The sequence below is a fragment of the Paraburkholderia heleia NBRC 101817 genome (assembly GCF_000739775.1).
In the GTDB taxonomy this organism is placed as follows: domain Bacteria; phylum Pseudomonadota; class Gammaproteobacteria; order Burkholderiales; family Burkholderiaceae; genus Paraburkholderia; species Paraburkholderia heleia.
Genome location: NZ_BBJH01000038.1, coordinates 1 through 55738 on the forward strand (window position 1 = coordinate 1; position 55738 = coordinate 55738).

The 55738-nt window shown below is 66.7% G+C and carries 52 protein-coding genes and 1 pseudogene; 21 read left to right on the forward strand and 32 right to left on the reverse strand.

The window, feature by feature from the left end; translation table 11 throughout:
* Window positions 1-70 precede the first annotated feature (70 nt).
* On the reverse strand, window positions 71-1861 hold the full coding sequence (locus BHE01S_RS27340) for an acyl-CoA dehydrogenase (protein ID WP_042269411.1): 1791 nt from the start codon (window positions 1859-1861) through the stop codon (window positions 71-73).
* A 216-nt stretch (window positions 1862-2077) separates the two neighbouring features.
* A complete protein-coding gene (locus tag BHE01S_RS27345) occupies window positions 2078-3082 on the reverse strand; it encodes an AraC family transcriptional regulator (protein WP_042269413.1) in 1005 nt (334 codons plus the stop codon).
* A gap of 874 nt (window positions 3083-3956) precedes the next feature.
* Here BHE01S_RS27345 and arcD point away from each other — a divergent pair.
* The 4 genes from arcD to arcC all read left to right on the forward strand — a co-directional run bounded on the left by arcD (window position 3957) and on the right by arcC (window position 8693).
* A complete protein-coding gene (arcD, locus tag BHE01S_RS27350) occupies window positions 3957-5324 on the forward strand; it encodes an arginine-ornithine antiporter (protein WP_245639885.1) in 1368 nt (455 codons plus the stop codon).
* Between the two features lie 13 nt (window positions 5325-5337).
* Entirely contained in the window at window positions 5338-6597 is a 1260-nt protein-coding gene (arcA, locus tag BHE01S_RS27355; protein WP_407669559.1) for an arginine deiminase, read from the forward strand.
* A 49-nt stretch (window positions 6598-6646) separates the two neighbouring features.
* Complete coding sequence (locus tag BHE01S_RS27360) at window positions 6647-7657, forward strand: ornithine carbamoyltransferase (RefSeq protein ID WP_042269417.1); 1011 nt, start codon at window positions 6647-6649, stop codon at window positions 7655-7657.
* A 106-nt stretch (window positions 7658-7763) separates the two neighbouring features.
* Window positions 7764-8693, forward strand: coding sequence for a carbamate kinase (gene arcC / locus BHE01S_RS27365; protein WP_042269418.1), 930 nt, complete (start codon window positions 7764-7766; stop codon window positions 8691-8693).
* Between the two features lie 111 nt (window positions 8694-8804).
* On the opposite strand, the gene BHE01S_RS27370 is transcribed toward arcC, so the two are convergent.
* From BHE01S_RS27370 to BHE01S_RS27390, 5 genes are all read right to left on the reverse strand, one after another.
* The gene (locus BHE01S_RS27370; protein WP_042269420.1) at window positions 8805-9059 is read right to left on the reverse strand and encodes a hypothetical protein; all 255 of its coding nucleotides are present in this window, start codon (window positions 9057-9059) and stop codon (window positions 8805-8807) included.
* An 89-nt stretch (window positions 9060-9148) separates the two neighbouring features.
* Entirely contained in the window at window positions 9149-9970 is an 822-nt protein-coding gene (ppk2, locus tag BHE01S_RS27375) for a polyphosphate kinase 2 (RefSeq protein WP_042269422.1), read from the reverse strand.
* Between the two features lie 151 nt (window positions 9971-10121).
* Complete coding sequence (locus BHE01S_RS27380) at window positions 10122-10577, reverse strand: PRC-barrel domain-containing protein (RefSeq protein WP_084069301.1); 456 nt, start codon at window positions 10575-10577, stop codon at window positions 10122-10124.
* 64 nt (window positions 10578-10641) lie between these two features.
* Complete coding sequence (locus BHE01S_RS27385; RefSeq protein WP_245639879.1) at window positions 10642-11214, reverse strand: cupin; 573 nt, start codon at window positions 11212-11214, stop codon at window positions 10642-10644.
* 4 nt (window positions 11215-11218) lie between these two features.
* Window positions 11219-11575, reverse strand: a complete 357-nt coding sequence (locus BHE01S_RS27390; RefSeq protein ID WP_042269424.1) for a hypothetical protein — start codon at window positions 11573-11575, stop codon at window positions 11219-11221.
* A 459-nt stretch (window positions 11576-12034) separates the two neighbouring features.
* On the opposite strand from BHE01S_RS27390, the pseudogene BHE01S_RS39280 reads away from it, so the two are divergent.
* Window positions 12035-12169, forward strand: a pseudogene (locus BHE01S_RS39280) (thioesterase); the annotation flags it as partial.
* A gap of 32 nt (window positions 12170-12201) precedes the next feature.
* Here the strand turns inward: BHE01S_RS39280 and BHE01S_RS27395 are convergent.
* The 3 genes from BHE01S_RS27395 to BHE01S_RS27405 all read right to left on the reverse strand — a co-directional run bounded on the left by BHE01S_RS27395 (window position 12202) and on the right by BHE01S_RS27405 (window position 14637).
* On the reverse strand, window positions 12202-12519 hold the full coding sequence (locus BHE01S_RS27395) for a YnfA family protein (RefSeq protein WP_042269426.1): 318 nt from the start codon (window positions 12517-12519) through the stop codon (window positions 12202-12204).
* Window positions 12520-12617: 98 nt separating this feature from the next.
* Complete coding sequence (gene phnX, locus BHE01S_RS27400) at window positions 12618-13421, reverse strand: phosphonoacetaldehyde hydrolase (RefSeq protein WP_042269575.1); 804 nt, start codon at window positions 13419-13421, stop codon at window positions 12618-12620.
* 55 nt (window positions 13422-13476) lie between these two features.
* Entirely contained in the window at window positions 13477-14637 is a 1161-nt protein-coding gene (locus tag BHE01S_RS27405; RefSeq protein WP_042269428.1) for a 2-aminoethylphosphonate--pyruvate transaminase, read from the reverse strand.
* 124 nt (window positions 14638-14761) lie between these two features.
* On the opposite strand from BHE01S_RS27405, the gene BHE01S_RS27410 reads away from it, so the two are divergent.
* The gene (locus BHE01S_RS27410; protein WP_042269430.1) at window positions 14762-15619 is read left to right on the forward strand and encodes a LysR substrate-binding domain-containing protein; all 858 of its coding nucleotides are present in this window, start codon (window positions 14762-14764) and stop codon (window positions 15617-15619) included.
* Between the two features lie 15 nt (window positions 15620-15634).
* Here the strand turns inward: BHE01S_RS27410 and BHE01S_RS27415 are convergent, their stop codons facing one another.
* On the reverse strand, window positions 15635-15856 hold the full coding sequence (locus BHE01S_RS27415) for a hypothetical protein (protein WP_042269432.1): 222 nt from the start codon (window positions 15854-15856) through the stop codon (window positions 15635-15637).
* A gap of 258 nt (window positions 15857-16114) precedes the next feature.
* On the opposite strand from BHE01S_RS27415, the gene BHE01S_RS27420 reads away from it, so the two are divergent.
* Window positions 16115-16777: a phosphoribosyltransferase gene (locus BHE01S_RS27420; protein ID WP_042269576.1), complete on the forward strand. Its 663-nt coding sequence runs from the start codon at window positions 16115-16117 to the stop codon at window positions 16775-16777.
* A gap of 42 nt (window positions 16778-16819) precedes the next feature.
* Here the strand turns inward: BHE01S_RS27420 and BHE01S_RS27425 are convergent, their stop codons facing one another.
* A complete protein-coding gene (locus BHE01S_RS27425) occupies window positions 16820-17116 on the reverse strand; it encodes a YciI-like protein (RefSeq protein WP_042269434.1) in 297 nt (98 codons plus the stop codon).
* Between the two features lie 205 nt (window positions 17117-17321).
* Between BHE01S_RS27425 and BHE01S_RS27430 the strand changes: the two genes are divergently transcribed.
* From BHE01S_RS27430 to BHE01S_RS27440, 3 genes are all read left to right on the forward strand, one after another.
* Window positions 17322-17642 (forward strand): PsiF family protein, encoded by a 321-nt coding sequence (locus BHE01S_RS27430; protein WP_042269438.1) that lies wholly within the window; start codon window positions 17322-17324, stop codon window positions 17640-17642.
* A 332-nt stretch (window positions 17643-17974) separates the two neighbouring features.
* A complete protein-coding gene (locus BHE01S_RS27435) occupies window positions 17975-18418 on the forward strand; it encodes a hypothetical protein (protein WP_042269440.1) in 444 nt (147 codons plus the stop codon).
* Window positions 18419-18546: 128 nt separating this feature from the next.
* A complete protein-coding gene (locus BHE01S_RS27440; protein WP_042269443.1) occupies window positions 18547-19134 on the forward strand; it encodes a BPSL1445 family SYLF domain-containing lipoprotein in 588 nt (195 codons plus the stop codon).
* 23 nt (window positions 19135-19157) lie between these two features.
* Here BHE01S_RS27440 and BHE01S_RS27445 read toward each other — a convergent pair whose 3' ends face one another.
* The 10 genes from BHE01S_RS27445 to mltG all read right to left on the reverse strand — a co-directional run bounded on the left by BHE01S_RS27445 (window position 19158) and on the right by mltG (window position 29436).
* Window positions 19158-20225: a glycosyltransferase family 4 protein gene (locus BHE01S_RS27445; RefSeq protein ID WP_042269445.1), complete on the reverse strand. Its 1068-nt coding sequence runs from the start codon at window positions 20223-20225 to the stop codon at window positions 19158-19160.
* 190 nt (window positions 20226-20415) lie between these two features.
* Window positions 20416-21582: an AAA family ATPase gene (locus BHE01S_RS27450; RefSeq protein WP_042269447.1), complete on the reverse strand. Its 1167-nt coding sequence runs from the start codon at window positions 21580-21582 to the stop codon at window positions 20416-20418.
* Between the two features lie 104 nt (window positions 21583-21686).
* On the reverse strand, window positions 21687-23093 hold the full coding sequence (otsA, locus tag BHE01S_RS27455) for an alpha,alpha-trehalose-phosphate synthase (UDP-forming) (protein WP_042269449.1): 1407 nt from the start codon (window positions 23091-23093) through the stop codon (window positions 21687-21689).
* Between the two features lie 42 nt (window positions 23094-23135).
* A complete protein-coding gene (locus BHE01S_RS27460; protein ID WP_042269578.1) occupies window positions 23136-24392 on the reverse strand; it encodes a mechanosensitive ion channel family protein in 1257 nt (418 codons plus the stop codon).
* Between the two features lie 205 nt (window positions 24393-24597).
* The gene (locus tag BHE01S_RS27465) at window positions 24598-24960 is read right to left on the reverse strand and encodes a Rap1a/Tai family immunity protein (RefSeq protein ID WP_042269450.1); all 363 of its coding nucleotides are present in this window, start codon (window positions 24958-24960) and stop codon (window positions 24598-24600) included.
* Between the two features lie 94 nt (window positions 24961-25054).
* The gene (locus tag BHE01S_RS27470) at window positions 25055-25780 is read right to left on the reverse strand and encodes an ankyrin repeat domain-containing protein (protein WP_245639880.1); all 726 of its coding nucleotides are present in this window, start codon (window positions 25778-25780) and stop codon (window positions 25055-25057) included.
* 66 nt (window positions 25781-25846) lie between these two features.
* Entirely contained in the window at window positions 25847-26632 is a 786-nt protein-coding gene (locus BHE01S_RS27475) for a TatD family hydrolase (RefSeq protein ID WP_042269454.1), read from the reverse strand.
* 41 nt (window positions 26633-26673) lie between these two features.
* Window positions 26674-27717: a DNA polymerase III subunit delta' gene (locus tag BHE01S_RS27480; protein WP_042269457.1), complete on the reverse strand. Its 1044-nt coding sequence runs from the start codon at window positions 27715-27717 to the stop codon at window positions 26674-26676.
* An 87-nt stretch (window positions 27718-27804) separates the two neighbouring features.
* On the reverse strand, window positions 27805-28425 hold the full coding sequence (gene tmk, locus BHE01S_RS27485; RefSeq protein WP_042269459.1) for a dTMP kinase: 621 nt from the start codon (window positions 28423-28425) through the stop codon (window positions 27805-27807).
* Window positions 28426-29436: an endolytic transglycosylase MltG gene (gene mltG / locus BHE01S_RS27490; RefSeq protein WP_042269462.1), complete on the reverse strand. Its 1011-nt coding sequence runs from the start codon at window positions 29434-29436 to the stop codon at window positions 28426-28428.
* A gap of 77 nt (window positions 29437-29513) precedes the next feature.
* On the opposite strand from mltG, the gene ygfZ reads away from it, so the two are divergent.
* Window positions 29514-30533 (forward strand): CAF17-like 4Fe-4S cluster assembly/insertion protein YgfZ, encoded by a 1020-nt coding sequence (gene ygfZ / locus BHE01S_RS27495; protein ID WP_042269464.1) that lies wholly within the window; start codon window positions 29514-29516, stop codon window positions 30531-30533.
* 91 nt (window positions 30534-30624) lie between these two features.
* Window positions 30625-31479, forward strand: coding sequence for an NRDE family protein (locus tag BHE01S_RS27500; RefSeq protein ID WP_042269466.1), 855 nt, complete (start codon window positions 30625-30627; stop codon window positions 31477-31479).
* A 70-nt stretch (window positions 31480-31549) separates the two neighbouring features.
* Here BHE01S_RS27500 and BHE01S_RS27505 read toward each other — a convergent pair whose 3' ends face one another.
* The 8 genes from BHE01S_RS27505 to BHE01S_RS27540 form a co-directional block, all read right to left on the reverse strand.
* The gene (locus BHE01S_RS27505) at window positions 31550-32431 is read right to left on the reverse strand and encodes an SDR family oxidoreductase (protein WP_042269468.1); all 882 of its coding nucleotides are present in this window, start codon (window positions 32429-32431) and stop codon (window positions 31550-31552) included.
* A gap of 90 nt (window positions 32432-32521) precedes the next feature.
* Window positions 32522-33520, reverse strand: a complete 999-nt coding sequence (locus BHE01S_RS27510) for an NADP-dependent oxidoreductase (protein ID WP_042269470.1) — start codon at window positions 33518-33520, stop codon at window positions 32522-32524.
* Window positions 33521-33630: 110 nt separating this feature from the next.
* On the reverse strand, window positions 33631-34158 hold the full coding sequence (locus BHE01S_RS27515) for a PaaI family thioesterase (protein ID WP_084069303.1): 528 nt from the start codon (window positions 34156-34158) through the stop codon (window positions 33631-33633).
* Between the two features lie 8 nt (window positions 34159-34166).
* Entirely contained in the window at window positions 34167-34469 is a 303-nt protein-coding gene (locus tag BHE01S_RS27520; protein WP_042269581.1) for a Dabb family protein, read from the reverse strand.
* A 194-nt stretch (window positions 34470-34663) separates the two neighbouring features.
* A complete protein-coding gene (locus tag BHE01S_RS27525; protein ID WP_042269472.1) occupies window positions 34664-35842 on the reverse strand; it encodes an acetyl-CoA C-acyltransferase in 1179 nt (392 codons plus the stop codon).
* A 53-nt stretch (window positions 35843-35895) separates the two neighbouring features.
* A complete protein-coding gene (gene pncA, locus BHE01S_RS27530; protein WP_042269474.1) occupies window positions 35896-36531 on the reverse strand; it encodes a bifunctional nicotinamidase/pyrazinamidase in 636 nt (211 codons plus the stop codon).
* 46 nt (window positions 36532-36577) lie between these two features.
* Entirely contained in the window at window positions 36578-38659 is a 2082-nt protein-coding gene (locus BHE01S_RS27535) for a 3-hydroxyacyl-CoA dehydrogenase NAD-binding domain-containing protein (RefSeq protein ID WP_042269582.1), read from the reverse strand.
* Between the two features lie 243 nt (window positions 38660-38902).
* Window positions 38903-40591: a 3-(methylthio)propionyl-CoA ligase gene (locus tag BHE01S_RS27540; protein WP_042269476.1), complete on the reverse strand. Its 1689-nt coding sequence runs from the start codon at window positions 40589-40591 to the stop codon at window positions 38903-38905.
* A 166-nt stretch (window positions 40592-40757) separates the two neighbouring features.
* On the opposite strand from BHE01S_RS27540, the gene BHE01S_RS27545 reads away from it, so the two are divergent.
* From BHE01S_RS27545 to BHE01S_RS27565, 5 genes are all read left to right on the forward strand, one after another.
* Window positions 40758-42356 (forward strand): protein adenylyltransferase SelO, encoded by a 1599-nt coding sequence (locus BHE01S_RS27545; RefSeq protein WP_042269478.1) that lies wholly within the window; start codon window positions 40758-40760, stop codon window positions 42354-42356.
* A 50-nt stretch (window positions 42357-42406) separates the two neighbouring features.
* Window positions 42407-42826 (forward strand): peptide-methionine (R)-S-oxide reductase MsrB, encoded by a 420-nt coding sequence (msrB, locus tag BHE01S_RS27550; RefSeq protein ID WP_042269481.1) that lies wholly within the window; start codon window positions 42407-42409, stop codon window positions 42824-42826.
* 112 nt (window positions 42827-42938) lie between these two features.
* Entirely contained in the window at window positions 42939-43472 is a 534-nt protein-coding gene (locus BHE01S_RS27555; RefSeq protein WP_042269484.1) for a septation protein A, read from the forward strand.
* Entirely contained in the window at window positions 43469-43777 is a 309-nt protein-coding gene (locus tag BHE01S_RS27560) for a BolA family protein (protein WP_042269485.1), read from the forward strand. Before BHE01S_RS27555 ends, BHE01S_RS27560 begins: the two co-directional genes overlap by 4 nt.
* 62 nt (window positions 43778-43839) lie before the next feature.
* The gene (locus tag BHE01S_RS27565; RefSeq protein WP_042269489.1) at window positions 43840-44619 is read left to right on the forward strand and encodes a peptidylprolyl isomerase; all 780 of its coding nucleotides are present in this window, start codon (window positions 43840-43842) and stop codon (window positions 44617-44619) included.
* Window positions 44620-44731: 112 nt separating this feature from the next.
* On the opposite strand, the gene purL is transcribed toward BHE01S_RS27565, so the two are convergent.
* On the reverse strand, window positions 44732-48826 hold the full coding sequence (purL, locus tag BHE01S_RS27570) for a phosphoribosylformylglycinamidine synthase (protein WP_042269492.1): 4095 nt from the start codon (window positions 48824-48826) through the stop codon (window positions 44732-44734).
* 341 nt (window positions 48827-49167) lie between these two features.
* On the opposite strand from purL, the gene BHE01S_RS27575 reads away from it, so the two are divergent.
* From BHE01S_RS27575 to pgi, 3 genes are all read left to right on the forward strand, one after another.
* Window positions 49168-50463, forward strand: coding sequence for an FAD-dependent oxidoreductase (locus BHE01S_RS27575; protein WP_042269494.1), 1296 nt, complete (start codon window positions 49168-49170; stop codon window positions 50461-50463).
* A gap of 120 nt (window positions 50464-50583) precedes the next feature.
* On the forward strand, window positions 50584-52176 hold the full coding sequence (locus BHE01S_RS27580) for an NAD(P)H-hydrate dehydratase (RefSeq protein WP_042269584.1): 1593 nt from the start codon (window positions 50584-50586) through the stop codon (window positions 52174-52176).
* A gap of 255 nt (window positions 52177-52431) precedes the next feature.
* A complete protein-coding gene (gene pgi / locus BHE01S_RS27585) occupies window positions 52432-54051 on the forward strand; it encodes a glucose-6-phosphate isomerase (protein ID WP_042269495.1) in 1620 nt (539 codons plus the stop codon).
* 54 nt (window positions 54052-54105) lie between these two features.
* Here the strand turns inward: pgi and BHE01S_RS27590 are convergent, their stop codons facing one another.
* Complete coding sequence (locus BHE01S_RS27590; protein WP_042269497.1) at window positions 54106-54846, reverse strand: ABC transporter ATP-binding protein; 741 nt, start codon at window positions 54844-54846, stop codon at window positions 54106-54108.
* A gap of 108 nt (window positions 54847-54954) precedes the next feature.
* Here BHE01S_RS27590 and BHE01S_RS27595 point away from each other — a divergent pair, with 108 nt between their 5' ends.
* The gene (locus tag BHE01S_RS27595; protein WP_245639881.1) at window positions 54955-55626 is read left to right on the forward strand and encodes an arylesterase; all 672 of its coding nucleotides are present in this window, start codon (window positions 54955-54957) and stop codon (window positions 55624-55626) included.
* The last annotated feature ends 112 nt before the right edge of the window (window positions 55627-55738 follow it).

A 55738-nucleotide genomic window follows, 5' to 3' on the forward strand; every position in this document is an offset into this window, starting at 1 on the left:
CTGGGCAATCAGATCACTCGACGACATATCTTCTTCCTTGCTTGCTAGCTGAGCGCTTCGAGTCGCCCGATCAAAACTGCGCTTCGCTCAGCGCGAGCACGCCCGCGTCGCCCTTTGCGGCCAGAATCGACGTCTCGAGGCCGCCTGCCTGCGCGAGAATATGCTCGGCGTAGAACTGCGCGATCGCAATTTTCGCGCCGTAAAATTCCGGGTCGTTCGCGAGTTCGCGTTGCGAGACGAGCAGCGCGCGCGCCATTTGCCACCCGCACAGCACGATGCCCGCGAGCCTGAGATACGGCACGCTGCCCGCGAACACCGCGTTCGGGTCGCGCTTGACGTTCTCAATCACGTAGTCGATGACGTTCGCGAGTGCGCGTGCCCCCTTCTCCAGTTGCTCGCGCATCGATGCTGCCGCCGGGCCGCCGGTCTGGCCCAGTTCTTCAGCAGTCCCGGCGATCTCGCCCAGCAGCGCCTTCGCAACCGCGCCGCCGTCGCGCACCGTCTTGCGGCCCACCAGGTCGTTTGCCTGGATCGCCGTGGTGCCTTCGTAGATGGCGAGAATGCGCGCGTCGCGGTAGTACTGGGCCGCCCCCGTTTCCTCGATGAAGCCCATGCCGCCATGCACCTGGACGCCAAGGCTCGTCACTTCGTTGACCATTTCCGTGCTCCAGCCCTTCACGATCGGCACGAGGAATTCGTAGATCGCGAGATTGCGCGCGCGCACTTCAGGGTCGGCATGGTAGTGAGCGTGGTCGCTATAGGCAGCGGCGACATACGCGAGCGAGCGAGCGCCCTCGGTCATCGCGCGCATCGAGGCGAGCATGCGGCGCACGTCAGGATGATGGATGATGGTCGCCGACTGCTTGAGCGAGCCGTCCACCGGGCGGCTCTGCACACGCTCCTTCGCGTACGCCACCGCCTTCTGGTACGCGCTGTCCGCCACGCCCACGCCCTGCATGCCCACGCCAAAGCGCGCCGCGTTCATCATGATGAACATGTATTCGAGGCCGCGGTTCTCCTCGCCCACCAGATAGCCGATCGCGCCGCCGTGGTCGCCGTACTGGAGCACGGCCGTCGGGCTCGCCTTGATGCCGAGCTTGTGTTCGATCGAAACGCAATGCACGTCGTTGCGCGCGCCGAGCGAACCGTCTTCGTTGACGAGGAACTTCGGCACGACGAACAGCGAAATGCCTTTCACGCCTTCGGGCGCGCCCGGCGTGCGCGCCAGCACGAGGTGAACGATGTTCTCCGCCATGTCGTGCTCGCCCCAGGTGATGAAGATCTTCGTGCCGAAGACCTTGTACGTACCGTCGCCTTGCGGTTCGGCGCGCGAGCGCACCAGCGCCAGGTCGGAGCCGGCCTGCGGCTCGGTAAGGTTCATCGTGCCGGTCCAGTCACCGGAGATGAGCTTCGGCACGTAGCGCGCCTTCAGTTCGTCGCTGCCTGCGGTAAGCAGCGCCTCGATGGCGCCGTCGGTAAGCAGCGGGCACAGCGCGAACGAGAGGTTCGCCGCGTTGAGCATTTCGATGCAAGGCGTAGCGATCAGCTTGGGCAGCGCCTGGCCGCCGAATTCGGACGGATGCTGCAGACCCTGCCAGCCGCCCTCGACATACTGGCGGAACGCCCCTGCAAAGCCAGGCGTCGCCGTGACCTCGCCGTCGCGCCAGCTGCTGGGCGCGCGGTCGCCTTCCACGTTCAGCGGCGCGATGACTTCGCCCGAGAGCTTCGCGCACTCGTCGAGCACGGCCTGCGCAGTGTCGATACCGGCATCTTCGAAACCCGGCAGGGTCGCGACGGCGTCGATGCCGGCCAGCTCTTTCAGCACGAACAGCATGTCCTTGACGGGGGCGTTGTAGCTCATGATCGGTCCTTCCAGTCACTCAGGGTCAAATTGGATGCGCCGCCGGGCCAGGCTTGCCTGGGTGGCCACCTTGCGGCAGTACAGGAGGGATCGTAGCGCCAATGGGCCGCGAAACCACTGTCCAAACCGGACCACATGGTGACAATTCTAGCCACGCTGTCGGCTGCCGCGCCCACCCTTCATGGGTGGGCGTCGTCACTTTGTGCCCGCCGACGCTCAGCCGCGCCGGCGGTAAGTGCCAGGCGTGCTGCCCGTCCAGTGGCGAAAGGCGCGGTGAAAGGCGCTGGGGTCATCGAAACCCAGATCGCCGCCAATGGCCGCGATCGTGTCCTGGGTGTCGGTGAGGCGCTGGATCGCCACGTCGCGGCGCAGTTCGTCCTTGAGCGCCTGGAACGTGGTCTCCTCCGCGGCGAGGCGCCGGCAGAGCGTGCGCACCGAACAGTGCAGGCTGTCGGCCGCCGCTTCGATGGTCGGCAGATCGGGCAGTTGCGCAGCCAGGTACTGGCGCACGTTGTGGCTCACGAGCTGCTCACTGAAGGTCTCGAAGATCCAGTCGCCGGGCGAGCGCGCGAGAAACGCGCGCAGGTTGCGCTTGCTCTGCCGGATCGGCATGTCGAAATAGGCAGCGCTAAAGCGCATCAGCGTGGCTTCGCAGCCGAAACGCACAGGACCTGAGAAGAAATAGCGGTGATCGAGCGCGTGCGGAGGCTGCGCGCAGGCGAAATCGACTTGCAGGAGCGGAATGCGCTGGCCGATCAGCCAGGACGACACGCCATGCGCGAGCTTGAGCATCAGCTCCTGGCCGAGCGGCCCGATCGCTCCGTATGCCGGGTTGGCGCGTAATGCCACCTGGGCTACGAGCCCCTGGCGGCGCGATTCGAGCCGGAAATCGTCGAGCACGATGTGGAAGAACTGGTCGAAGCGGTGCAGCGCCGTTTCGAGGTTGCGCGCATCGAGCAGGCTCAGGCAGAGAAACTTGAGCGTGCCGCTGCGCAGCGGCCGGCTGAAGATGCCGGGCATCTCGTCGTCGAGTTCGATGGCGAGCGTCTGGTAGAGCGTGGAGAACTGCTCTTCCGTGACGCGGCCGCCAGGCCTCGCGAGCAGTTCCAGCGCGATGCCCGCCTCGTTGAGATAGCGGCGGATCACGGCAGGCTCGGCGCCCGCGCCGGCGAGAAAGCCGTTGACGAGCGAGATGGGAACGGTAGCGCTAGGCGATGGCATGCGTTGACGATGGGAGGCCGCGAAAACGGACGGACATAGGTGTGCGCCCGCGCGCCATTCTAAATCGGCACGGCCGAAATCACCTGGCCGCCGCCCCTCGTGCCCGCAAACGCTGCAAACCACGCGAGACTTTCCGGATGGGCCATGGCGTGCGGACCGGCCGCCTTCCCGCGCGTTGCCCAGCCACTTCATGAACCGGGTAATGCGCGCGGATTCGACTCGCCGCGGCGCCGGAATCCGGGAAGGTGTCCAATCGCATTTGCAGGCGACGATGTCCGTTAACATCGCGCGCAATGAGACCTTGTGATTATTGTCAATGTTTCGAACGAAACATGTAATTGAACACTTACGCGCGATCGATATTTTCGCCTCCCGGTTTAATTTGAGATAAATCAGGATTCACATGCCGGTTGTCCTGCAAAATAGATCGAACCGCTTATTTACCTTGCGCCGCGCAATGTCTGGTTTGCCGGGAAAGTCCGGCGCATGGCCTGTTCCATACGCAACTGGCATAACGATCGTCATAAAACTGCAATCCATTGACGCCTTTAATTTGACTAATTCCCGTCGATTCACCGCCCTCTATCGGACCAAAGTCTTATTGCCAGATTGTGCGCCCCATATCAGATTGAGCGCGTAGCGGCACGGGTTCCGCTCTCGCGGCATGTGATCCGCGCTGCAGATTCAGGCACAAGCAAATTGACGGCTTGGCGCGCAGCGCGAGATCTGCGACCCAACCGGCTCGTACAGGAGACCGCGCATGTCCGAATCGACGTCCACGCCTCAGCCCGCTGCCAAGCCCGATAGCGCCGCCACGCCAGCCGCCGCCAACAGGCTTCGCCTCGGCGCCCTCACTGCCCTCGTCGTGGGCTCGATGGTGGGCGGCGGTATCTTCTCGCTGCCGCAAAACATGGCTGCCAGCGCCGACGCCGGCGCGGTGCTGATCGGCTGGGCGATCACCGCGGTCGGCATGCTCATGCTCGCCTTCGTGTTCCAGTCGCTGGCCATACGCAAGCCCGAACTCGACGGCGGCGTCTACGCTTTCGCGAAAGCCGGCTTCGGCGACTACATGGGCTTCGGCTCGGCATGGGGCTACTGGATTAGCGCGTGGCTCGGCAACGTCGGCTACTTCGTTCTCCTGTTCAGCACGCTCGGCTACTTCTTCCCGGTGTTCGGCGAGGGCAACACGCCGCTCTCCATCATCTGCGCCTCGGTACTGCTCTGGGCGCTGCATTTTCTCGTGCTGCGGGGCATCAAGGAGGCCGCGATCGTCAACCAGATCACCACGGTCGCGAAGCTGGTGCCGCTGTGCCTCTTCATCATCATCTGCGCGTTTGCATTCCGCTCCAGCACCTTCACGGCCGACGTCTGGGGACAAATGAATCCCAAGCTCGGCAGCGTGACGAACCAGGTCCGCGGCATGATGCTCGTGACCGTGTGGGTGTTCATCGGCATTGAAGGCGCGAGCATCTTCTCCGCACGCGCGGAAAAGCGCAGCGATGTCGGCAAGGCCACGGTCATCGGTTTTGTCGGCGTGCTGCTCCTGCTCGTGCTCGTGAACGTGCTGTCGCTCGGCGTGCTCACGCAGCCGAAGCTGGCGGCCCTGCAGAACCCATCGATGGCGGGCGTGCTCGAAAACGTGGTCGGCCACTGGGGTGCGATTCTCATCAGCGTGGGGCTCGTCGTGTCGCTCGCGGGTGCCCTGCTCTCGTGGGTGCTGCTGTGCGCCGAAATCATCTTTTCGGCTGCGCGGGACCACACGATGCCAAACTTCCTGCGCAAGGAAAACGCCAGGCACGTGCCGGCCAACGCGCTGTGGCTCACGAACGGCATGGTGCAGATATTCCTCGTCATCACGCTGTTCTCGAAGGGCACGTATCTCTCGCTCATCTATCTCGCGACTTCGATGATCCTGCTGCCCTACTTCTGGTCGGCAGCCTACGCCTTTCTGCTCGCGCTGCGCGGCGAAACGTATGAGATCGACAGCGGCGAGCGCAACAAGGACCTCGTCATCGCGGGCATCGCCGTGATCTACGCGATCTGGCTGATTTATGCCGGCGGCCTCAAATATGTGCTGCTCTCCGCGTTGCTCTACGCGCCAGGCGTCGTGCTGTTCGCGCGCGCAAAACGCGAGGTCGGCCAGCCCGTGTTCACCAACATCGAGAAGTTCATTTTCGCCGCTGTGCTGATTGGCGCATTGCTGGCGGCTTTCGGCCTGTACAAGGGCTTTCTCACCCTCTGATTCGAGGAGTCTCATGATGAGTACGGACACTGTCGCCTTCGGCGTCAATTCCGAGGCAGGCAAGCTGCGCAAGGTCATGGTATGCGCGCCGGGCCTCGCGCATCAACGCCTCACCCCCAGCAACTGCGACGAGCTGCTTTACGACGACGTGATCTGGGTCAGCCAGGCGAAGCGCGACCACTTCGACTTCGTGACCAAGATGCGCGAGCGCGGCGTGGACGTCCTCGAGATGCACAATCTGCTCACGGAAACGGTGCAACACCCCGAAGCGCTCAAGTACATTCTCGATCGCAAGGTTCGCCCCGAGACCGTGGGCGTGTCGCTCGCCGGCGAGGTGCGCAGCTGGCTCGAAGGGCTCGAGCCGCGCAAGACCGCGGAATTCCTCATTGGCGGCGTGGTTGCCGAAGATATTCCGGATACCGAACAAAGCAAGATCCTCAAGGAATTTCGCCGTTATCTGGGCTATTCGAGCTTCGTGCTCGCGCCGCTGCCCAACAGCACCTTTACGCGCGACACGACCTGCTGGATCTATGGCGGTGTAACGCTCAACCCGATGTACTGGCCGGCGCGCCGCCAGGAAACGCTGCTCACCACGGCCATCTACCGGTATCACCCCGATTTCGCGGGCAAGGACTTCCAGGTGTGGTACGGCGACCCCGACGAGGACCATGGCGCGGCCACGCTCGAAGGCGGCGACGTGATGCCGATCGGCAACGGCGTCGTGCTGATCGGCATGGGCGAGCGCACGAGCCGCCAGGCGATCGGCCGCCTCGCGCAGAACATCTTCGCCAAGGGCGGCGCCGAGCGCATCGTCGTGGCGGGCCTGCCCAAGTCGCGCGCGGCCATGCACCTCGACACGGTGTTCAGCTTCTGCGACCGCGACCTCGTGACGATCTTCCCCGAAGTGGTCGACGAGATCGTGCCGTTCTCGATTCGCCCCGACGACAAGAGCCCTTCGAAGCTCGACCTGCGCCGCGAGGAAAAGCCCTTCGTGGACGTCGTGGCCGAGGCGCTGGGTTTGAAGAGCCTGCGCATCGTCGAGACCGGCGGCAACGCGTTCGCGGCAGAGCGCGAGCAATGGGACGACGGCAACAACGTGGTGTGCGTCGAGCCCGGCGTCGTGATTGGCTATGACCGCAACACCTATACGAATACGTTGCTGCGCAAGGCCGGCGTGGAGGTCATCACGATCACGGCGAGCGAACTGGGCCGCGGGCGCGGCGGCGGCCACTGCATGACCTGCCCGATCATCCGCGACGCCGTCGATCTCTGAGCGTCGCCACTTATGCGCATTCCCACTGCATTCGCAACGGAGAAACGACATGGCTTTTAACCTGCGCAACCGCAGCCTGCTTAGTCTGATCCATCACAGCAACCGCGAGTTGCGTTATCTGCTCGACCTCTCGCGCGACCTCAAGCGTGCCAAGTACACGGGCACCGAGCAGCAGCACCTCAAGGGCGTCAACATTGCGCTGATCTTCGAAAAGACCTCCACGCGCACGCGCTGCGCATTCGAGGTCGCGGCCTACGATCAAGGCGCGAACGTCACCTATATCGATCCGACCTCTTCGCAGATCGGCCACAAGGAGAGCATGAAGGACACGGCGCGCGTGCTGGGCCGCATGTACGACGCGATCGAGTACCGCGGCTTCAAGCAGGAGATCGTCGAGGAACTGGCGAAGTTCGCCGGCGTGCCGGTGTTCAACGGACTGACGGACGAGTACCACCCCACGCAAATGCTCGCCGACGTGCTCACCATGCGCGAGCATTCGGACAAGCCGCTCACGCAGATCAGCTACGCGTATCTCGGCGACGCGCGCAACAACATGGGCAACTCGCTCCTGCTCGTCGGCGCGAAGCTCGGCATGGACGTGCGCATCGCGGCGCCGAAGTCGCTCTGGCCGCATGACGATCTCGTCGCCGACTGCAAGAAGTTCGCCGAGGAAAGCGGCGCGCGCATTCTGCTGACCGAGGACCCCAAGGCCGCCGTCAAGGACGTGGATTTCGTGCACACCGACGTATGGGTCTCGATGGGCGAGCCGATGGAGGCGTGGGGCGAACGCATCAAGGCGCTGCTGCCCTATCAGGTGAACATGGCGCTCATGAAGGCGAGCGGCACGCCGCATACGCGCTTCATGCACTGCCTGCCCGCCTTCCACAACAGCGAGACGGTGATCGGCAAGCAGATCGCCGACAAGTATCCGGAGCTCAAGGGCGGTGTCGAGGTCACGGAGGAAGTGTTCGAGTCGCCGCTGAATCTGGCCTTCGAACAGGCGGAAAACCGCATGCACACGATCAAGGCAATTCTCGTTTCGACGCTCGCCGACATTTGAGCGCCACCGCTTGACGGCGCGCGTGCGCCGCGCAGCCGGGTTGCAAACCTGGCAACGCGGCGCATGCGCTCCGCTTCACCGACACGCATTACCGTGGGAGTCAGACATGCGAATCGTGATTGCGCTTGGCGGCAACGCGCTGCTGCGGCGCGGCGAGCCGATGACGGCGGAGAACCAGCGCGAGAACGTGCGCCTCGCGGCCACCCAGATCGCGCAGATCGCGCAGGGCAACGAACTGGTGATCGCCCACGGCAACGGGCCGCAGGTCGGCCTGCTCGCGCTGCAGGGCGAGGCCTACAAGGACGTGCCGGGCTACCCGCTCGACGTGCTCGGCGCGCAGACCGAGGGCATGATCGGCTACATGATCGAGCAGGAACTCGGCAATCTCCTGCCGTACGAGGTGCCCTTCGCGACGATCCTCACCCAGGTCGAAGTGGATGCGAACGATCCGGCGTTCCAGCATCCGAGCAAGCCGATCGGCCCGGTCTACACGAAGGAGCAGGCGGATAAACTCGCCGCCGAGCGCGGCTGGGCCATCGCCCCGGACGGCGACAAGTTCCGCCGTGTCGTGGCGAGCCCGCGGCCGAAGCACATCTTCGAGATCCGCCCCGTGAAATGGCTGCTGGAGCGCGGCACGATCGTGATTTGCGCGGGCGGCGGCGGCATTCCCACGCTCTACGGCGAAGGCCACAAGCTGGGCGGCGTGGAGGCCGTGATCGACAAGGATCTGTGCTCCGCCCTGCTCGCGCAGGAGCTGGAGGCCGACATGCTCATCATCGCCACCGACGTGAACGCCGCGTACATCGACTGGAGCAAGCCGTCGCAAAAGGCGATTGCGAGCGCGCATCCCGACGAACTCGAGAAGCTGGGTTTCGCGGCCGGGTCGATGGGGCCGAAGGTCATGGCGGCCGCGGAGTTCGCACGCAACACCGGCAAGGATGCGGTGATCGGCGCGCTCGCCGATATCGTGGCGATTACCCAGGGCAAGGCGGGCACACGCGTGAGCACGCAGAGGCCAGGCTTGATCCTCTATTGAGGCCGGCCTGTTCGGCCTCGGAGCGGGCGCCTCGAAACGGTGCCTGAAAATGCAGGGCGCGCACCGCGGGCGAAGCCGCGGTGCGCGCCCTGTTGTGTGTCTGCGTGCCGCCTATTCTTCGCGTGCCGGCGGCATGACCTGGGCGCTGATGGTGTGATCGCGCCAGAACAGGTTGTTGATGCGGCCCTGCAAGCGGCGCAAGCCCTCTTCGCTCGCCGTGTGGAAGGTGAGCAGCGCGCCGGGACGGCCCGCCCCCTCGATGCGCTGAATCGCATCGTACGGCGGAAAACCGTAGCGCTCCAGAAACTCGTTGATTTCGGCGTCCGTGACGTGTTCGTCGATATTACCCAACAGCAGATCGGCCATGGTCTACCCCTCGTGTGCGTTCAATCGTGATGATAGTGTGCCTTGATCCGGCGCGACGACAAGCAACGCCGGACCGAACGCAATGCTGCTCAGTAATTCTCCTGCACGTAGCGATAAGGATAGTCTGGGTCGCGGTAACCCTGCGGCTTCTGGCGGTCCGGCAAAGCGACTTTCTCGCGCGGCAGCGCCTTGTACGGAATGGTGTTCAGAATATGGCTGATGACGTTCAGACGCGCACGTTTCTTGTCATCGGATCGGACAACGAACCATGGAGATTCGGGCGTATCCGTCATGTCGAACATCTCGTCGCGCGCGCGTGAATAGTCGTACCAGCGGCTATACGACAGGAGGTCCATGGGCGAAAGCTTCCAGACCTTGCGCGGATCGTTGATGCGGCCTTCGAGGCGCCGGGTCTGCTCCTTCTGGCTCACTTCGAGCCAGAACTTGATGAGGATCGTGCCCGAGTCGATGATGGCGCGCTCGATGAGCGGCACGCCGCGCAGGAAATTCGTCGCCTGTTCCTCCGTGCAAAAGCCCATCACGCGCTCGACGCCCGCGCGGTTGTACCAGCTGCGGTCGAACACCACGATCTCGCCCGCGGCGGGCAGCAGCGGCAGGTAGCGCTGGAAATACATTTGCGACTTTTCGCGCTCCGTCGGCGCGGGCAGCGCGAATACGCGAAACACGCGCGGGCTGACCCGTTCGGTGAGCGCCCTGATGGTGCCGCCTTTGCCTGCGCCATCGCGGCCTTCGAACAGGATGCAGACCCTGAGGCGCTTCTGGACCACCCACTCCTGCAAGCGAACGAGTTCGCCATGCAGGCGTTCGAGTTCCTTTTGATAGGCCTTTTCGCTGAGTTTTTCCGCCGGTTCGGCTGCGCTCGCGGCCTTGACTTCCTCTTTCTTCGCCATTGAATCGCTCCCCGCTTCGGACGCCTCACACGAGGCAAGATCCACTATGGTGTGTGGACGAGGGGCGCGCAATAGGACTTTGGACTCAGGGACTTTGGACTCAGGTCCTGGCGGTCTTGACCTCCGGTCATCACGCTCGCGTACGGGCGCATCATTCGTGCGCGTAGTTGAACTCGGGCATGGCCTTCAACTGGGCCTTGTCGGCCTGCAGCACGATCTGTTTGCTGTCGATGCGCAGGTCGTTGAACGGCACGGCCACGAGATGCTGGCCCAGGCCGAGAAAACCGCCCACGGAGAGAATCGCGAACGCGCCTTCATTAGGCGACTCGAGCACGATGTCGTCGATCGCGCCGACTTTGCTGCCGCTAGTGTCGTAGACGTCGGCGCCCACGAGCTTCGAGGCGCGAAAGCCGGTGCCCGACTGCACCGTCGCCATGCGCTGCACGGCGATCGATTGCGCGGCGCCCTGCGCGAGCGCGGCAGACGGCATGCCCAGCGTGCAGCCGAGCACGCACCCGAACGCGACGGCGAGCGCGAAGCTGCGGCGGCAAGGCGGCGCCCGCAAATCTGGCGGCGAGTTCAACGCGCAATTCGATTGCGTCGTCATGGTATCCCCCTTGTGCGAATGCACGGTGAATACCGCCTCAATGCAAGCGCTGTGCCCGGCGCGCTCATGCCTGCGCGAGCCAATGCTCGATCAGCGGCCCACGTTGCCCATAGAGGGGATCGCTCGCGGGATAGGCAAGCGCCTGCATGGCGCGCCACTCCGCCGCCGTCAACGCGTCGCGGCGGATGTCCCATTGCTGCCCGCGCGGATAGCCACCCGCCACGCGGAAACCGCCCGCGAGCGATAGCAGGCAATGGCCGGTGCCGGCCGGCAGCAGCAGCGCGTCGCCGGCACGCACGCGCAGCACGCGCCCGCCCGGGCCGCCAAGAATCAGTTCGGCCGTGCCGGCGAACACGCCCAGCACTTCGTGCGCCGTGGAATGGAAATGGTGATAGTCGAACACGCCGTCGAGCCATTGCACCGGCCAGCCGTTCGCCTCGAAACGGTCGTTGAACGCCCGTGCCGGGTCATGGGTGCCCGGCGCCAGCGCGCGCCGATAGACGATGACGGGAAGCCGCGCGTTGTTCGGCACCCATCCGTGCCTGGCCAGGAGAAAAGTCTCGACGTCGCTTTGGCGTTGGGCCGGACGGCTTTCGCGCAGATTGCGCGGAAAATGAAAGACGCGATTTTCGTCCATCGTCTTACTCCCGCGCATCGCTGCCGCCCGCCGCAGCCGATGCGTTCGCCGCGCCGGTTGCCGTTTCTTTGGCTGCGCCCTTGACCGGCTGTTTCGCGCGATGCGGTTTGTGCTTCGAGGAATGCGTCGTTCGCGTGGGCTGCGCGCCTTTGCTGGCGGGCACGCCTTGCTCGACACCCTCGGTCGGCGCCGGGTACACGCCGTTGGCCTTCGCCCCGCTCGACTGCGTGGCGGGCGCCGTGGTCGGCCGATCCGCACCGGTATTGTCCTGCGCGAGCGCCGCGCCCGCCGCGGCCCCCTCCTGGACGAGTGCCAGCGCGAGCGCGCCGGCCATGCAAACCTTCGTCGAGAGCAAAGTCATCGGTCCTCCTTCAGTGCGATGCGAGTCCGGGTGCGAGGACCCCGCAACGTCGCAGCGAGCGCAAAGTCCCCTCGCAAGGCACAGCAACCCGCGTACCGGCCAGGCCCCAGGCGCGTCGCGTGGCACGGCGTTTGCGGCCAGCCGGGCAACTGGATTCGCGCGAAGACAGGGCCGGGGTGTCGCGTTGCCCCATCAGGCGCACGCTTCGCGCATCCCGGAGAGGTCTATGCCTGCGAATTTTCTGCCCGCCGCCCGTGTTCGACGCGCTCCCGAGGCTCATCTGCCGACCGAGGAGCCCGACGATCCGCATCGCCCGCCGCCCCCGCCAGTGCCGGACTCCGAGCCGCCGCCCGTGCCCGAAGGCGATCCGCCGCCTGAAGCGCCACCCGAGCGCCTGTACTGGCGCTCCCGCGTCAGGCGTCGAGGCTCGCGAACCCAGACACCACCCTCACCTTCTGCGACATCATCTTGCGCATCGCGCGGTGCGCCGATGGCGCGCTCGTCGCCATGGCGAAATCGGGCTTCGTGTTCTTCGACTACGAAGCGAAAGCGCCCGTGCCGATGCCGCAGGCCTTCCGCGACAAGTTTCCGCAGGGGTCGATACGCTCGGCTGAGTCCGGGGCCGCTCAGCGCGGCTGGAACATGATGAGCGCCATGCCGGCGAGCGCGAAGCCGATGCCGGCCCAATCCCACGGGCTCGGCCGGATCGCCTCGACGGCCCAGAGCCAGAGAATCGCCACGCAGACATAGACGCCGCCGTAGGCCGCATAGGTGCGGCCGGCGGCCGTGGGATGGAGCGTGAGCAGCCACGCGAAGAGCGCGAGCGAGGCCGCGGCCGGTACGAGGAGCCACGCGCTCGCGCCTTCGCGCAGCCAGCGGTAAGGCAGATAGCAGCCGATGATCTCGGCGAGCGCGGTCACGACGAAAAGCACAAACGTCTTCATGGGCGGCGGCTAATGGCTGGGGCGCCCATGGTAACGCAAGCGGCGAGCCTCCCTGCGCGATCATCGCCACGTACCGCCCAGCCCCCCTTCGGGCGGCTTCAGGGCCGCTCTCCGCGGGCCAGCCGCGTTTCGATCTCGTTCACCACGGGCAGCAGATCGGCGACGCTGTCGATCACATAGTGCGCGCCCGCCGCGCGCAGGCGTTCCGCCGCCGCGGCGCGGCGGCGCGCGAATTCTTCGGGCGCGAGCGCGCGGACTTCGTCCTGCGTCATGCCGAACGCGTTGCCGCTCACCGCGACACCCACCGCCCACGTTCCGCCGTTGACACCCTCCTCGATGCCGACTTCGGTGTCGTCCACCTTGATCGCATTTCGCGCGAGCCACACGCCGAGTAGCGGCAGCGCGCGGTAGATCATGTACGGCGAAGGCCGGCCCTCGGGCGTGTCGCCCGTGCACACGATGCTGTCCGGATCGAAACCTTGCGCCTTCGCGCCCGGCACGATCTGGTCGATGATCTCGCGCGTGTAGCCCGTGGTCGAGCCGATGCGCAGACCGTCGGCGCGCAGTGCGGCGATCACGGCCGCCACGCCCGGAATCACGTCGCTGTACTGTGCGGCCACGGCGATGTTTTTCGGCACGAAGACGTCGTACACGGCGTCGATATCGGCTTCGCCCGGCGCGTGGCCGTAGCGGGCTTCCCATGCCGCCGCGACGCGCGGCAGCGCCATCAGCGCCGCGATGTGCGGACGCTTGGCCATGCCCATCGGAGCGCGCGCCTCCTCGATCGTGACCGGCACGCCGAATTGCTCGAAGGTCTCGACGAAGGCGCCCATTGGCGCGCGCGATCCGTAGTCGACCACGGTGCCGGCCCAGTCGAAGATCACTGCCTTGACATGTTTCATGACATGCATCCTGCTAAAAAAATCGAGGGTATGGAGTCTTGACAATCGGCGCGCGTCAAGCAAAGAGCGCCTCGCGTGCGCCGAGGTCGACCGGCGCGGGCGCAGCGCTTGCCACGCCGAGCGTGCGCAACGCTGCGCCGCACGCGGCCACGACGCGGCGCATGACGGTTTCGTCCAGCGCGCCGATGCAGCCGACGCGAAAGCTCTCCACGCTCGTCAGCTTGCCCGGATAGATGATGAAACCCTGCGTCTTCATCAGATCGTAGAAGCGCGCGAAGTCGAATGCCGGATCGGCCGGCGAAAAGAACGTGACGATGATCGGCGAGCGCCAGGCTGCGCTCAGCAGCGGCTCGAAACCGAGCCCTCGCATGCCCTCGACGAGCACGTCGCGATTGCGCGCATAGCGCGCGAGGCGCCCCGGCTGGCCGCCTTGGAGCGCGTGCAGTCGCAGCGCCTCGATGAATGCGGCCACCGCGTGCGTGGGCGGCGTGAAGCGCCACTGGCCGGTGCGGCTCATGACATCCCACTGGTCGTGGATGTCGAGCGCGAGCGAGTGGCTCACGCCCTTTGCGTTGTTCAGGACTTCTTTTTTCGCGATCACGAAGCCGAAGCCCGGCACGCCCTCGATGCACTTGTTAGCCGAGGAGACGAATGCGTCGCAAGGCAGTGTGCGCACGTCGAGCGGCACGGCGCCGAATGCGCTCATCGAGTCGATCAGAAGCCGCCGGCCGTGGCGGGCCGTCACGGCCGCGATCTCCTCGATCGGGTTCAGAATGCCGGAGCTGGTCTCGCAATGGACGGCGACGACATGCGTGATGCCGGGGTTCGCGACCAGCAGCTGTGCGACGTCTTCGGCGCGCGGCGGCAGGTAGTCGCCGGTGTCGTGCACGGTGTGCTGGCGGCCGAGGTAGCGCAGCGTCGTGGCGATGCGCTTGCCATACGCGCCGTTGGCGAGCACGAGCGCGTGGCCGTCGCGCGGCACGAAGCTGCCGAGCATCGCCTCGACGCAATAGCTGCCGCTGCCCTGCAGCGGCACGCAGTCGTACTCCCCCTGTTCGTCGCCCGCGATCTGAAGCAGCGCGGCGCGCAATTGCGCAGTCATAGTACGGAAGTCGGCGTCCCACGAACCCCAGTCGCGCTGCATCGCGGCCTTGGTCGAGGCCGCGGTGGTAAGCGGTCCGGGGGTCAGCAGATAGGGCTCGGCGGGGGTGGTCATGCGGGCTCCGGTAGGCGTCGGGACAGTCGAGCCCGATACGTTAGCGCGACGCGCGCCATCGGTAAAATCGATATAATCGATGTCGATATAAGCTTGGCTTATCCCCTGTTACCGGGACGCTTCGATGCAATACGCACAGTTGCGGGCTTTTCACGCGGTCGCCGAACACGGCGGTTTCTCGCGCGCCGCGCAGGCGCTTTCACTCACGCAGCCGGCCGTGTCCGATCATGTGCGGCGGCTCGAACAGGATTTCGGGGTCAAGCTTTTCGAGCGCGGGCCTCGCGGTGTGGAACTCACGGAACTTGGGCGACGGCTATTCGCAGTGACGCGTCAGATGGTGGGGTGCGAACGCGACGCGCGTCGGCTGCTCGAAGCGGCAGGAGCGCTCGAATCGGGCGAACTCGCCCTCGCCGCCGATGCGCCCGACCTTGCCATCAAGCTGATCGGCGCGTTCAGGCGGCGCTATCCGGGGGTGGTGATCAAGCTCTCGATCGCGAACGCGACCGAATGCATGCGCCGCGTCCTCGCGAGCGAAGCCGACGCCGCGATCACGGCCGCACGCCAGGTCCACAGCCGGCTGCAGGCCCGCGTGCTGCGCGAGGAACCGCTGGTCGCGGTCGTGCCCGCCGGGAGTCCCGCTGCGAAAAAGCGCCGCATGACTTACGAGGAACTCGTGCGCGAGCCGATGGTGTTTCGCGAAACGCATTCGGTCACGCAGCAATTGCTCGAAGCCGAACTTGTGCGTAAAGGACTCCAGGTCCAGCCCGTGCTCTACGTGGATGGCCGCGAAGCGTTGCAGACGGCCATCGCGCAGGGCGTGGGCTTGGGCGTGATCGCGCACGCGGAATTCGGCGAGTCGCGGCGCATTCGCATGCTGCCGCTCGTGGACTGCCAGGTGCGCATGGTCGAATCGCTCACGCGCCTCGTCGACACGTCCTCGTCGAATCTGCTCGACGCGCTCTTCGCCACCCCGCTCGATTGAGCGGCGGGAGGGCCGTCAGGACACCACGATAGCGCTGCCAACGGCATGGAGCAGATCGCGCAGCGTTTCGGCCTGCTCCATGCGCGCGCCGTGGCGCAGGTGAATGCGCAGCGCCTGGCCCGCGATGCCGTCGACCGGGCGCGCGAGCCACAGCTCGACGGCGAGCCCGAGGCCGTCGGGCGCATCGGGCTCGACAGGTTCGACGACGCGCGGCTTGAAGGAGGCGGATTCGGACATGGCGAGACCTTGTCGGTGGCGGCATCGACTTCATCGTAGCGAGGCGGCGCGCCCGCGCCAAACGAGAAATCCGCGTATGCAAATGAGCGCGGCCCCGCATTGGATCGCGCGGGCAGCCGCACGCATGCCGCGCTCGCGCCGCGCGCCGCGTCGTGGGACCTGCGGGTGTGGCTCTTTTACCAGCAGCGTGCGGTCGCGAGTGGCAAACTGAACGCATCGTTGCGCGGCCGTCCTGCAACGAGATGGGAGGACCTCTTCATGGAACGCCCCTTTACCGATCGCCGCGAAGCGGGCCGTTTACTCGCCGGCCCGCTCTCGGCCTACGCGGGCAGACGCGACGTCATCGTGCTCGCGCTCCCGCGCGGCGGCGTGCCGATCGGCTATGAAGTCGCCAGGGCGCTGCGGGCGCCGCTCGATGTCCTGCCCGTGTGCAAGCTCGGCCTGCCCTGGCAGCCGGAACTCGCCATGGGTGCACTGTCCTCGAACGGCGCGCAGTACGTGGACAGCGCGCTCGTGCGCAGCGCCGGCGTGAGCGAAGCCCAGTTGCAGAGCGCCATGGCGCTCGCGCGCATCGAGCTTGGCCGGCGCGAGGCGCGCTATCGCGGCGAGCGTGCCCCGCTTGCGGTGGCGGGCCGCGTGGCGGTCGTCGTCGACGACGGCATGGCTACGGGCGCGTCGCTCAAGGCGGCAGCGCTCGCGCTCGCCACGCTCGGCCCCGCGCGCATCGTCGCAGCGCTGCCGGTCGCGCCCGCGGGCTCGCAGGACCGGCTCGGCAGGACCGTAGACGAATTCGTCTGTGCGCGCACGCCCGCCGCGTTCTACAGCGTCGGCCAGTTCTATCTCGACTTCGATCAGGTCAGCGACAACACCGTACGCGAACTGTTGGCTCAAGCGGCGGCGAACGGCGCGGCGCAGATCTAGACTGCGCCGCGCTGCCGCCGTCAAGGCCGCCGCCCTCGCGCCTTATCGCACCGGATTCGACGCCGCTTCGCCCACCACCGTTTGCCAGGGCCGCACGCGCCAATGCTTCACGAGCCCCGAGAGCACATACGGGTCGGCGCGCGCGAACGCTTCGGCCGCGGCGGGGCTGTCGCCCTGGAAAAGCAGCAGCGCGTGATCGACGGGATCGGCGATCGCACCTGCCAGCAGCAACTCGCCGCGCTCGACGGCGGCCCACGCAAGCTTCAGATGCGCGCTGCGATGTTCGGGGCGGCGTTCGAGGTAGTCGTCTGCGAGTTCGTACATCAGGAGGTAATGCATGCCTGTGCTCCGTGTTGTTGCGGCCGCGTCGGGCGGGGCCAGCGGCCGATAGCGAACATTGTGCCGTAGCGCGCGCGTCAACCGAACACATTGCTGCGTCGTTTTAATGGCGGCTTTGCCATAATGACGGCGCGCGCAAGGCGCATCGGCCATTCACGGCTGGCCGCACGTCAACTGAGAACGTCCAAAGTCAAGGGAGTGAACGATGAAGATGCAATCCGTCATGGCTGCAATCGTGTTGAGTGGCGTGCTGGCCGCGCCGGCCTTCGCACAGACCGCGGCGCCTGCTTCCGCACCGGCGGCGAACAGCCAGCAGAACAAGATGAAGGCATGCAACGCCCAGGCCGGCGACAAGAAAGGCGACGACCGCAAGGCATTCATGAAGCAGTGCCTTTCGGCTGCCGGCGCCCCCGCTCCGGCAATGACCCAGCAGGAGCGCATGAAGGCGTGCAACGCCCAGGCCGGCGACAAGAAGGGCGACGACCGCAAGGCATTCATGAAGACCTGCCTCTCGACGAAGAGCTGAGCGAAGCGGGTGCGGGCATCCTCCCGCACCCTATGTGCCGCCTTCTGCAGCCGCAGGATCCGCGCGCCGAAGCGTTTTGCTGCGGCGCGTTTTTTTATGTGCCGGTTTTGTGCGTTGCAGCGATTCCTCGGTCTCCGCGCGCCTGTGTCTTCGGTTGTGCGAATCATCGTCGACGTAGGCGAAATCGTGGGGTTTTGCGTCATTCCCTGCCTTCGGACGCGCCGTTTTTCTCCTATGATGGCTGCAGCGGCGGCCCCTCTCCGCGACATCACACATTAGCCATCGGGCTGCCGCGTTGACGTTGATGCCAATGGCATCGAACGGAGGCGCAGATGGCATGGAGACACAAGAACCGCTGGTTTCGCCGCTGGCTCATGGTGATCACCTTCTGGCTCGTGCCGGTGATGATCGTCGTGGTGCGCGAGGTTCAGGACGAGATGGCGTATAACCGCGCGGATTTGCGGCGCGCGCTGACCACCTGGACCTTCACCGACGCCGAGCGCGACGCCGGCGCCCCGCTGCGCTGCCACGGCACGCCCGCAACCGCGCGTGCAGCCGGCTGCCCCGCCACGGTGCTCGCGGCGAACGCGCAGCGCCAGCAGGAAGCGCGCGACGAATACGCCGTTCGGCGCACGACACTGGCGGGCTACCTGTGGCACGCGTTCGTCGGTTACTGGGTCGTGCCCGCTGCGGTGCTGCTCGCGATCGGCGTGCTGATCGGAGGTGTGAAGCGCGCTCTGCGGCGGCCCGCGGTCAAGCCCGTGCCGGAGCGCTAGCGCGTTTCACGCATGCCTCGCCGCGCAGCATGTGTGCTGCGCAGCCTCAAAGTGTGGGTCGGCACGTTCGGGTATAACGACTGGACGCCGTGACATCGCGGCGCCCGGAAACCAGAACGGAGAACAAGATGACCGCATCTCGCATGCTTTTGAAGGCTTCTGCCGCAATCGCCGTCGGCGTCGCGGCGCTCTCGGGCTGCACGACCACCGGCAGCGAGGCACCCAACGCCGCGACCAACGCGTCGCGCGCCCAGTCGATCAACGCCGACGTCGACGCCACCCTGTCGCGCCTCTATCAAACCGTGCCGGGCTCGCGCGAGCTGGTCGGCAAGGCCCGCGGCATTCTCGTGTTTCCGCGCGTGATCCAGGCGGGCATCGGCGTCGGCGGCGAACACGGCGACGGCGCGCTGCGCGTGGGCGGCAGCACGGTTGGCTTCTACAGTACGTCGTCGGCTTCAGTCGGCGCAACCTTGGGCGTGCAGTCGAAGGCCGTTATTTATCTCTTCATGACCGAAGACGCGCTTGCGAAATTCCGCAATTCGAGCGGCTGGTCGGCAGGCGGCGACGCATCGGTCGCGCTCGTCAAGGTCGGCGCGAACGGCTCGATCGACACCACCACGGCCACCAAGCCCGTGCAGGTCTTCGTGCTCACCAACAGCGGGCTGATCGGCGACCTCTCGCTCGGCGGCACGAAGATCACGAAACTCGACTTCTAGGCGCACCGCGAACGTCCGCGTGCTCAACTCGCGGACGTATCGATCACCTTGAAGCGCGAGCGCTTGTTCGCGCGAATCACTGCCTCATACGCCTGCACGTACTCCTGCGCCATGCGGTGCGAGGTGAACCGCTCTTCGAAGCGGCGCCGCACGCCGGCGCGCGGCACGCGCGCGACACGGTTCACCGCTGCCACGGCGCCGATCTCGTCCTCGACGATAAAGCCCGTCACGCCCTCTTCCACCACTTCCGGCACCGCGCCGCGATTGAACGCGACCACGGGTGTGCCGCACGCCATCGCCTCGATCATCACGAGGCCGAACGGCTCGGGCCAGTCGATCGGGAACAGCAGCGCATGCGCGCCGGAGAGGAATTCGGCCTTCTGGCTGTCGTTGATCTCGCCCACATACTCGACGTGCGGCAGCGCGAGCAACGGCTTGATATCGCGCTCGAAATACTCGCGGTCGGCTTCGTCGACCTTCGCGGCGATACGGATCGGCAGCCCGCAGCGCCCGGCAATGCGTATCGCCGTATCGACGCGCTTTTCAGGCGAAATACGGCCGAGAAACGCAAGATAGCGCTGCTCCACGGGCTGCGGCATGTAAAGCGTCTCGGGCAGGCCGTGGTAGACCGTGCGCAGCCAGCGCGCCTGCGGCATCGGCTGGCGCTGTGCGTTCGAGATCGAGATGACGGGCGCGGTGTTGAACGTATCGAATACCGGCTGCTGCTCCGGCAGGTCGAGACGGCCGTGCAGCGTCGTCACGAACGGCGTTTCCTGGCGCTTGAACACCGAAAACGAGTAGTAGTCCATATGGAAATGCAGCACGTCGAACTGGTCGGCCTGGCGGCGCACCATTTCCATGAGGAGCATGTGCGGTGCGATGCGGTCGCGGATGCCCGGGTCGAGCCGCAGCGCGCGTGGCCACACGGGCTCGAGCTTCGCGCTCGTGAGCGAATCGCCGCTCGCGAACAGCGTGACGTCGTGCCCGAGTTCGACCAGCGCTTCGGTGATATACGACACCGCGCGCTCGGTGCCGCCATAGAGCTTCGGAGGGACCGATTCGGTCAGCGGGGCGATCTGCGCAATTCTCATCGAGTGTCTCCATGAAAACGGGGCCGCGTTGCCCGTTCTTGCGGTGCCGGTGATTCCAAGCCAGGACCGGTCGCTTATCGGCGACGCAGCAAATATCCCATTATTCGGCAAGTCGGGCGCGCGCGCCGCCGGTCTTTCAATTTCTATACGGTGTTACATGCCGAAACAACCCTGCGTTTGCCCTGACGGCCTACCTGGCGGGCCATTTCCAGGCCGGCGCGTCGAGCGCGTCCGGATCGGCGAACCCGGTTGCGCCGAGGCGCCGTTCGAGCACGACCGACTGGCTGCCGGCCTCGCGCTCCAGCGCCGCCACGAGCCGCGCCGCATGCGAGACGACGATGACCTGCGAGTGCCGCGACGCCCGCGCAATGAGCCGCGCGAGCGACGGCAGCAGGTCCGGATGCAGGCTCGTCTCGGGCTCGTCGAGCACCAGCAGGCCCGGCGGCCGCGGGCTCAGCAGCGCCGCCGCGAGCAACAGGTAGCGCAAGGTTCCATCCGACAATTCCGCGCCGCGCAGCGGTCGCAATAGCCCCTCCTGGCGCAGCGCCACCTCGAAGCGTCCTTCGTGATTCACGATTTCGACTCGCGCGCCAGCGAAGGCGTCGCCGATGGCGGTATCGAGCGCCTCGCCGTCGCCGATCTCGCGGATCGTCTGCAGGGCGGCGGCAAGGTTGGCGCCGTCGTCGGCGAGCACCGGCGAATGGGTACCGATCTGCACCTGGCGCGCGCTCGCGTGCTCGTCGGTGCGGAAGTGGTCGTAGAAGCGCCACGAGCGAATCTGCTCGCGCACGGCGATCATTTCGGGTGCGCCGCGCGGGTCGGCGTACTCGGTCATCATGCTGTCGAAGCTCGCCACAGGCTGCGCGAGCGTTGTCCACTCGCCCGAGGCGTCGCGGATGCGGATCGTCGGCCCCTGGCGGTCCACGAGCAACGCCGAGGGCCGCAGGATCGGTCCGCTCCAGATGCATTCGCGTTTGATCACCGGGTCGAGCGAAAACTGCGAAGTGGACGAAGGCAGCGGCAATCCCAGGTCGATCGCGTAGCCGAAGGCGTCGCCCGCGAAGCCCAGTCGCAGGCTCACCGCATCCTTGCGCACCGTGCCCTGCACCGCGTATTCCCCTGCGGCGACCGCGCGCGAGAAGCGCTCGGGGCCCGCCCACAACGTGGATTGCAGGCCGCCCTCGCGCGCCAGCGACGGAATCACGCCGCCGCGCGCCGTGAGCGCGAGCAGGCGCAGCGCGCGATAGAGATTCGACTTGCCGCTGCCGTTCGGGCCGGTCACGACGTTGAGCGCACCGAGCGGCACGATGAGTTCGCGCAGCGAGCGGTAGTTGGCAATGGCGAGCGTGGTCAGCATGGAGGTGAGCGGGGGTTGCGTCCCAGTTGCGTGGCGGGTGTCTCGATCAGCCACGCATCATACGCAATCGTGCCGGCGCGCGAACCGCCTGTGCGCCGTATCCATCAGCCCGGCTGGGGCACCGCCGCGAGATCGCGCAGGAAGCTGTCTCGCCACACGCCGAGATCGTTGCGCCTGAGTGCCTCCATGTTGGTCCGGTAGCGCGCCTGACGCTCTTCGAGCGGCATCGACAGCGCGCGCTCCAGCGCCTCCGACATGCCGGTCGCATCGTGAGGATTCACGAGCAATGCGCCCGTGAGCTCGGCCGCCGCGCCCGCGAAAATCGACAGCACGAGCACGCCCGGATCGTCGGGATTCTGCGCGGCCACGTATTCCTTGGCAACGAGGTTCATGCCGTCGTGCAGCGGCGTCACATAGCCTATCTGCGATTCGCGAAAGAGCGACATCAGTTTCCAGCGGTCGTACTGCTGGCTCAGATAGCGGATCGGCGTGTAATCGAGGCCCGAGTAGCGGCCGTTGATGCGCCCGGCCTCCCGCTCCAGCTCCTCGCGTATCACCTTGTAGCTCGCGACATCCGAGCGGGTCGGCGGCGCGATCTGCACGAGCGTGACCTTGCCGCGCCATTCGGGCGACGTTTCCAGCAACTGCTCGAACGCATGGAAACGCTCGACGAGACCCTTCGAGTAATCGAGCCGGTCCACGCTCATGATGAGCTTGCGCCCTTCCAGACTCTGCTTGAGGTCGAGCACGTGCTGGCGGCTTTCGTAACGCGCGGCCTGCTCGGCAATCTCGTCCGGAAACACGCCGATGCGGTAGACCCCCGTGCGCAGCTTGCGGCCATACGCCTCGACCTCGCCGTGCTCGGGATTGTCGGCGCGCTCGCGGACCTTGCCGCGCGCCTCGCGCGCGATGTAGTCGTGGAACGCCTGCTGGTCGTTCTGCGTCTGGAAGCCTAGAAGGTCGTAACAGCACAGCGATCTGACGAGTTCGTCGTGCGGCGGAATGGTCTGCAGCACCTGCGGCGAAGGAAAAGGAATATGCAGGAAGAAGCCGATCCGGTTGCGCACGCCTTCCGAGCGCAGCGCTTCGGCGAACGGAATCAGGTGATAGTCGTGAACCCAGATGTTGTCGTCCGGGTGAATCAGCTTCATGAGCTTGTGCGCGAGCCACGCGTTCACGCGGCGATAGCCCGCGTATTCGTCGCGCTCGTAGCGCGCGAGGTCGTTGCGGTAATGGAAGACCGGCCAGAGCGTGGCGTTCGAGAATCCGCGGTAGTACTGATCGTAGTCCTTGCGCGTGAGGCCGACGGTCGCAAAGGTGACGTGGCCTTCTTCGACGAGCGTCGGCCCCGCGTTCGCCACCGTCTCGCTCACCACGTCGCCGCTCCAGCCGAACCACACGCCGCCCGCGTCCTTCAGCGCGCCGAATACGCCGACCGCGAGCCCGCCTGCCGAGCCCTTCGTCTCCGTCGGCGTCGCCACGCGGTTCGAGACGACTATCAGTCTGCCCATCTTGCTGTTCCTCCTCCTTTCCTTCTCGACCGCTATCGGCGGTTATCCACCATTATCGCGGCGGCTTTCCGTTGCGGGCTCGCGCGCCGGACCGTGCGTCTCCAGCTCCTCGCCGTCCCCCGGCACGCGCGTGCCCGTCACGGGATCCGCCTCAGTATGTGCCGCCGTGCTCGCCGCCGCCTGCGGCGCCGGGCGACGCACGAAGGACGGCAATTCCCCGGTGCTGCTTTCGAGCTCCGCCGACACCTCGGCGCGCGCGCGGGGCAGGAACTGCGCATAGTGCTCGTTGACGAAGTCGAGCAGCCCTTCGCGCACGCGGCAGCGCAAATCGAAATTCAGGCCGGAGTCGCGCGAACTCACCAGCACGCGCACCTGCATGGCGCGCTCGTTGGCGTCGGTGACCTGTAAAACCTGCACACGGCGGTCCCATTCGGGCGCACCGTCGACGATACGCGCGAGCGCCTCGCGCAGCGGCGCGAGCGGCATGCGGTAGTCGAGCCACAGAAACACCGTGCCGATGATCTGCGAGCTGCTGCGCGTCCAGTTCGCGAACGGATTCTCGATGAACCATTGCAGCGGCACGATGAGCCGCCGCTGGTCCCAGATCCGCACCGAAACATAGGTGCCGGTAATTTCCTCGATGCGCCCCCACTCGCCCTCGATCACGACCACATCGTCGAGCCGGATCGGCTGCGAGAGCGCGATCTGCAAGCCGGCGATCAGATTCGCTAGCACGGGGCGTGCCGCGATACCGGCAACGAGACCGGCAACACCGGCCGAAGCGAGCAGACTCGCGCCGATCTGCCTCACGTTCGGGAAGGTCATGAGCGCGGCGCCCACGCCCACGATGATGATGAGGACCATCACCGTGCGCGCCAGCACGCGGGCCTGGGTGTGGATGCGGCGGGCCTGGAGGTTGTCGGCGATATCGAGCGGATGGGCGGCGATGATGGCCTCGCCGATCGCCGCCGCACAGCGCACCGAAAGCCAGGTGATCGCGGCGATCAGCGCGAACGCGCACAACTCGCGCAGGCCGCCGATGTGCCGGAGCGTGTCGGGCGCCTGCCACCAGACGAATTCGAGCGCGAGGATCGCGAGCACGGCGAGCGCCGGCTTGCGGATATGGCGCAAGAACACGCTGACCCGCGGGTACGGGCGTGCGATGCGCAGCAGGATGCGGCCGCCGGCCCAGTGCAGGCCGACGGCGAAAACGAGCGCGAGCGCGCTCACGAGCAACGTGCCGAGCCAGTCCTGCAGCGGCGCGTCGGTGAAACGGGAGAGGTCGTCGAGTGTCGGCATCTGCGGCCAGTTCCTCCTGAGCATCCCGAGCACCAGGGCGACTCCTGGAAACGGCACGGGCGCCAAGCCCGCGGACGGCCGCGGCGACGACTCGACTGGCCTCGCAGCAGCCTCGATGGTGAACGGCGCGGCGGTGGTCGGTGCCGCGCCGTGTTCCGGCTATGTCTATCTACGCGCTATGGGTTACGACCTGAACCGGCCGGCTTCAGTTGCCGTTGCCAGTCTTGCAGGGAAACGCCTTGCCGAGCCCGAGCGAGATGGCGGTACTGGCGTTGTAGCCGGCCACGTTGGGGTTGTCGGCGATGTACTTGCGCACCGCGTCGGTGAGCTGCGCCGAGCGCGCATCGGGCGGCAGGCAGAAGTATTGACCCACGCGCGGCCCGGTAGTGCCGCCGATGGCGTCGATGGTATTGAAGATGCCGTCCGCGGCACCTTCGATATAGGCAGCGCACGCGCTGCGCGAAGCCACGTCGGTCTTCGTGCAGAGCCGGTTGAGGTCGCTTGCCGTGAATGCGAAAGCGGAGAGCGGCAGCGCCATCGCGCCCGCACAGATCAGAACCCGCAGCATGGTTCTCCTTGAGTTGTCGTGGGGAGCGGCGCTTCGAGCCCATCGGGCGCCGCCGGGCGGCTGCGCTGGTCAAGTGCGGCCGTCTTCATCCCCATTATTTTGCACTGTTTTGCGGCGCTGCCGGGCTCGCCGTGGAGAGGCCAGCCTGCGTCATGCGCGCCGTGAGGTCCTTGATCGCGTCCGGCGCCTTGTACTGGCGCGCGAAATCGAGCGCCGTCATGCCGATCTGGTTCTTCGCACCAAGCGTCGCGCCGTGCTCGAGCAGCATCTGGAGCGTCGTGAGATGGTCGCCGCGCGCGGCCATCATGAGCGGCGTCGTGCCGTTGGGCGACAGCGCGTTGACGTCGGCCGAATAGCCGATCAGGAGTTTCGCGACATCGTCGTTGCCGTTCGCGGCGGCGTAGTGCAGCGGGGTCCAGCCCTTCTTGTTGACCTCCGCGCCCTTGGTGATGAGGAGCTTCACGAAGTCGACGTCGCCGTTGAGCGAGGCGAGCATCAGCGCGTTTTCGCCTGCGCGGTCTTCGGCTGCGATGTTCGTCTTCGGGTTGTCGAGCAGCACCGCCCCGACCTTGTCGGACTTCTCGCGCGCTGCGATCACGAGGAGCGGCATGCCCTGGTCGTCAGTGGCGTTCGGATCCATGCCATCTGCGAGCGCCTTTTGCACGCCCTTGTCGTCGTCGAATTTGACGCTCTTGATGAGCGAGTCGATCGGAGCGGCGTGTGCCGTGGCGCCGAACAGTGTGGCGGCGACGCCGAGCACGAGCGCGGCGGCAGTGCGGCGAACAGGGTTGGCGGCGTGCGGGAGCGGTTTTGAGTTCATGTCAAGTCTTAACATTATCTGCTATCTCGTTGATATTTAACACATTGACAGCATGCGGTTCGCGATTCAGGCCTGCGGCTGGATCTTGAAGAGCCGGAAAAAGTTCTGCGTGGTGACAGCGCCAAGTTCGGCGTCCGGCAACCCGCGTTGCTGCGCAATGAATCTTCCGACATGGCTCACGTACGCAGGTTCATTGGGTTTGCCACGAAATGGCACCGGCGCGAGATAGGGCGAATCGGTTTCGATCAAAAGGCGCTCGATCGGCACGCGGCGCGCGACCTCCTGCACGTCCGTCGCGCTCTTGAACGTCACGATGCCCGAAAGCGAGATGTAAAAATTCTGCGCGAGCGCGCGCTCGGCAATCGCCCACGGCTCCGTGAAGCAATGCATCACGCCGCCCGGTTCCCCCGCGCGCTCTTCTTCCATGATGCGCAGGGTATCGTCCGAAGCGGCCCGCGTATGGACGATGAGCGGCTTGCCCGTGGCGTGCGCCGCGCGAATGTGCGTGCGAAAGCGCTCGCGCTGCCACTCCATGTCGGCGATCGTACGCTCGCCCAGACGATAGTAATCGAGCCCCGTTTCGCCGATCGCCACCACTTTCGGGTGCGCAGCCAGCTCGACGAGCTCGGCCACGCTCGGCTCGCGCATGTGCTCGTGGTCGGGATGCACGCCCACCGACGCGTAGACATTCTCGTAGCGGCTCGCGATGTCGAGCACCGAGGGCAGCGTCTCGAGGTCCACCGACACGCACAGTGCGTGCGTGACGGCGTTCGCGCGCATGTTCTCGAGCACTTGCGGGAGGCGGTCGCCGAGGCCCTCGAAATTGATGTGGCAATGTGAATCGACAAACATGGGTGGTCCTGCGACGAAAGTTTCGGGCCTGACTGTGGACGTCAGGCGAACAGTTCACGATAGCCGAGAAAGAGTTCCTCGAACACGAGGCGCGCATTCAGCGGGTGGTTTTCCACGGCGCGCTGCCGCGTAACCGTCTTCAGGTAGCGCGCGAGCGCCGCGGCGTCGAGCTTCGCGGCGCAGCGCGCGAGGCCGCCGGCGGCTTGCGGAAAGTAGCGCGGGCGTCCCGCGGTGCGTTCGGCGAGCAGATCGTAGACCCAGCGCTGCAGCCAGCCGAGCACGAGCGGCACCGGCAGCTTTTGCAGCGTCTCGCCGCAGGCAAAGGCGTCGCACGCCGGGCCCGCCGCGAGCTGGGCCAGGGTCCAGTCGCGCAGCGTGCGGTTTTCGTCGTGCGCGAGCGCGAGCGCGGCGAGCGGCGCGCCGCCGGCTTGCGCGAGCAGCGCCGGCGCGTCGTCCATGCCCTGCTGCGCAAGCCAGGCCGCGGCGGCTTCGGGCGCCGGCGTACCCATGGGCCACTGGCGGCAACGGCTGATGATGGTCGGCAACAGACGATCGACGCGCGCCGACACCACGAGGAACACCACGCCCGCGGGTGGCTCTTCAAGCGTCTTGAGCAGCGCGTTCGCGGCGGCGACGTTGAGCGCCTCGGCCGGATACAGCACGACCACGCGCAGGCCGCCGCGATGCGAGCCCACGCCCGTGAAGTCGAGCAGCGCCCGCACCTGCTCGATGCGGATTTCCTTGCTTGGCGCGCGACCCTTCTTGCCCTCTTCACCGTCGGCTTTGTCTGCCTTTTCGGCTTTGGCCTCATCGTCGCCGGCCTGGCCGATTTCGCCCGCCAAGGCCTCCGGCACGACGATGCGGTAATCGGGATGATTGCCCTGGACAAACCAGTTGCACGCCGCGCACGTGCCACACGGCTCGCCGTTGGCCTGCGGCGCTTCGCAGAGCAGCCCCTTTGCCAGATGCTGCGCGAACGCGAGCTTGCCGATGCCCGCCTGGCCATGCAGCAGGAGCGCATGCGGCCAGTGGCTGCGCAGTTGCTGCAGGCGTTGCCAGTCGTCGGTTTGCCAAGGATAGATCATCTTCGAAATCAACCGGTTAAGCGATCTTCGTGAGAATTGACATGAAGATCGCGCAGCCCCATCAGAACGCCAAATATCGCCTTGCAATCAAAGCGCTGCGATCACATGCCCGAGTTTTTGGCGAATCGCATCGATACCCTGGGACGAATCGACGACCGCGAAACGATACGGTGCCTCTTCCGCGCGGCGCAGGTATTCGGCGCGCGTGCGTTTAAAGAACGCGTCGGACTCACTTTCGAAGCGATCGGGCTCGCGCGCCGCGCCGCGCCGTTCGCTTGCCGTGTCCGGCGGCAGGTCGAACAGCACCGTCAGGTCCGGCTGGAAACCGCCCTGCACCCAGCGCTCCAGCGTTTCGAGCTTGTCGCGCGGCAGACCGCGGCCGCCACCCTGGTACGCGAAGGTGGCGTCGCTGAAACGGTCGGACAGCACCCAGTCGCCGCGCGCGAGCGCGGGCTCGATCACCTTGGCGAGGTGTTCGCGGCGCGCCGCGAACATCAGGAGCGCCTCGGTTTCGAGGTCCATCGGCTGATGCAGCACGAGTTCCCGGATCGACTCGCCGAGCGGCGTGCCGCCGGGCTCGCGCGTCATGACGACCGTACGGCCCGTCGGCGCGAGCTTTTGGGCGAGCTGATCGCAAAACCACGCGAGATGCGTGGTTTTGCCCGCGCCGTCGATGCCCTCGAACGTGATGAATCGGCCCCGCGCCATTTAGTTACCCCGGATGTATTTGTCGACGGCCTTGTTGTGGTCGACAAGAGTGTCAGAAAAAACGCTGCTGCCGTCGCCGCGCGCCACGAAGTAGAGCGCCGCCGTCGATGCCGGATTGAGCGCCGCCTGGATCGCCGCGGCGCCGGGCAGCGCAATGGGCGTTGGCGGCAACCCGAGGCGCAGATACGTATTGTAGAGAGTGTCCGACTGCAGATCGCGCTTGCGCAAATGGCCCGCGTAGTTCTCGCCCAGACCGTAGATCACGGCCGGATCGGTCTGCAGCGGCATGCCCACTTTCAGGCGGTTCGAGAACACGGCCGCCACGAGCGCACGGTCGGCGGCGCGGCCCGTCTCCTTTTCGACGAGCGAAGCGAGCGTCAGTGCCTCGTAAGGCGACTTGAGCGGCAAGCCGGGCGAACGCGCGGTCCACGCTTCGTCCAGGCGCGTTTGCATCAGGTGGTACGCGCGCCGGTATACGTCGAGATCGCTCGAGCCCTTGTCGAACAGATAGGTGTCGGGGAAAAATAACCCCTCGCCGCTGCCGTCAGGGGCGGGCGGCGCGCCGATCGCGGCAAGCAGTTCGGCATCGCTCATGTTTGCCGTGTCGTGGCGCAGCGCGGGGTTCGCGTCGAGTTCGGCGCGCATGTGCTTGAAGGTCCAGCCTTCGATGATGGTGGCGACGGACTCGTTCACGTCGCCGAGCGCCATCTTCTGCAGCACCTCATAGGGCGTGATACCCGCCTTGAACTCGTAGTTGCCCGATTTGAGCTGGCTCTGCAAGCCAAGCACGCGTGTCATGAACACGAACAGTTGCGTCTGCACGGGCACGCCGCCGCGCCGCAGCTGCAGCGTGACGCTGCGCACGGTGCTGTGCGGCTTGATGGTGACGTCGAGCTGTGGGGCGGCAAGTTCGAGCGGCGCGGTGGCCCAGCGCCATACGCCGCCCGCCGCGGCGGCGGCAATCACGACTAGCGCGGCGCCGGCAACAAGGCTTTTCTTCAGAAGGGACATGGAAACACGACTCAGGGGGACCTCATATAATAACTGCTTGCCTTCGCTAAAGTCAGGATTGACTGTTCCCCGAATCCATGAACTCATCGCTCGATCCCGCTTCCACGCTTTCCGTTCCTGAATCCACGTCCGACTTCGACGCCGTTCTGAAAGGCGGCGCTTATGCGATCCTGCCGCAGTTCGGCGTGATCGACGCCAACGGCGACGACGCCGCGGCCTTCCTGCACAGCCAGCTCACCAACGACGTCCAGCATCTCGACGTAGCCGGCGCGCGCCTCGCGGGCTACTGCTCGCCCAAGGGGCGTCTCCTCGCCTCGTTCCTCACCTGGAAGACCGGCGACACAATCCGTCTCCTGATTTCCAGGGACGTCCAGGCAGCGGTGCAAAAACGCCTGTCGATGTTCGTCCTGCGCGCCAAGGCCAAACTCACCGACGACAGCGACAAGCTGCTCGTGGTGGGGCTCGCCGGCGACGTGCGCGGCGCGCTCGCGAGCGTGTTCGACGCGTTGCCCGACGGCGTGCACGTGAAAGTGGACGACCCCGCGGGCACGCTGATCCGCGTGCCCGACGCGGCCGGCGTGCTGCGTTATCTGTGGGTCGGCCCGAAGGAAGCGGTGCAGGCGCGCCTCGCGAAGCTCGACGGTGCGCTCAAGCGCGTGTCGCCGGCGGTGTGGGACTGGCTCGACATTCGCGCGGGCGAGCCGCGCATCACGCAAGCCGTGAGCGAGCAGTTCGTGCCGCAGATGGTCAATTACGACGTGCTGGGCGGCGTGAACTTCCGCAAGGGCTGCTACCCTGGCCAGGAAATCGTCGCGCGCAGCCAGTATCGCGGCACGATCAAGCGCCGTACCGCACTCGCCCATGTGGCCGCGAGTCTGGACGCCGCGCATGCGGGCGTCGAACTCTTCCATTCGGACGACCCGAGCCAGCCGTGCGGCATGGTCGTGAACGCTGCCGCCGCGCCGGAGGGCGGTGTCGATCTGCTCGCCGAAATCAAGCTTGCCGCGCTCGAAACGGGCAGCGTGCATCTGGGCGCCGCGGACGGCCCCGCGCTGCGCGTGCTGCCGCTGCCGTACGCGTTGCCGGCCGAAGTTTGACGCCGCACGCTGTGTCCATCGCGAGCGAGGCGCCCTGCGACTCACGTTGTGTGGGCGCGGCCCCACTCCCGACCCTGCAAGGGCCAACTGCATGTGCCTGATCGTCTTCGACTGGCGTCCGCGCGCGAGCGCCGGCGCGCTCTTCACGCTCGCGGCCAACCGCGACGAGTTCCTGCGCCGCACCGCCGACCCGCTGCACTGGTGGAACGCCTCGGACGACGTCACGTCGCCGGGCAGTTCGGCAACGGGCGTGCTGGCGGGCCGCGATCTCGTGGGCGGCGGCACCTGGCTCGGCATGACGCGCAGCGGCCGCTTCGCCGCGCTCACGAACTATCGCGCGCCGAACGACATGCGCCCCGACGCGCCCACGCGCGGCACGCTCGTCTCGCGCTGGCTCACCGGCGCGCAAGGTCTGCCCGATACGCCGCTCGGCTATCTCGACGAGATCGCGCGCTCGGGCGATCTCTACAACGGCTTCAACCTGATCGTCGGCGACTGGGCGCGGCGCGAAATGGCCTGGTACTGCAATCGCGCGGACCGAGCACCCGCCTTGCTGCCCGAAGGCACGCACGGCATTTCGAACGCCGTCCTCGACACGCCGTGGCCCAAGCTCGTGCGCAAGCGCGCGGAACTCGCGCAACTCGCAGGGGGCGACGCGCAAGTCCCGCTCGCGCGGCTCGTGGACATGATGCGCGACCCGCAGGTCGCGCCCGACCGCGAGTTGCCCGCCACGGGCATTTCGCTGGAACGCGAACGCGCGCTTTCCGCGGCATTCATCGAAACGCCCGATTACGGTACGCGCGGCACCACGGCGCTGCGCGTCACGCTGCGCGGTGCCCTGCTGGACGTGCAAGCGCTGGAGCGCAGCGACGACGACGGCTCGCACCGCGTCGTGCGCCCGGGCGCCTTCGAGCGCCGCGAGACTTATACGGTCGAAAGAGGCTGAGCGCGTTTCAGTCGCCCGTGCCGAACGCCGGGCGCAGCGAGTGGCATGGCACGGACCCCGTGCGCCGCGTTTATTGCGGCGCTTGCCTGACTTCAGGTTTGAGCGAGAGCGGATCGGTCGGGTTGCGCAATGTTTCGATGTCCTCATGACGCAGTTTCACCGAAGGGAGAATCTGCGGATGCGTGAGGATATAGAAGCGCCCTTCCCGCACGGCGTCGAACGTCGCCTTCGCGACGTCGCCGGGCGTGAGCTTGCCCGAACGCACCGCGCGCTGCAACTGCAGATCGGCGGCTTGCTGCGAGCGCGTGGGCGGCGCGTCGTTGCGCAGATCGTCGGGGCGGCTGCGTCCGGCATTTGCAATGCCGGTGGACACGAACGCCGGACATAGCAGCGAGCAGCTCACCTTGTCGGTCACGTTCTTCAGGTCGTGATAGAGCGTTTCGGTGAGCGACACCACAGCATGCTTCGACGCGTTGTACACGCCCATGGCGGGCGGCGAAAGCAGCCCCGCCACCGAAGCCGTGTTGACAATGTGCGCGCGCTCGCCCTGCGTGAGCATCGCCGGCGTGAAGCTGCGCACGCCATTGGCCACGCCCATCACGTTCACGCCGAACACCCAGTCCCAGTCCTTCGCACTGCTTTCCCACACGAAGCCGCCGGTGCCGACGCCCGCGTTGTTGAAAAGCAGATGGACTTTGCCGTAGGTGTCGAGCGCAGCCTTTGCAAGTGCGTCGACCTGGGCGGCATCGCGCACGTCGGTGCGTACGCCGATGACCTGTGTGCCGCCTTCGCGCAATGCATTGACGGTTTCGTCGAGCAGCCCCTGATCGACATCGGCGAGCACGAGCTTCATGCCGAGCGCGGCGGCCTGCTGCGCGAACGCGCGGCCAAAGCCGCTTGCCGCGCCCGTGATGACGGCCACGCGGCCGTCGAACTCAAACGGTTCGGACATTGCGAATCCTGCGGTGAAGGTTACGGTGAATACTGCGCATGGAGAAGCGCAAGCGCCCTTTCCGGGCGCTTGCGCTAAACGGTGAAACGGTTAGATCAGCTTGACGAGCTGCTTGCCGAAGTTCTGGCCTTTGAGCATGCCGAGGAACGCGCTGGGCGCGTTCTCGAGCCCCTCGGCGACGGTCTCGCGATACACGAGCTGTCGCTTCGCGACGAGCGTTCCCAATTCCGTCAACGCCTGCGGCCACACCTCCATGTGCTCGCTCACGATAAAGCCCTGCACGAGCAGGCGCTGCGTGAGCAGCAGTTGCGGATACTTGAGCGGCATCGGCTCGCCGTCGTAGCCGGCGATCATCCCGCACAGCGCGATGCGGCCGAACGCGTTCATGCGCGCGAGCGTCGCGTCGAGCACCGCGCCGCCGACGTTCTCGAAGTAGCCGTCCACGCCGTCCGGCGTCGCGGCCTTGAGGTCCTGATAGAGATTGCCGGCCTTGTAATCGACGCATGCGTCGAAGCCGAGCGTCTCCACGACGTAGCGGCACTTATCCGCGCCGCCCGCGATGCCCACCGCGCGGCAACCCGCGCGCTTCGCGAGCTGGCCGACCACGCTGCCCACCGCGCCGCTCGCCGCGCTCACGACGACGGTTTGCCCCGCCTTCGGCTCGATGATGCGGTTCAGGCCGTACCACCCAGTGACGCCCGGCATGCCCACCGGCCCGAGGTATGCGGAAAGCGGCACATGCGTCGTATCGACGACGCGCAGGTCGCGGCCGTCCGAGGTGCCGAACTCCTGCCAGCCGAACATGCCCACGACCTTGTCGCCGACCTTGAACTTCGCGTTGCGCGACTCGACCACTTCGCCCACCGTGCCGCCGATCATCACCGAGTCGAGCGGCTGCGGCGCCGCGTACGACTTGCTGTCGTTCATGCGCCCGCGCATGTACGGGTCGAGCGACAGGTAGTGGTTGCGCACGCGCAGTTGGCCATCTTCGAGCGGTGCGAGCGGCGCCTTGACGAGGCGGAAGTTGTCGACGCTCGCGGCGCCTTCCGGGCGCGAAGCGAGCAGGATCTGGCGATTGGTCTGGGTCATGGCGTCCGTGTTGCTTTGTTGGGCGCGGCGAGGGGTGTACGCCTGCCGCGCAAAAAAAACAGCAATCGGGTGCGTGCGGGCAAAGCCCCCGCACGTGCCCGATCGCGCGATTAACCGTCGCTCGGGCCGGGCCGCGCGCTGGGGTCGCTGCGCAGACGCTGACGCGTCACGTCGCGGCCCACCGCAAGCCGGCGCATGTACTTGAAGGTGCCGAGCGCCTTGGCGACGAAATGGCCTTCGCTGTCGCGAATCTCGCCTTCGCAATAGGCCATGGTGGTGGAACGGTGCAGCACGCGGCCGGTGGCGCGCAATTCGCCGCGCCCCGGCTGCATGAAGTTCACTTTCATTTCGACGGTGACGACGCCCACGCCGTCGGCGGCGACGCTGCGCGCCGCCATGGCGAGCGCGATATCGGCGAGCGTCATCGTGACGCCGCCGTGCGCGACGTCCCACGTATTCAGATGCCGTTCGGCGAGCGGCAGCACGACTTCGCTCGCGCCGTCGCGCGCGCTCACGAGTTGCGCGCCGAGATGCTCGACGAAGGGACTCTCGATGATCGTGAGCGACGCTTGCGGCTGTGGTGCGTCTTCGCCTTTTGGCGCGCCGCCGCCCTGCGATTGATCTGCGGTGCCGGTCATGATGCGCTTCAGACCACGTAATCCACGCACTGGCGCGACTCGGCCACGAGCTTCGCGAACTGCTTCACGACGAGATGCTCGGGGTGGTCCTGATAGCCGTCGAGCGCGGCCTGATCGGCAAAATCGGCAATGAGCACGAGGTCGAACGTGGAAGCAAGGCCCGGCTCGGCCACACCGGCTTCGAGGTGCAGCGTGCCCGGCACGAGATCGCGGCAGCCTTCGAGCAAGGCCTTGAACTTCAAGACATTCTCGGCACGCGTCGCGCCTTCGGCCGACTCCTTGAACTTCCACATCACGATATGACGAATCACGAACTCACCTCGTTCAGTCTGCATGGGAACAGGCGCCGCACCGTGCGCGCGCCGACAGCCGTCATGATACCCGCAGCAGTTCGAGCGCGAGAGCGGTCCGGCGCGCGTATGGCGCGCGTATGGCGCGTATGGCAGCGGGAAAACGATGAAATCGCGAGTGCGGGCAGCGGGCATGTCCACTGCCGCACCGTGCATCACACGACTTCGAAGAGGCCGGCAGCGCCCTGCCCGCCGCCGATGCACATCGTCACCACGACAAACTTCGCGCCGCGGCGCTTGCCTTCGATAAGCGCATGGCCCGTCAGGCGCGCGCCCGACACGCCATACGGGTGACCGACGGCAATCGCGCCGCCGTTCACGTTCAGGCGCCCGGCGGGAATGCCGAGCTTGTCGCGGCAATACAGCACCTGCACCGCAAACGCTTCGTTCAGTTCCCACAGGTCGATGTCCTCGACCTTCAGGCCCGCTTGCCTGAGCAGCCTGGGCACCGCGAACACGGGACCGATGCCCATCTCGTCGGGCTCGCAGCCCGCCACCGCGAAGCCGCGGAAAATGCCGAGCGGCTGCAGGCCCTCGCGCTCCGCGACTTTCGCGTTCATCACGACGCAGGCACTCGCACCGTCCGAGAACTGGCTCGCGTTGCCGGCCGTGACGACGCCGCCCGGCATCGCCGTGCGGATCTTCGCGACGCCTTCGAGCGTGGTGTCGGCGCGAATGCCTTCGTCGGCTGCGATCGTCACTTCCTTCGTGACGAGTTGGCCCGTCGCTTTGTCGGCTACCCCGGCGAGCACCGTCATCGGCACGATTTCGTCGTTGAAGAGACCGGCAGCCTGCGCGGCCGCCGCGCGCAACTGCGACTGCACGCCGTACTCGTCCTGGCGCTCCTTGGAGATTTCATAGCGCTTCGCGACGTTCTCAGCCGTTTGCAGCATGCTCCAGTAGATTTCGGGCTTGTGCCGGTTGAGCCAGCCTTCGGCCATCATGTGGCGGTTCATCTCGTTCTGCACGCACGAGATCGATTCCACGCCGCCCGCGACGAACACGTCGCCTTCCCCTGCGATCACGCGTTGCGCGGCAAGCGCGATCGTCTGGAGTCCGGACGAACAGAAGCGGTTCACCGTCATGCCCGGCACGCTCACGGGCAGGCCCGCACGCAACGCGATCTGGCGCGCGATGTTCGCACCCGTTGCGCCTTCGGGGTTCGCGCAGCCCATGATCACGTCTTCCACGCGCGCGGGGTCGATCTTCGCGCGCTCGACGGCGGCTTGCGTCACGTGCCCGCCGAGCGTGGCGCCGTGCGTCATGTTGAAGGCGCCCTTCCAGGATTTGGCGAGGCCCGTGCGGGCGGTCGATACGATTACGGCTTCGGTCATACGATGTCTCCTGCTACGAATATTGATTCCAGAGGATGTCTTTGCCTGGACGTTCAAGCGGACAATGCCAGCACCCCGGCCGATTGCGCGCGCTTCACGCCGGCGGCAAGCAACTGCCGCCACGCGGCGGCCAGCGAGCCGTTCAGGTCGATGGCGCGCGAGGCGTCTTCGATCAGCACGGTTTCGAAGCCCGCTGCGCGCGCGTCGAGCGCGGACCACGCCACGCAATAGTCGGTCGCGAGGCCGCAGCAGTACACGCGCCTCACACCCACGTCGCGCAGATAGCCCGCGAGGCCCGTAGGCGTCTTGCGGTCGGCTTCGAGAAACGCCGAGTAGCTGTCCACGTCGGCGTGATGGCCCTTGCGGATCACCGCGCGCGCATGCGGCACGTCCAGGTCGCGATGCAGCGCAGCGCCTTCGGTGCCCTGCACGCAATGCACGGGCCACAGCACCTGCTCGCCGTAGGGCAGCGCCGTCGTCTCGAACGGTGCGCGTCCCGCGTGGTTGGCCGCAAACGAAACGTGCTGCGCCGGGTGCCAGTCCTGCGTGAGCACCACGTTGCCGAAACCCTGCGCGAGCCGGTTCGCGACCGGCACGACTTCGTCGCCGAGCGCGACGGCAAGCGCGCCGCCGGGCATGAAGTCGTACTGCAGGTCGATCAGCAGGAGCACGTCGTTTGCGCTTCTCATGATGTTCGTCCGCCTGTTCGTCCGCTTTTGCGTCCGTAAGTGATGCTCAATTGAACGTACCGCCACGGGCAGCCAGCTCGACGATCGAAGGCGCAACCTCCCAGGCCTCGCCATTGCGCTGCTGCGCGTAGCGGCGAATCGCGCGCTCGACGTTGTAGAGACCGACCGTGTCGGCGTACAGCATCGGGCCGCCGCGCCACAGCGGGAAGCCGTAGCCCGTGAGATAGACCATGTCGACGTCCGACGCCTTCGAGGCGATGCCCTCTTCGAGAATCTTCGCGCCTTCGTTGACGAGCGAGAACACGAGACGCTCGACGATCTCCTCGTCGCTGATCTTGCGGCGCTCCACACCGGCTTCCTTCGAGTACGCCACGATCATCTCGTCGACGAGTTTCGAAGGCAGTGCGTTGCGCTCGCCCGCCTTGTAGTCGTACCAGCCCGCGCCGGTCTTCTGCCCGAAGCGGCCGGTCTCGCACAGACGGTCGGCGATCTTCGAGTACTTCATGTCCGGGTGTTCCTGATAACGGCGCTTGCGAATCGCCCAGCCGATATCGTTGCCGGCCAGGTCGCTCATACGGAACGGCCCCATCGCGAAGCCGAACTTCTCGATCGCCCGGTCCACCTGCGTGGGCAGTGCGCCTTCTTCGAGCATGTAGAGCGCCTGACGCACGTACTGCTCGATCATGCGGTTGCCGATGAAGCCGTCGCACACGCCCGAAACCACGGCCGTCTTGCGGATCTTCTTCGCGACCTGCATGACGGTGGCGAGCACGTCCTTGCCCGTTTCCTTGCCGCGCACGACTTCGAGCAGCTTCATTACGTTGGCAGGACTGAAGAAGTGCAGACCCACCACGTCGTGCGGGCGCTTCGTGAAGGCCGCGATCCTGTCGACGTCGAGCGTCGAGGTGTTCGAGGCGAGGACCGCGCCAGCCCTGGCGACTTCGTCGAGGCGCTTGAACACCTGCTCCTTCACGCCGAGTTCTTCGAACACCGCTTCGATGATGAGGTCGGCTTGCCTGAGGTCGTCGTAGGAGAGCGTCGGGCTGATGAGCGCCATGCGCGCTTCCACCTTCTCCTGCGTGAGCTTGCCCTTCCTGACCTGCGCTTCGTAGTTCTTGCGGATCGTGGCAAGGCCGCGATCGAGCGCTTCCTGCTTCGTTTCCAGCAGCGTGACGGGCACGCCCGCGTTGAGGAAGTTCATCGTGATGCCGCCGCCCATCGTGCCCGCGCCGATCACCGCGACCTTCTGGATCTCGCGCGTGGGCGTGCCCGACGGCACATCGGGAATCTTGCTCGCCGCGCGCTCGCCGAAGAACGCGTGCCGCAGCGCGCGGCTTTCCGGCGTCTGCACGAGTTCGAGGAAGCATGCGCGCTCGAACCCGAGGCCCAGGTCGAAGCCCTGCTTCACACCCGCCGCGACGGCGTCGACACACTTCACTGGCGCGGGGTAGTGCTTCGCCATCGCGCCAACGGTGTTGCGCGAGAACTGCAGGAAGCCTTCGGCGTTCGGATGTTCGATTTTGCGGTTGCGCACGAGCGGATGGGGTCCCGGCTTGTCGGCCGCCTTGCGCGCGAACGCGACGGCTTCTTCGAGCAGATCGCCTTGCGCCATGGCGTCGAAGAGCCCCGATGCCGCAAGCTTTTCGCTCATCACCGGCGCGCCCGTGACGATCATGTTGAGCGCGGCTTCGAGGCCGATCGCACGCGGCAGACGCTGCGTGCCGCCCGCGCCCGGCAGAATGCCGAGCTTCACTTCGGGCAGTGCGATCTGCGCGCCGGCAGCGGCGACACGGTAGTGCGCGCCGAGCGCCAGTTCGAGACCGCCGCCCATGGCCACGCTGTGGATCGCGGCCACGACCGGCTTCGCGCTCTTTTCGACTTCCTTGATGACGGTGTGGAGCGTGGGCTCCTGCAGCGCCTTCGGCGTGTTGAATTCGGTGATGTCCGCGCCGCCCGAGAACGCCTTGCCGGCGCCCGTGATCACAATGGCCGCGACGCCCGGATCGCTCGCGGCGCGCGCGAGGCCCTCGACGATGCCTGCGCGGGTCGAGTGCCCGAGGCCGTTGACGGGCGGATTATTGAGCGTGATGACGGCGACGCCGTCGCGAGTCGTGTAGTCCACTGCCATTTGCCTGCCTCCATGCTTGCGGGCCGCGAGGTGCGTCGTCGGCTTCATTGTCCGACATTCCCGGTCAGCAGGCAGAATACCCAAAAAAGAACGTTCGTTCAATTTTTTGCTGCGCTGCGGACACCAGGGTTTGTACCGAACGCACGAATCCAGCGGATCGGCGGGCAAAAGCCGGCAGAAAAAACGCAGCCAGATGGCTGCGCCGGAGAACCTTGCGCGGCCGCGCGGGCGGCCCGGGGCGGCTTATCCGCGCTTCGCGGCGTCTGGCGCCGGATCGAACGGACAACCCTCCACTGCGAGCGCAGTCGGCAACACGTAAGCGCGGAACTGCTCGCGCAGCTTGAGCTTTTGCAGCTTGCCCGTCGCCGTGTGCGGCAACTCGTCGACGAACACGGCGTCGTCGGGCAGCCACCATTTGGCAACCTTGCCTTCGAAGAAGGCGAGCAGCTCTTCACGCGTGAGCGCGGCGCCGGGCTTCTTCACCGCGACGATGAGCGGCCGCTCGGTCCAGCGCGGGTGCGCGCAGGCAATGCACGCGGCCTCCGCGATGGCCGGGTGCGCCACTGCGATGTTTTCCAGATCGATCGAGCTGATCCACTCGCCGCCCGACTTGATCACGTCCTTGCTTCGGTCGGTGATGTGCAGGAAGCCGTCGGGGTCGATCGTGGCGACGTCGCCCGTGGGGAACCAGCCGTCCACGAGCGGCGAGCCGCTTTCCTGGTGGAAGTAGCGGTCGATCACCCAGGGCCCGCGCACGTGCAGGTCGCCGAATGTCACCCCGTCCCACGGCAGCTCCCGCCCGTCCTCGCCGACGACCTTCATGTCCACGCCGAAAATCACGCGGCCCTGCTTTTCGAGCAGCGCGCGCTGCGCCTCGCGCGGCCGCTTCGATTGCTCCCAGTTGAGTCTCGAAAGCGTGCCGAGCGGCGACATCTCCGTCATGCCCCACGCGTGGATCACCTGCACGCCGTACTCGTCCTCGAAGGCGCGCAGCATGGCGGGCGGGCACGCCGAGCCGCCGATCACCGTGCGGTTGAGCGTGGAGAAGCGCACGCCCGCGCCGCGCATATAGGCGAGCAGGCCGAGCCAGACAGTCGGCACGCCGGCCGAGGCGGTCACGCCTTCGGCCTCCATGAGTTCGTAGAGCGACTTGCCGTCGAGATCCTTGCCGGGCAGCACGAGCTTCGTGCCCGCGAGCGGCGCCGCATGGGGAATGCCCCACGCGTTCACATGGAACATCGGCACGACGGGCAGAATCGCGTCGAGCGCGGAGAAGCTCATCGCATCGGGCAGCGCCGCCGCGTATGCGTGCAGCACCGAAGACCGGTGCGTGTAGAGCGCCCCCTTCGGGTTGCCCGTGGTGCCGGAGGTGTAGCAAAGGTTCGAGGCGCTGCGTTCGTCGAGTTCCGGCCACGTGTAGCCGCCGTCCTGCGCGGCGAGCAGCGTTTCGTAGCAGAGCACCTGCGTGCGCATTGGCGGCCGGTGCGACTCGTCGCACAGCGCGATCCAGCCGCGCACGTTCGGACATTGCGGCGCAAGCGTGTCGACGAGCGGGGCGAACGTGGTGTCGAACAGCACGTAGCGGTCGTCGGCGTGATTGACGATCCACGCGATCTGCTCGGGAAAGAGCCGCGGGTTGATGGTGTGACACACGGCGCCGAAGCCGGTCACGCCGAAATAGGCTTCGAGGTGCCGGTAGCCGTTCCAGGCGAGCGTGCCCACGCGTTCGCCCGGCGCCACGCCCAGCGCGATGAGCGCCTGGGCGAGCTGCTTCGAGCGCGCCTCGCACTCGCGGTAGGTGTAGCGATGAATATCGCCCTCGATGCGGCGCGAGACGATCTGCGCGCTGCCATGGTGGCGCGCCGCATGCGCGATCAACGACGGGAGCGTGAGCGGCACATCCATCATCTGTCCCAGCAGCGGCGCACTCATCGTTTGCAGTCTCCTCGGTTGATCGGCATTCTGTGTCGTATCTTGCGCGTCTGGATTTCGCGTTTGTCTTTCGCGTATCGGGCCGGCACGCCGGCAAGCTTCGAACGTGCTCCAGCACGCCGCCGGGTGCGGACTTACAATATCGAGTATTCAACAGGCCCTCAATATGTCGTTTTCACCAGGCACTACCGACTCCCAAGGCGGCGCGTCCGCTGCGCACACGCCCGCCACCGGTCCGCTCGCCGACTTCGAGCGCGCATTGACCGTGCCGCGCGACGATGCCTTCGCCACACTCGGCGCCCGCTTTTACACGCGCCTGCCCGGCGCGCCGCTGCCTGCGCCGTACGTCGTCGGCTTCTCGAAGGCCATGGCCGCGCAACTCGGGCTCGATGCATCGGTTCTCGCCGATCCCGCGTTCGCCGGGTTCTTCAGCGGGAATTTCACGCGCGAGCGCTCGCCTTCGACCATGTCGCACGCAACGGTCTACTCCGGCCACCAGTTCGGCGTATGGGCCGGGCAGCTCGGCGACGGCCGCGCGCTCACGCTCGGCGAGGTCGAGCACGAGGGCAGGCGCAACGAGGTCCAGCTCAAGGGCGCGGGCCGCACACCTTACTCGCGCATGGGCGACGGCCGCGCGGTGCTGCGTTCGTCGATCCGCGAGTTTCTGTGCTCGGAGGCCATGCATCATCTCGGCATTCCGACCACGCGCGCCCTCACGGTGATCGGCTCCGACCAGCCCGTGCGCCGCGAAGAGATGGAAACGGCTGCAGTCGTCACGCGCGTGTCGCCGAGCTTCGTGCGCTTCGGCCACTTCGAGCACTTCTATTCCCACGACGACGTAGACGCGTTGCGCGCGCTCGCCGACCACGTGATCGCGCGCTTCTATCCGCGGCTGCGCGATGCCGACGACCCGTACCTCGCCCTGCTCGACGAAGCGGTGCGCAGCACGGCGGCGCTGATGGTCGAGTGGCAGGCCGTAGGCTTCTGCCACGGCGTGATGAACACCGACAACATGTCGATCCTCGGCCTCACCATCGACTACGGTCCGTTCGGCTTCATGGACGGCTTCGACGCCAACCACATCTGCAATCATTCGGACTCGCAGGGCCGCTACGCGTACCGCATGCAGCCGCAGATCGCTTACTGGAATCTCTTTTGCCTCGCGCAGGCGCTCGTGCCGCTGTTCGGCGCGCACTACGACATCGCCGACGAAAAGAAGCGCGGCGAGCGCGTGGTGGCCGACGCGCAGGGCGTGCTCGAACGTTTCAAGGGGCACTTCGCGCCCGCGCTCGAAGCGCGCATGCGCGCGAAGCTCGGCCTCGAACACGAGCGCGAAGGCGACGACGCACTCGCAAACAAGCTGTTCGAAATCATGCATGCCAACCGTGCCGATTTCACGCTGACGTATCGCCATCTCGCGGGCGTCTCGATGCATGACGCGAGCGGGGATACGCCGGTGCGCGATCTCTTTCTCGATCGCGCCGCCTTCGACGCCTGGGCCGCCGACTACCGCGCGCGCCTCGCGCACGAAACACGCGACGACGCCGCGCGCGCCGAAGCGATGAACCGCACGAATCCGAAATACGTGCTGCGCAATCACCTCGCGCAAACGGCGATCGAGCGCGCCGCGCAGAAGGACTTCAGCGAAGTCGAACGGCTCGCCAGGGTGCTCGAGCGGCCATTCGACGAGCAGCCCGAGCATGCGTCGTACGCAGGGCTGCCGCCCGACTGGGCGAGTTCGCTCGAAGTCAGTTGCTCTTCGTGAGCGCGCCCCCATCTATTTGATCCTTGTTTCCCTTCCGACAGGAACCCGACATGAGCCAGGACGACCACAACTCCCCTTCCTACCCCGGCTACAAGTCCGACGAGCAATGGCGCGAGCAGCTCGACGAAGGCCAGTACCAGGTCACGCGCCATGCGGCCACCGAGCGCGCCTTCACGGGCAAGTACTGGGATCATTTCGATCGCGGCGTGTATGACTGCGTGTGTTGCGGCACGCCCCTCTTCGAGTCCGACACGAAATTCGACGCGGGTTGCGGCTGGCCGAGCTACTTCCGGCCGATCAACGGCGAGGTGATCGAGGAGAAAACCGACCGCACGCACGGCATGCTGCGCATCGAGGTGCGCTGCAAGAACTGCGGCGCGCACCTCGGCCACGTATTCGAAGATGGTCCGGCCCCGACTGGCCTTCGGTATTGCATCAATTCGGCTGCGTTACAATTCGAGCCCAAGTAAACGCTTGGCAAGGCCGCCCCGCGCCCCGCGCGGGGCGCCGCTGGGTAGTCCGGGGCCTTGAAAGCGTCGTGCCCCTTTTGCCGGGCTCATTTCGTCAACTCTCAGGCCGATAATGAAATTCCTGTTTGATCTGTTCCCGATCATCCTCTTTTTCGTCGCCTTCAAGCTGTGGGGCATCTTTACGGCTACCGCCGTGGCGATTGGAGCTACGCTCGTGCAGATCGCGTGGGTGGCGTTCCGTCACCGCAAGGTCGACCCGATGCTGTGGCTTTCGCTCGGTATCGTCGTCGTGTTCGGCGGCGCCACGCTGATGCTGCACGACGAGACCTTCATCAAGTGGAAACCCACCGTGCTCTACTGGGCGTTCTCGGTCGTGCTGCTCGTTTCCCAGGTGGCATTCGGCAAGAACCTTATCGAAGCGATGATGGGCAAGCAAATCACGTTGCCGCCGCGCATCTGGACACAGTTGAACTTTGTCTGGTCGATCTTCTTCGCGCTGCTCGGCATTCTCAATCTCTTCGTGGCGTTCCACTTCTCCACCGACGCGTGGGTCGACTTCAAGCTCTTCGGCGCGACCGGCATCCTCGTGGTGTTCATCGTCGGCCAGAGCCTGTGGCTTTCGCGTTACATGAAGGAGGAAGAATGAGCGACGTCTTTCTCAACGCCAGCCCCGCCGAGCGCATGGCGCTCATCGAAACGCGCCTGAGTGCGGCGCTTGCGCCCGTTTCCATCGACGTGCGCGACGACAGCGCGCAGCACGCCGGACACGCGGGTGCCGCCGCCGGCGGTCACTATCATGTCACGATCGTTGCGCCCGCATTCGCGGGGAAAGCCCGCGTGGCAAGGCATCGCATGGTGTATGATGCGCTGGCCGAGGCCATGCAGCGCGGCATTCACGCACTCGCGATCACGGCGCTCACGCCCGAAGAAGCCGCGGCGCTGCCCCGGTAGGCCCCACGTTAGATTTCGTTGTTATTGTTCGCCATTTTGGTTCGCCCCGTTAGGACTTTCCGATGACCTTGAAGAAAACCCATCTTTGGGTGTTGCTGGCTGCGTGCGCGGCGGCTCCCGCCTTTGCGCAGAACATCGCCGTCGTGAACGGCACGCCGATTCCCAAAGCGCGCGCCGATGCACTGGTCGAGCAGCTCGTGCATCAAGGCCAGCAGGATTCGCCGCAGCTGCAGATGGCCGTGCGTGAAGAGCTCGTGAATCGCGAAATCCTCATGCAGGAAGCCATCCGCGAAGGCATTCCGAACAAGCCGGACGTCAAGGCGCAGATCGCCGTGGCACAGCAAACCGTCGTGCTGCGCGCGCTGATCGAAAACTTCGTGAAGAACAATCAGCCGAGCGACGCCGAAGTCAAGGCGCGTTACGACCAGTTGACCAAGGATGCGGGCGGCAGCGAATACCACCTGCACCACATCCTCGTGGACAACGAGCAGCAGGCCAAGGACCTCATCGCGAAGATCAAGGCCGGCGCCAGCTTCGAAGACCTCGCAAGGCAGTACTCGAAGGACCCAGGCTCGGCCAAGAACGGCGGCGACCTCGACTGGTCCGATCCGAAGGCTTATGTGCCGGAATTCGCGGCTGCGGCCACGCACCTGCAAAAAGGCCAGATGACCGATACGCCGGTGCACACGCAGTTCGGCTGGCACATCATCCGCGTGGACGACATCCGCCCGGTCACGCCGCCGCCGCTCGAGCAGGTGCGCCCGCAGATCGTCCAGCAGATCCAGCAGGAAAAGCTGCAGGCGTTCGAAGAGAATCTGCGCAAGCAAGCGAAGATTCAGTAAGGCTGCACGCGGCTCTGAGTGCTGCGAAAAAAACCCCGCGACCGTCAAGGGCGCGGGGTTTTTGTTTATCGCTACCCCTGGCGTCAAACGTCCGCGAGGTTCGCGAGGCGCGTTAGCCCACCCACTTGCGCGCGTTCTGGAACGCACGCATCCACGGGCTTGCCTCGCCCCAGGCTTCGGGGTGCCAGCTCATCGTCACCGTGCGCTGCACGCGCTCGGTGTGCGGCATCAGCACCGTGAAGCGGCCGTCGGGCGTCGTGACCGAGGTAATGCCTTGCGGCGAGCCGTTCGGATTGAACGGGTAGGCCTCGGTCGCCAGGGCGCGATGGTCGACGTAGCGCATCGCCACCGCAACCTTCGAGATGTCGCCCTGCTGCGAGAAGTCCGCGAAACCTTCGCCATGCGCGACCGCCACCGGAATGCGCGAGCCTTCCATGCCATTGAAGAAGATCGACGGCGAGCCCTGCACTTCCACCAGCGAGAAGCGCGCTTCGAACTGCTCCGACTTGTTGCGCGTGAACTTCGGCCACGCTTGCGCACCCGGGATCATCGAGGCGAGGCTCGACATCATCTGGCAGCCGTTGCAGATGCCGAGCGCAAACGTGTCCTGACGCGCGAAGAACGCCGCGAACATGTCCGCGAGCTTCGCATTGAAGCGGATCGTCTTGGCCCAGCCTTCTCCCGCACCCAGCACGTCGCCGTACGAGAAGCCGCCACAGGCCACCGCGCCCGCGAAGTCGGCGAGCGTGGCGCGGCCTTCGAGCAGGTCGCTCATGTGGACGTCGTGCGCGTCGAAGCCGGCGCGGTCGAACGCGTACGCGGTTTCGAGGTGCGAGTTCACGCCCTGCTCGCGCAGGATCGCCACACGCGGACGCGCACCCTTGCCGATGAACGGCGCGGCGACGTCTTCCGCCGGATCGAACGTGAGATGCGGCTGCATGCCCGGATCGGCGGCGTCGAGCAGCGCGTCGTATTCGGAATCGGCGCACGCGGGGTTGTCGCGCAGACGCGCAATGCGCCAGCTCACTTCGCTCCACACGCGTTGCAGCTGCGCACGCGGCGCTTCGTAGATGCGCTTCGCGTCACGGTAGATTTCGATCGAGTCGCGATTGTTCAGCGTGCCGATCACGTGCGAGCACACCGAGAGGCCATGCTCACGCAGGACGCCCATCACGGCGTCGCGCTGCTGTGCCGGCACCTGGATCACCGCGCCGAGTTCTTCGGAGAAGAGTGCGCGCAGCGTGCGGTCTTCACGGCGGCCGCTCGTCTGCTTCGCCCAGTCCTTGGCGTCGCCGTAGTCCGATTCGTGCTCGCTGTCGAGCGTGAGCATGTCCACGTTCAGCGACACGCCGGTGTGGCCCGCGAAGGCCATTTCGCAGACCGTCGCCCACAGGCCGCCGTCCGAGCGGTCATGGTACGCGAGCAGTTGCTCGTTTGCGTTCAGTTGCTGGATGGCCGTGAAGAACTGCTTGAGGTCTTCGGCGTTGTCCACGTCGGGCACCGCGTCGCCGACCTGCTGCGTGACCTGCGCGAAGATGCTGCCGCCCATGCGGTGCTTGCCGCGGCCCAGATCGATCGCGATCAGCACCGACTCGCCCGCTTCGTCGGCGCGGCGCAGTTGCGGCGTGAGGTGGCGGCGCACGTCGTCGACCGGCGCGAACGCCGAGATGATGAGCGAAACCGGCGCGACCACTTCCTTCGCCACGCCTTGTTCGTTCCACTTCGTGCGCATGGAGAGCGAATCCTTGCCCACCGGAATGCCGATGCCCAACGCGGGGCACAGCTCCATGCCGATCGCCTTCACGGTGTCGTACAGCGCGGCGTCCTCGCCCGGTGCGCCGCACGCGGCCATCCAGTTCGCGGAGAGCTTGAGCTTGTCGAGCGACAGGATGGGTGCGCTCGCGATGTTGGTGATCGCCTCGCCCACGGCCATGCGGCCCGATGCGGGCGCATCGATCACGGCGAGCGGCGTGCGCTCGGCCATCGTCATCGCTTCGCCCTTGTAGCCGGCGTAGTCGAGCGCAGTGATCGCGCAGTCGGCCACCGGCACCTGCCACGGGCCGACCATCTGGTCGCGCACCGTCGTGCCGCCCACCGAGCGGTCGCCGATGGTGATGAGGAACGACTTGCTGCCCACGGTCGGGTGGCGCAGCACGCTCTGCGCCACTTCGTCGAGCGAGACGCCCGTGACTTCGACCGGCGCCAGCGGCACGCTCGCGTGCTCGACGTTGCGGTGCATGCGCGGCGGTTTGCCGAGCAGGATGTCCATCGGCATGTCGACAGGCTGGTGGCCGCCGTTGGCCGCAAGCGCCGCTTCGTCGGTGTCGATGAGCTTCAGGTCGCGCGCGTCGGTCGCGACGCCCACGACGGCGAACGGGCAGCGCTCACGCTCGCAGATCGCCTGGAACTCGGCCAGATCGGCGGGTGCGATTGCGAGGACGTAGCGTTCCTGCGATTCGTTCGACCAGATTTCGCGCGGCGAAAGACCCGACTCTTCGAGCTGCACCTTGCGCAGTTCGAAGCGCGCGCCCTTGTCCGCGCCGTCGACGAGTTCCGGGAAGGCGTTGGAAAGGCCGCCCGCGCCCACGTCGTGAATGCTCAGGATCGGGTTGCGCTCGCCCAGTTGCCAGCACGAATTGATGACTTCCTGCGCGCGACGCTCGATTTCCGGGTTGCCGCGCTGAACCGAGTCGAAGTCGAGTTCGGCCGTGTTGGTGCCGGTGGCCATCGAGCTGGCCGCGCCGCCGCCCATGCCGATGCGCATGCCGGGGCCGCCGATCTGGATGAGCAGCGTGCCGGCCGGCAGGTCGTGCTTGTGCGTGTGCTGCGCGCTGATGTTGCCGAGGCCGCCCGCGATCATGATCGGCTTGTGATAGCCGCGCACGGTGCCCGCCACGTTCTGTTCGTAAGTACGGAAATAGCCGCCGAGGTTCGGCCGGCCGAATTCGTTGTTGAACGCGGCGCCGCCAAGCGGGCCGTCGATCATGATCTGCAGCGGCGACGCGATGCGGTCCGGGCGGCCGTATGTACCGTTCGCGCCCTCGGTGTCGGCCGGATTGCGCAGCGCGAGCGGCACGGCCGCGTCGCGGGCGTCTTCCCAGGCTTCGCGCGCGTCGGGCAGATCGAGGTTCGACACCGTGAAACCCGTGAGGCCGGCCTTCGGACGCGCGCCGCGGCCCGTCGCGCCTTCGTCGCGGATTTCGCCGCCCGAGCCCGTTGCCGCGCCCGCGAACGGCGAGATCGCCGTGGGATGGTTGTGCGTCTCCACCTTCATCAGCGTGTGCGTGAGTTCGGTGTGGCGGCCGTAGCGCTCACCCGGCTCGCCCGACGTGCCTTCGGCGTTGTTCCTGCGCGGGAACCAGCGTTCCGCGACCGCGCCTTCCATGATCGACGAGTTGTCCGAGTACGCGACGATCGTGCCCTGCGGGCTGATCTTCTCGGTGTTGCGGATCATCGCGAAAAGCGACATATCCTGATCGTGGCCGTCGATCGTCCAGCTCGCGTTGAAGATCTTGTGGCGGCAGTGCTCGCTGTTGGCCTGCGCGAACATCATCAGTTCGACGTCGGTCGGGTTGCGTTCGAGCTTCTTGAAGTTTTCGACGAGGTAGTCGATTTCATCGTCGGCGAGCGCGAGGCCCAGTTCGCCATTGGCCGTTTCCAGCGCCGCACGGCCGTGGCCGAGCACGTCCACCGTCTGCATCGGCCTCGCCGGCAGTTCGTCGAACAGATGCAGTGCCGCGTCGCGCGAAGGCGCCACGCTTTCGGTCATGCGGTCGTGCAGCGCCGCGGCGACAGCGGCGTGCGCCTCTTCCGAAAGCGTCTTCTTGCCGCCGAGCAGGCCCGACTTGAGCACCACGGTGTATTCGACGCCCCGCTCGATGCGGCGCACCTGTTCGAGGCCGCAATGGTGCGCGATGTCCGTGGCCTTGCTCGCCCACGGCGACACCGTGCCGAAGCGCGGCACGACGAGGAACGTGAGCGCGCTGCCGCGCTCCTGCGGGGCCGCGAACGGCGCGCCGTAGTGCATCAGCGCTTCGATCTTCGCGCTGTCGTCAGCGGAAAGCGCCGCGGCCGAGTTGACGAAATGCAGATACTGGCCGTGCACGCCGACGATGTTGGCGTCGATACGCTGAAGCGTCTCGAGCAGGCGGGTCTGACGGAAGTCGGAAAGGGCCGAAGCACCGGGGAAACACGAGAAGTGGGCCATGGACTGGGGCGTTGCGTCGAGGTTGCGTCAGAGTTGCGTCGCGGCTTCGCCTCGCGCGAAACACGTCGCAAGGTGGCGATGCGTCGCGCGGGGATGGCGACGGTCAGGCGAAGGGAGACCGCGATTATAACCCGGAAGGCCTGTCCTGACCGCCCCGGCAGCGGCTCGAAACGCATGTGGCGACCCGGCCTCGCGCATGGCGACGCGGACGCTTTCGCTGCTATCATTGCGCGTTTCGTCTGATCGGCGCACCCGGGCATGGCTTCGGCGCGCCGCGCGCCCCACCTTCGGCAGCGCGCCCTCACCCGAGCGAGCGCCACCTGCCTGCAGATCGTATCGTCATGGATGTCATCGTCATCGGCGGCGGAATCGCCGGCATCGCTACCGCCTGGCAGCTGCGCGCGGCCGGGCATCGCGTCTGCGTGATCGAACGCCACGCCACCGTCGCGCAAGGCGCGACCTACGGGCATAGCGGCATTGCGCTGCCCACTCCGCTCGACGTCTGGTTCGGCCCCACCTTCCTGCGCCACGGCCGTCAATCGTCCGGCGGCGTGATCAGCAAGACCGGCTGGCGCGGCCACGCGCACGGTTTCGTCAGGCGCCTCGCCACGCTGCACGGCTCCGAGGCGTTTGCCGGGCGCTATGCGCTGCTGCGCCCGCTCATCGAGTCGGCGCGAGCGGCGCTCGCCGACATCGACGCGCGCTTCCAGCTCGACTACGAGCAGCGCGACGGCCTGCTCTACCTCGTGCGCGGCAACGACGAATGGTCGCTCACGCAACCGGCCCTTGAACTGCTGCGCCGCTTCGAGACGCCGCATCACGCACTTTCACCCGCGGAATGCGTGGCTTTCGACCCTGCCATCCCCGCCGATCCGCCGTTTGCGGGCGGCGTGCGCTTCGAGACCGGCCGGGTGGCCAACTGCCCGCTTTTCGTGAAGCTGCTCAAGCAGGTGCTCGACGCCCAGGGCGGCGTGCAGTTCGAGATGAGCCGCGAGGTCAGCGCGATCCGCCTCGAAGACCGGCGCGCGGCGGTGGAACTCGCGCCGCCTGCGCACGAAGCGGGCCGCTCGGGCGACGTCGAGGTGATCTCGGGCGACGCCGTCGTGGTCGCCGCGGGCGCGCAAACGCCGCGGCTCGTCGCGCCGCTCGGCCTCAAGATGCCGTTCTATCCGCTGCGCATGCACACGCTCAATTCGCCGGTGGCGCACGAGGAATGCGTGCCGCAGACGACGATCGTCGACGCCGGCAAGCGCATCGCCATCGCGCGCATGAATCACCGGCTGCGCATCTCGGGCGCCGCCGTGCTGCTGCGCGCCCAGGAGGTCGACGACGCCCTGCCCGAAGCGCTTACCGAAGACGCTCTCGCGCTGCTCGGTGAGGCTTCGCGCGACTGGGCGCCGGGCGCCGCGCGCATCTCGGCGGCGCTTGCGTGGGAAGGCATGAAGCTGCTTTCCGCCGACGGCCTGCCTGCGGTCGGCAGCGTGGGCCATCCGCGCCTGTACGTCAACGCGGGCCACGGGCCGGCGGGCTGGGCGCTTGCGCTCGGTTCGGCGCGTCTCATCGCCCAGCAGATCTCCAGCGCACCGCCCGACCTGCCGGCCGATACCGTCAAGGCGCTCTCGCCGGGCCGCGATTGAGCGGCGAGCGCCGGTACGGCGTTGCGGCGCCGCCGCGCCAGTCCATCGCGCGCCTGGGGCATGCCGTCTGAGGGCTCGCTCGGGTATCGTTGCGATGTCGCCTCCGAGGACCGCATCGTCATGACGCACGCACCCCACTCCTTTGGCGCCGGGCAACCGGTGCTCCTCTACCCGCACGATCGGGCGGTCCCGCTGCTGACCGTCGAACAGCTGCGCGGGGCCGAAGTCGCCGCGCAGTCGGCCCTGCCTGCCCACGCGCTCATGGCGCGGGCAGGCGCCGCCGCCGCGCACTTCCTGAGCGAGCAGCTCGCGCACGCGCCCTCGCCGGCGAGCGACAAGCCGGTCTGGTTCGCCGCCGGGCCAGGCAACAACGGCGGCGACGCGCTCGTCGTCGCTACCGTTCTGTATCGCGCGGGCGTCGCCGTGGAAGTCTGCATGCCCGTCGAGGTCAAGCCCGACGACGCGCGCTGGGCGCTCGCCGAAGCGCACGCGGCGGGCGTGCCCATTACCGCGTCGGCGCCCGCATCGTTGGAGGCTTACGGCTGGCTCGTCGACGGCATGTTCGGCATCGGCCTCGCGCGCGGGCTCGAAGGCGTGTTCGCCGAACTCGCCGAGAGCCTCTCGGCGCGCGCGCGCAGCCATGGCCACGTGCTCGCGCTCGACGTGCCGAGCGGGCTCGACAGCGACACCGGCAACGTGGTCGGCAGCGGCCCCGCCGTGCGCGCGACCCATACCGTGACCTTCATCGCCGCCAAGCCCGGCCTGTACACCGGCGCCGGGCGCGACCATGCAGGCGCCGTCACGGTCGCGCCGATCGGCATCGACACGGAAGGCACGCCGGGTGCGGCGCGCCTGAATGCGCCCGCGCTCTTCGCCGCCGCGCTGCCCGCACGCGAGTTCGCCACTCACAAGGGCACGTTTGGCACGCTCGCCGTCGTGGGCGGCGACACGGGGATGTGCGGCGCGCCGATTCTCGCGGCGCGCGCCGCGCTCCTCACCGGCGCGGGCAAGGTTCACGTGGGCTTCCTGGGCAGCGACGCGCCGCCCTACGACGCCCCGCACCCCGAGCTCATGCTGCACGCGGCGGCCAGGCTCGCGCTCGGCGCGATGGACGCCGTCGCCGCGGGCTGCGGCATGGGCGGCAGCGCCTCGGCGCGCCAGCTCGTGGACGCCATCCTGCGCCTTCACGCCCCCGTACTTCTCGATGCCGACGCGCTCAATCTGGTCGCACGCGACGAGGCGCTCGCGGCACACGTCGCGCAATCGGCAGCCGCGCGCGGCGCGCCTTGCGTGCTCACGCCGCATCCGCTCGAGGCGGCGCGCCTCCTCGGCTGCGACACCGCCGCGGTGCAGCGCGACCGCCTCGCCGCAGCACGAACCCTTGCCGGCCGCTATGCGGCGGTTGCCGTGCTCAAGGGCAGCGGCACCGTGGTCGCCGCGCCCGACGGCCGCGTCGCCGTCAACCCCACCGGCAACGCGGGCCTCGCCACGGGCGGGACCGGCGACGTGCTCGGCGGCATGATCGGCGCGCTGCTGGCCCAGCGCCTGCCGCCCTATGAAGCGGCACTCGCGGGCGTCTATCTGCACGGCCTCGCCGCCGACACGCTGTGCGCACAAGGCGATGGCCCCGCGGGCCTCACGGCGGGCGAACTCGCGCCAGCGGCGCGCAAGCTCCTGAACCGGCTCTTTTACGCGCCGTCTTATGCCGCCTGAGCCCGCATCCCGCACGTCCGTTCGTGCGGTACGCGACTTGCTGTGCCTGGAACGTCCGCCCACCTCCCGCGCCCTGGCAGAGCCGCAGGCATCACAACGCTGCGCAGCGTCGCGCGAGGCCGCTATACTGATCCTCCGCACGCCGCCTTCCACCGAAGGCGGCCCGTGCTTGCCCGCGGCGCGCGAAGCGCGCGTTCGGCCAGACCGGCGAACCGCACCTGCCGCCCTCCATTCGTGATCCCTCGCTAGACGAACATGACGAATCCGCTCCCCGCCTGGTCCGCGCTACAGACGCATTACGAACAGATCCGCGACGAAAAGCTGCGCGACTGGTTCGCCCCCGCCAACGACCCTGCGCCGACGCGCGCCGAACGCTTCACGTACACCGGCGGCGGTCTTAACGCCGACCTCTCGAAGAACCGCATCACCGACGCCACGCTCGAACTGCTCGTGCAGCTCGCTCGCGAGGCCGGCGTGCAAGCGCGCCGCGACGCGATGTTCAAGGGCGAAGTCGTCAACCCGACTGAAGGCCGCGCGGCGCTGCACACCGCCTTGCGCGCCACGGAAGCCGATGCCCCGTTCCACGCGCAGATCCTCGCCGAGCGCGCGAAGATGGCGAAATTCGCCGACGCCGTGCGCAGCGGCGCATGGACCGGCTACACGGGAAAACGCATCCGCCACGTCGTGAACATCGGCATCGGCGGCTCGGACCTCGGGCCGAAGATGGTCGTGCACGCGCTCAAGCATCTCGAGCTGCCCGAGATCACCTCGCACTTCGTCTCGAACGTCGACGGCGCGGACCTGTGGCGCACGATCGAGAACATCGACCCGGAAGAGACGCTCGCCATCATCGTTTCGAAGACGTTCACGACGCTCGAAACCATGACCAACGCGCTGTCGATGCGCGACTGGTTCGTCAAGCACGGCTGCCCGGAAGGCAAACTCGCGAAGCACTTCGTCGGCGTCTCGGCTAACACGGCCGAAGTCGTGAAGTTCGGCATCGCCAAAGAGAACGTCTTCGAGATGTGGGACTGGGTGGGCGGCCGTTATTCGTTGTGGTCGGCCGTGGGTCTCTCGATCATGATCGCCATCGGGCCGCAGCAGTTCGACGAATTGCTCGCCGGCGCGCACGACATGGACAAGCACTTCCGCGAAGCGCCGCTGGAAAAGAACCTGCCCGTGCTGCTCGGCATGATCGGCGTCTGGTATCGCAACTTCTTCGGCTCGCAGAGCTATCTCGTCGCGCCCTACTCCGAAGCGCTGCACTTCCTGCCGTCGTATCTCCAGCAGCTCGAAATGGAGAGCAACGGCAAGTCGGCGCGCCTCGACGGCAAGTTCGTCGATTACGCGACCTCGGCGATCACCTGGGGCGAGCCCGGCACGAACGGCCAGCACGCGTTCTTCCAGATGCTGCACCAGGGCACGACGATCGTGCCGATCGACTTCATCGCCGTGCTCACGCCCGAGCATCCGCTAGCCGACCATCATCCGAAGTTGCTCGCGAACTGCTTTGCGCAGAGCGAGGCGCTGATGCTTGGCCGCACCGAAGAAGAAGCGCGCAAGATCGCGGATCCGGGCAAGCCCGAACTCGTGCCGCACATCATGTTTCCCGGCAACCGGCCGACCACCACGCTGCTCGTCGACGCGCTCACTGCGCGCTCGCTCGGCGCGATCATCGCGCTCTATGAGCACAAGGTGCTCGTGCAGGCCTGCGTGTGGGATATCAATCCGTTCGACCAGTGGGGCGTTGAACTCGGCAAGATCCTCGGCAAAGTGGTCGAAGCCGACTTGAACGCGGCAAGCGCCGATGTGAAGCCGCACGATTCGTCCACAGCCGCGCTGATCGCGCGCGCCCGTGCGGCGCTCAAGCGCTGACCGGTACAGGAGCGGCGTGCGCCTGCACTGCGCACGCCGTTCGCCGCTCAGGCGCTAACGCCCGGCTTCGACATTGCTCGCGTTGCGCGAGGCTGCTGCGCCATGCGGCGCGTTGGGCACGCGGCGGCCCGCTTCGATCGTGATGATCGCATCGCAACGCTGCGCAAGATCGACGTCGTGGGTGACGAGCACAAGCGTTGCGCCATTGGCGCGATTGAGTTCGAACATCAGGTCGATGACGGCGTGGCCGGTGGCGGCGTCGAGGCTCCCGGTGGGCTCGTCGGCGAACAGCACGGCGGGGCGCGTCACGAAGGCGCGGGCGAGCGCCACACGCTGCTGCTCGCCGCCCGAGAGCAGCTTCGGGTAGTGGTCCGTGCGCCCGGCAAGGCCCACGCGCTCGAGCAGCGTGCGGGCGCGGGCGAAAGCATCACGCGTCGACATGCCGCCTTGCAGTTCGAGCGGCAGCGCGACGTTTTCCAGAGCGGTGAGATGCGGCATCAACTGGAACGACTGGAACACGAAACCCACCGAGCCGTTGCGCAGCGCCGCGCGCTGGTCTTCGGCCATCCCGGTAAGCTCATGGCCCAGCAGGCGCACCGAACCCGCGCTCGCACTGTCGAGGCCGGCCAGCAGGCCGAGCAGCGTCGACTTGCCGGAACCGGAGGCGCCGACGATCGCCACGCTCCCGCCCGCCTGCACGGTGAGGTCGATACCGTCGAGGATCGTCAGCTCGCCGGTGGCGTCGGTGACCCGCTTGCTCAAACCCCGTACTTCGATGACTGGATCGCTATTCATTCGCACATGATGACGCACAGGTTAGCCGTGAACCAGAAGCGCGCCCCACGGCGCGCCGCCCCTTCCCGCGCCCGGTCCCGCTGCAGCGCGTTTGCCGCTATCGCCGCCTTGACCGCCGCTGCCTTGCTCGGCGCCTTTTGTGGCTTGACCGGCAGCGCGCTCGCGGCCACGCCCGTGTCCACGGCCAACGCGGCGACGAACCCCGCCGCCGCGGCAAAACCGAACATCGTCGTGCTCGGCGACAGCCTTTCGGCCGAATACGGCCTGCCGCGCGATACAGGCTGGGTGGCCCTGCTGCGTCAGCGGCTCGCCAGCGACCGGATCGATTATAACGTTGCGAATGCGAGCATCAGCGGGGACACGACGAGCGGCGGACTCACGCGCCTGCCGCTCGTCATGCAGCGCATCAAGCCCGCGATCGTGATCGTCGAACTGGGCGCGAACGACGCACTGCGCGGCGTGCCGCTCACGACGACCGAGAGCAATCTGCGCGCCATCGTCGCTCAGATCCGCAAGGGCGGCGCGCAACCCGTGCTCATCGGCATGTACGTGCCGCCCAACTACGGAGCCGACTACACGCATGACTTCCACGCCATTTACGTGCGGCTGGCGAAGGATTTGAACGTTCCGCTCGTGCCCTTTCTGCTCGCCGGCCTCGCCGACAAACCCGAACTCTTCCAGTCCGATCAGATCCATCCCACCCAGCAGGCACAGCCCTTGCTGCTCGACAACGTGTGGCCAACGCTCAAGCCGCTGCTCGGCAGCGGCGTGCGGCGCTGAGGCAGGCGGCAGCTAGGCAAACGTGCGGGCGTCTTCACCGGGCGCCCTTTCTCAGAGCCCGGCTTCGGCGCGTTCAAGCCGCTCGAGCCTTTCAGGCAGCGTGGCGGCGGGC

What these genes read in the sequence shown, in the direction of transcription:
- BHE01S_RS27340 (WP_042269411.1), bottom strand. Translation starts at nt 1,861, where the DNA reads ATGAGCTACAACGCCCCCGTCAAGGACATGCTGTTCGTGCTGAAAGAG.
- BHE01S_RS27345 (WP_042269413.1), bottom strand. Translation starts at nt 3,082, where the DNA reads ATGCCATCGCCTAGCGCTACCGTTCCCATCTCGCTCGTCAACGGCTTT.
- arcD (WP_245639885.1), top strand. Translation starts at nt 3,957, where the DNA reads ATGGTGGGCGGCGGTATCTTCTCGCTGCCGCAAAACATGGCTGCCAGC.
- arcA (WP_407669559.1), top strand. Translation starts at nt 5,338, where the DNA reads ATGATGAGTACGGACACTGTCGCCTTCGGCGTCAATTCCGAGGCAGGC.
- BHE01S_RS27360 (WP_042269417.1), top strand. Translation starts at nt 6,647, where the DNA reads ATGGCTTTTAACCTGCGCAACCGCAGCCTGCTTAGTCTGATCCATCAC.
- arcC (WP_042269418.1), top strand. Translation starts at nt 7,764, where the DNA reads ATGCGAATCGTGATTGCGCTTGGCGGCAACGCGCTGCTGCGGCGCGGC.
- BHE01S_RS27370 (WP_042269420.1), bottom strand. Translation starts at nt 9,059, where the DNA reads ATGGCCGATCTGCTGTTGGGTAATATCGACGAACACGTCACGGACGCC.
- ppk2 (WP_042269422.1), bottom strand. Translation starts at nt 9,970, where the DNA reads ATGGCGAAGAAAGAGGAAGTCAAGGCCGCGAGCGCAGCCGAACCGGCG.
- BHE01S_RS27380 (WP_084069301.1), bottom strand. Translation starts at nt 10,577, where the DNA reads ATGACGACGCAATCGAATTGCGCGTTGAACTCGCCGCCAGATTTGCGG.
- BHE01S_RS27385 (WP_245639879.1), bottom strand. Translation starts at nt 11,214, where the DNA reads ATGGACGAAAATCGCGTCTTTCATTTTCCGCGCAATCTGCGCGAAAGC.
- BHE01S_RS27390 (WP_042269424.1), bottom strand. Translation starts at nt 11,575, where the DNA reads ATGACTTTGCTCTCGACGAAGGTTTGCATGGCCGGCGCGCTCGCGCTG.
- BHE01S_RS27395 (WP_042269426.1), bottom strand. Translation starts at nt 12,519, where the DNA reads ATGAAGACGTTTGTGCTTTTCGTCGTGACCGCGCTCGCCGAGATCATC.
- phnX (WP_042269575.1), bottom strand. Translation starts at nt 13,421, where the DNA reads ATGAAACATGTCAAGGCAGTGATCTTCGACTGGGCCGGCACCGTGGTC.
- BHE01S_RS27405 (WP_042269428.1), bottom strand. Translation starts at nt 14,637, where the DNA reads ATGACCACCCCCGCCGAGCCCTATCTGCTGACCCCCGGACCGCTTACC.
- BHE01S_RS27410 (WP_042269430.1), top strand. Translation starts at nt 14,762, where the DNA reads ATGCAATACGCACAGTTGCGGGCTTTTCACGCGGTCGCCGAACACGGC.
- BHE01S_RS27415 (WP_042269432.1), bottom strand. Translation starts at nt 15,856, where the DNA reads ATGTCCGAATCCGCCTCCTTCAAGCCGCGCGTCGTCGAACCTGTCGAG.
- BHE01S_RS27420 (WP_042269576.1), top strand. Translation starts at nt 16,115, where the DNA reads ATGGAACGCCCCTTTACCGATCGCCGCGAAGCGGGCCGTTTACTCGCC.
- BHE01S_RS27425 (WP_042269434.1), bottom strand. Translation starts at nt 17,116, where the DNA reads ATGCATTACCTCCTGATGTACGAACTCGCAGACGACTACCTCGAACGC.
- BHE01S_RS27430 (WP_042269438.1), top strand. Translation starts at nt 17,322, where the DNA reads ATGAAGATGCAATCCGTCATGGCTGCAATCGTGTTGAGTGGCGTGCTG.
- BHE01S_RS27435 (WP_042269440.1), top strand. Translation starts at nt 17,975, where the DNA reads ATGGCATGGAGACACAAGAACCGCTGGTTTCGCCGCTGGCTCATGGTG.
- BHE01S_RS27440 (WP_042269443.1), top strand. Translation starts at nt 18,547, where the DNA reads ATGACCGCATCTCGCATGCTTTTGAAGGCTTCTGCCGCAATCGCCGTC.
- BHE01S_RS27445 (WP_042269445.1), bottom strand. Translation starts at nt 20,225, where the DNA reads ATGAGAATTGCGCAGATCGCCCCGCTGACCGAATCGGTCCCTCCGAAG.
- BHE01S_RS27450 (WP_042269447.1), bottom strand. Translation starts at nt 21,582, where the DNA reads ATGCTGACCACGCTCGCCATTGCCAACTACCGCTCGCTGCGCGAACTC.
- otsA (WP_042269449.1), bottom strand. Translation starts at nt 23,093, where the DNA reads ATGGGCAGACTGATAGTCGTCTCGAACCGCGTGGCGACGCCGACGGAG.
- BHE01S_RS27460 (WP_042269578.1), bottom strand. Translation starts at nt 24,392, where the DNA reads ATGCCGACACTCGACGACCTCTCCCGTTTCACCGACGCGCCGCTGCAG.
- BHE01S_RS27465 (WP_042269450.1), bottom strand. Translation starts at nt 24,960, where the DNA reads ATGCTGCGGGTTCTGATCTGTGCGGGCGCGATGGCGCTGCCGCTCTCC.
- BHE01S_RS27470 (WP_245639880.1), bottom strand. Translation starts at nt 25,780, where the DNA reads ATGAACTCAAAACCGCTCCCGCACGCCGCCAACCCTGTTCGCCGCACT.
- BHE01S_RS27475 (WP_042269454.1), bottom strand. Translation starts at nt 26,632, where the DNA reads ATGTTTGTCGATTCACATTGCCACATCAATTTCGAGGGCCTCGGCGAC.
- BHE01S_RS27480 (WP_042269457.1), bottom strand. Translation starts at nt 27,717, where the DNA reads ATGATCTATCCTTGGCAAACCGACGACTGGCAACGCCTGCAGCAACTG.
- tmk (WP_042269459.1), bottom strand. Translation starts at nt 28,425, where the DNA reads ATGGCGCGGGGCCGATTCATCACGTTCGAGGGCATCGACGGCGCGGGC.
- mltG (WP_042269462.1), bottom strand. Translation starts at nt 29,436, where the DNA reads ATGTCCCTTCTGAAGAAAAGCCTTGTTGCCGGCGCCGCGCTAGTCGTG.
- ygfZ (WP_042269464.1), top strand. Translation starts at nt 29,514, where the DNA reads ATGAACTCATCGCTCGATCCCGCTTCCACGCTTTCCGTTCCTGAATCC.
- BHE01S_RS27500 (WP_042269466.1), top strand. Translation starts at nt 30,625, where the DNA reads ATGTGCCTGATCGTCTTCGACTGGCGTCCGCGCGCGAGCGCCGGCGCG.
- BHE01S_RS27505 (WP_042269468.1), bottom strand. Translation starts at nt 32,431, where the DNA reads ATGTCCGAACCGTTTGAGTTCGACGGCCGCGTGGCCGTCATCACGGGC.
- BHE01S_RS27510 (WP_042269470.1), bottom strand. Translation starts at nt 33,520, where the DNA reads ATGACCCAGACCAATCGCCAGATCCTGCTCGCTTCGCGCCCGGAAGGC.
- BHE01S_RS27515 (WP_084069303.1), bottom strand. Translation starts at nt 34,158, where the DNA reads ATGACCGGCACCGCAGATCAATCGCAGGGCGGCGGCGCGCCAAAAGGC.
- BHE01S_RS27525 (WP_042269472.1), bottom strand. Translation starts at nt 35,842, where the DNA reads ATGACCGAAGCCGTAATCGTATCGACCGCCCGCACGGGCCTCGCCAAA.
- pncA (WP_042269474.1), bottom strand. Translation starts at nt 36,531, where the DNA reads ATGAGAAGCGCAAACGACGTGCTCCTGCTGATCGACCTGCAGTACGAC.
- BHE01S_RS27535 (WP_042269582.1), bottom strand. Translation starts at nt 38,659, where the DNA reads ATGGCAGTGGACTACACGACTCGCGACGGCGTCGCCGTCATCACGCTC.
- BHE01S_RS27540 (WP_042269476.1), bottom strand. Translation starts at nt 40,591, where the DNA reads ATGAGTGCGCCGCTGCTGGGACAGATGATGGATGTGCCGCTCACGCTC.
- BHE01S_RS27545 (WP_042269478.1), top strand. Translation starts at nt 40,758, where the DNA reads ATGTCGTTTTCACCAGGCACTACCGACTCCCAAGGCGGCGCGTCCGCT.
- msrB (WP_042269481.1), top strand. Translation starts at nt 42,407, where the DNA reads ATGAGCCAGGACGACCACAACTCCCCTTCCTACCCCGGCTACAAGTCC.
- BHE01S_RS27555 (WP_042269484.1), top strand. Translation starts at nt 42,939, where the DNA reads ATGAAATTCCTGTTTGATCTGTTCCCGATCATCCTCTTTTTCGTCGCC.
- BHE01S_RS27560 (WP_042269485.1), top strand. Translation starts at nt 43,469, where the DNA reads ATGAGCGACGTCTTTCTCAACGCCAGCCCCGCCGAGCGCATGGCGCTC.
- BHE01S_RS27565 (WP_042269489.1), top strand. Translation starts at nt 43,840, where the DNA reads ATGACCTTGAAGAAAACCCATCTTTGGGTGTTGCTGGCTGCGTGCGCG.
- purL (WP_042269492.1), bottom strand. Translation starts at nt 48,826, where the DNA reads ATGGCCCACTTCTCGTGTTTCCCCGGTGCTTCGGCCCTTTCCGACTTC.
- BHE01S_RS27575 (WP_042269494.1), top strand. Translation starts at nt 49,168, where the DNA reads ATGGATGTCATCGTCATCGGCGGCGGAATCGCCGGCATCGCTACCGCC.
- BHE01S_RS27580 (WP_042269584.1), top strand. Translation starts at nt 50,584, where the DNA reads ATGACGCACGCACCCCACTCCTTTGGCGCCGGGCAACCGGTGCTCCTC.
- pgi (WP_042269495.1), top strand. Translation starts at nt 52,432, where the DNA reads ATGACGAATCCGCTCCCCGCCTGGTCCGCGCTACAGACGCATTACGAA.
- BHE01S_RS27590 (WP_042269497.1), bottom strand. Translation starts at nt 54,846, where the DNA reads ATGAATAGCGATCCAGTCATCGAAGTACGGGGTTTGAGCAAGCGGGTC.